46 protein-coding genes and 1 pseudogene are annotated in these 53,509 nt (G+C 59.3%); 34 read left to right on the top strand and 13 right to left on the bottom strand.

The features are described from left to right. Nucleotides 1–67 precede the first annotated feature (67 nt). Nucleotides 68–883 carry a pyruvate, water dikinase regulatory protein gene (locus ACESMW_RS07550; protein ID WP_372986434.1) on the bottom strand — a complete coding sequence of 272 codons (816 nt, stop codon included), beginning with the start codon at nt 881–883 and terminating at the stop codon, nt 68–70. A 207-nt stretch (nt 884–1,090) separates the two neighbouring features. On the opposite strand from ACESMW_RS07550, the gene ppsA reads away from it, so the two are divergent. Together ppsA and rraA are read left to right on the top strand one after the other, a co-directional pair. Beyond that, complete coding sequence (ppsA, locus tag ACESMW_RS07545; RefSeq protein ID WP_372986438.1) at nt 1,091–3,427, top strand: phosphoenolpyruvate synthase; 2,337 nt, start codon at nt 1,091–1,093, stop codon at nt 3,425–3,427. A gap of 30 nt (nt 3,428–3,457) precedes the next feature. Further along, nucleotides 3,458–3,937: a ribonuclease E activity regulator RraA gene (gene rraA / locus ACESMW_RS07540; protein ID WP_372986433.1), complete on the top strand. Its 480-nt coding sequence runs from the start codon at nt 3,458–3,460 to the stop codon at nt 3,935–3,937. A gap of 80 nt (nt 3,938–4,017) precedes the next feature. Here rraA and ACESMW_RS07535 read toward each other — a convergent pair whose 3' ends face one another. Continuing rightward, nucleotides 4,018–4,686, bottom strand: a complete 669-nt coding sequence (locus tag ACESMW_RS07535; RefSeq protein WP_372986432.1) for a TIGR04211 family SH3 domain-containing protein — start codon at nt 4,684–4,686, stop codon at nt 4,018–4,020. Nucleotides 4,687–4,807: 121 nt separating this feature from the next. Continuing rightward, complete coding sequence (locus ACESMW_RS07530; RefSeq protein ID WP_372986431.1) at nt 4,808–5,107, bottom strand: YciI family protein; 300 nt, start codon at nt 5,105–5,107, stop codon at nt 4,808–4,810. Between the two features lie 30 nt (nt 5,108–5,137). Here ACESMW_RS07530 and ACESMW_RS07525 point away from each other — a divergent pair, with 30 nt between their 5' ends. Further along, the gene (locus ACESMW_RS07525) at nt 5,138–6,016 is read left to right on the top strand and encodes a PHP domain-containing protein (protein ID WP_372986430.1); all 879 of its coding nucleotides are present in this window, start codon (nt 5,138–5,140) and stop codon (nt 6,014–6,016) included. Here ACESMW_RS07525 and ACESMW_RS07520 read toward each other — a convergent pair. Both ACESMW_RS07520 and rne read right to left on the bottom strand, forming a co-directional pair. Then, nucleotides 6,013–6,555, bottom strand: a complete 543-nt coding sequence (locus ACESMW_RS07520) for a YecA family protein (RefSeq protein ID WP_372986429.1) — start codon at nt 6,553–6,555, stop codon at nt 6,013–6,015. The genes ACESMW_RS07525 and ACESMW_RS07520 overlap by 4 nt on opposite strands. Nucleotides 6,556–6,558: 3 nt before the next feature. Next, nucleotides 6,559–9,723, bottom strand: a complete 3,165-nt coding sequence (gene rne, locus ACESMW_RS07515) for a ribonuclease E (RefSeq protein ID WP_372986428.1) — start codon at nt 9,721–9,723, stop codon at nt 6,559–6,561. Between the two features lie 597 nt (nt 9,724–10,320). Here rne and rluC point away from each other — a divergent pair. The 3 genes from rluC to ACESMW_RS07500 are packed head-to-tail and all read left to right on the top strand — an operon-like array spanning nt 10,321 to nt 13,118. After that, on the top strand, nt 10,321–11,394 hold the full coding sequence (gene rluC / locus ACESMW_RS07510) for a 23S rRNA pseudouridine(955/2504/2580) synthase RluC (RefSeq protein WP_372986427.1): 1,074 nt from the start codon (nt 10,321–10,323) through the stop codon (nt 11,392–11,394). After that, complete coding sequence (locus ACESMW_RS07505) at nt 11,391–12,038, top strand: HAD family hydrolase (RefSeq protein ID WP_372986426.1); 648 nt, start codon at nt 11,391–11,393, stop codon at nt 12,036–12,038. The genes rluC and ACESMW_RS07505 overlap by 4 nt, the downstream gene beginning before the upstream one ends. Nucleotides 12,039–12,077: 39 nt before the next feature. Further along, complete coding sequence (locus ACESMW_RS07500) at nt 12,078–13,118, top strand: S49 family peptidase (RefSeq protein WP_372986425.1); 1,041 nt, start codon at nt 12,078–12,080, stop codon at nt 13,116–13,118. Nucleotides 13,119–13,125: 7 nt separating this feature from the next. Here the strand turns inward: ACESMW_RS07500 and ACESMW_RS07495 are convergent, their stop codons facing one another. After that, nucleotides 13,126–13,719 carry a Maf family protein gene (locus ACESMW_RS07495; protein ID WP_372986424.1) on the bottom strand — a complete coding sequence of 198 codons (594 nt, stop codon included), beginning with the start codon at nt 13,717–13,719 and terminating at the stop codon, nt 13,126–13,128. A gap of 108 nt (nt 13,720–13,827) precedes the next feature. On the opposite strand from ACESMW_RS07495, the gene ACESMW_RS07490 reads away from it, so the two are divergent. The 16 genes from ACESMW_RS07490 (at nt 13,828) to ACESMW_RS07415 (ending at nt 31,782) form a co-directional block, all read left to right on the top strand. Next, the gene (locus ACESMW_RS07490) at nt 13,828–14,382 is read left to right on the top strand and encodes a YceD family protein (protein WP_372986423.1); all 555 of its coding nucleotides are present in this window, start codon (nt 13,828–13,830) and stop codon (nt 14,380–14,382) included. Nucleotides 14,383–14,463: 81 nt separating this feature from the next. Continuing rightward, complete coding sequence (gene rpmF / locus ACESMW_RS07485; protein ID WP_372986422.1) at nt 14,464–14,643, top strand: 50S ribosomal protein L32; 180 nt, start codon at nt 14,464–14,466, stop codon at nt 14,641–14,643. Nucleotides 14,644–14,687: 44 nt separating this feature from the next. Further along, nucleotides 14,688–15,689, top strand: a complete 1,002-nt coding sequence (plsX, locus tag ACESMW_RS07480; RefSeq protein WP_372986421.1) for a phosphate acyltransferase PlsX — start codon at nt 14,688–14,690, stop codon at nt 15,687–15,689. Nucleotides 15,690–15,799: 110 nt separating this feature from the next. Continuing rightward, the gene (fabD, locus tag ACESMW_RS07475) at nt 15,800–16,738 is read left to right on the top strand and encodes an ACP S-malonyltransferase (protein WP_092000154.1); all 939 of its coding nucleotides are present in this window, start codon (nt 15,800–15,802) and stop codon (nt 16,736–16,738) included. 15 nt (nt 16,739–16,753) lie between these two features. Continuing rightward, nucleotides 16,754–17,497: a 3-oxoacyl-ACP reductase FabG gene (gene fabG, locus ACESMW_RS07470; protein ID WP_092000151.1), complete on the top strand. Its 744-nt coding sequence runs from the start codon at nt 16,754–16,756 to the stop codon at nt 17,495–17,497. A gap of 135 nt (nt 17,498–17,632) precedes the next feature. Further along, the gene (acpP, locus tag ACESMW_RS07465; RefSeq protein WP_008938713.1) at nt 17,633–17,866 is read left to right on the top strand and encodes an acyl carrier protein; all 234 of its coding nucleotides are present in this window, start codon (nt 17,633–17,635) and stop codon (nt 17,864–17,866) included. Between the two features lie 131 nt (nt 17,867–17,997). After that, nucleotides 17,998–19,245 carry a beta-ketoacyl-ACP synthase II gene (gene fabF, locus ACESMW_RS07460; protein WP_372986420.1) on the top strand — a complete coding sequence of 416 codons (1,248 nt, stop codon included), beginning with the start codon at nt 17,998–18,000 and terminating at the stop codon, nt 19,243–19,245. A gap of 6 nt (nt 19,246–19,251) precedes the next feature. Beyond that, nucleotides 19,252–20,070 (top strand): aminotransferase class IV, encoded by an 819-nt coding sequence (locus ACESMW_RS07455; protein WP_372986419.1) that lies wholly within the window; start codon nt 19,252–19,254, stop codon nt 20,068–20,070. Between the two features lie 5 nt (nt 20,071–20,075). Continuing rightward, nucleotides 20,076–21,146 carry an endolytic transglycosylase MltG gene (gene mltG, locus ACESMW_RS07450; RefSeq protein ID WP_372986418.1) on the top strand — a complete coding sequence of 357 codons (1,071 nt, stop codon included), beginning with the start codon at nt 20,076–20,078 and terminating at the stop codon, nt 21,144–21,146. Further along, nucleotides 21,143–21,775, top strand: coding sequence for a dTMP kinase (gene tmk / locus ACESMW_RS07445; protein WP_372986417.1), 633 nt, complete (start codon nt 21,143–21,145; stop codon nt 21,773–21,775). The genes mltG and tmk overlap by 4 nt, the downstream gene beginning before the upstream one ends. Nucleotides 21,776–21,876: 101 nt before the next feature. Further along, complete coding sequence (locus ACESMW_RS07440) at nt 21,877–22,656, top strand: AraC family transcriptional regulator (protein ID WP_372986416.1); 780 nt, start codon at nt 21,877–21,879, stop codon at nt 22,654–22,656. 183 nt (nt 22,657–22,839) lie between these two features. After that, on the top strand, nt 22,840–26,019 hold the full coding sequence (gene putA, locus ACESMW_RS07435) for a bifunctional proline dehydrogenase/L-glutamate gamma-semialdehyde dehydrogenase PutA (protein WP_372986415.1): 3,180 nt from the start codon (nt 22,840–22,842) through the stop codon (nt 26,017–26,019). Between the two features lie 161 nt (nt 26,020–26,180). After that, nucleotides 26,181–27,671, top strand: a complete 1,491-nt coding sequence (putP, locus tag ACESMW_RS07430; RefSeq protein ID WP_372986437.1) for a sodium/proline symporter PutP — start codon at nt 26,181–26,183, stop codon at nt 27,669–27,671. 187 nt (nt 27,672–27,858) lie between these two features. Then, the gene (locus ACESMW_RS07425) at nt 27,859–28,869 is read left to right on the top strand and encodes a TAXI family TRAP transporter solute-binding subunit (RefSeq protein WP_372986414.1); all 1,011 of its coding nucleotides are present in this window, start codon (nt 27,859–27,861) and stop codon (nt 28,867–28,869) included. 2 nt (nt 28,870–28,871) lie between these two features. Further along, nucleotides 28,872–31,022 (top strand): TRAP transporter permease, encoded by a 2,151-nt coding sequence (locus tag ACESMW_RS07420; protein ID WP_372986413.1) that lies wholly within the window; start codon nt 28,872–28,874, stop codon nt 31,020–31,022. Between the two features lie 13 nt (nt 31,023–31,035). After that, nucleotides 31,036–31,782: a sulfite exporter TauE/SafE family protein gene (locus tag ACESMW_RS07415; protein ID WP_372986412.1), complete on the top strand. Its 747-nt coding sequence runs from the start codon at nt 31,036–31,038 to the stop codon at nt 31,780–31,782. A gap of 79 nt (nt 31,783–31,861) precedes the next feature. Here the strand turns inward: ACESMW_RS07415 and acnB are convergent, their stop codons facing one another. Further along, nucleotides 31,862–34,456, bottom strand: a complete 2,595-nt coding sequence (gene acnB / locus ACESMW_RS07410) for a bifunctional aconitate hydratase 2/2-methylisocitrate dehydratase (protein WP_372986436.1) — start codon at nt 34,454–34,456, stop codon at nt 31,862–31,864. 255 nt (nt 34,457–34,711) lie between these two features. Here acnB and ACESMW_RS07405 point away from each other — a divergent pair, with 255 nt between their 5' ends. After that, nucleotides 34,712–35,317: a tRNA-(ms[2]io[6]A)-hydroxylase gene (locus ACESMW_RS07405; protein WP_372986435.1), complete on the top strand. Its 606-nt coding sequence runs from the start codon at nt 34,712–34,714 to the stop codon at nt 35,315–35,317. 196 nt (nt 35,318–35,513) lie between these two features. Here ACESMW_RS07405 and ACESMW_RS07400 read toward each other — a convergent pair whose 3' ends face one another. Continuing rightward, nucleotides 35,514–36,398 (bottom strand): LysR family transcriptional regulator, encoded by an 885-nt coding sequence (locus ACESMW_RS07400; protein WP_343810422.1) that lies wholly within the window; start codon nt 36,396–36,398, stop codon nt 35,514–35,516. A 142-nt stretch (nt 36,399–36,540) separates the two neighbouring features. Here ACESMW_RS07400 and ACESMW_RS07395 point away from each other — a divergent pair, with 142 nt between their 5' ends. Continuing rightward, nucleotides 36,541–37,311 (top strand): ferredoxin--NADP reductase, encoded by a 771-nt coding sequence (locus ACESMW_RS07395; RefSeq protein WP_372986411.1) that lies wholly within the window; start codon nt 36,541–36,543, stop codon nt 37,309–37,311. A 41-nt stretch (nt 37,312–37,352) separates the two neighbouring features. Here the strand turns inward: ACESMW_RS07395 and ACESMW_RS07390 are convergent, their stop codons facing one another. Continuing rightward, entirely contained in the window at nt 37,353–38,225 is an 873-nt protein-coding gene (locus tag ACESMW_RS07390; RefSeq protein WP_372986410.1) for an ion transporter, read from the bottom strand. Between the two features lie 100 nt (nt 38,226–38,325). On the opposite strand from ACESMW_RS07390, the gene ACESMW_RS07385 reads away from it, so the two are divergent. Continuing rightward, nucleotides 38,326–38,976 (top strand): OmpW/AlkL family protein, encoded by a 651-nt coding sequence (locus tag ACESMW_RS07385; protein ID WP_372986409.1) that lies wholly within the window; start codon nt 38,326–38,328, stop codon nt 38,974–38,976. Nucleotides 38,977–39,046: 70 nt separating this feature from the next. On the opposite strand, the gene ACESMW_RS07380 is transcribed toward ACESMW_RS07385, so the two are convergent. Beyond that, nucleotides 39,047–42,043 carry a hypothetical protein gene (locus tag ACESMW_RS07380; protein WP_372986408.1) on the bottom strand — a complete coding sequence of 999 codons (2,997 nt, stop codon included), beginning with the start codon at nt 42,041–42,043 and terminating at the stop codon, nt 39,047–39,049. A 197-nt stretch (nt 42,044–42,240) separates the two neighbouring features. Here ACESMW_RS07380 and ACESMW_RS07375 point away from each other — a divergent pair, with 197 nt between their 5' ends. The 4 genes from ACESMW_RS07375 to ACESMW_RS07360 are packed head-to-tail and all read left to right on the top strand — an operon-like array spanning nt 42,241 to nt 45,864. Continuing rightward, nucleotides 42,241–43,491, top strand: a complete 1,251-nt coding sequence (locus ACESMW_RS07375) for an efflux RND transporter periplasmic adaptor subunit (protein WP_372986407.1) — start codon at nt 42,241–42,243, stop codon at nt 43,489–43,491. Further along, entirely contained in the window at nt 43,488–44,234 is a 747-nt protein-coding gene (locus tag ACESMW_RS07370) for an ABC transporter ATP-binding protein (RefSeq protein ID WP_372986406.1), read from the top strand. Before ACESMW_RS07375 ends, ACESMW_RS07370 begins: the two co-directional genes overlap by 4 nt. Further along, entirely contained in the window at nt 44,231–45,439 is a 1,209-nt protein-coding gene (locus ACESMW_RS07365; RefSeq protein ID WP_372986405.1) for an ABC transporter permease, read from the top strand. Before ACESMW_RS07370 ends, ACESMW_RS07365 begins: the two co-directional genes overlap by 4 nt. A 32-nt stretch (nt 45,440–45,471) precedes the next feature. After that, the gene (locus ACESMW_RS07360; protein ID WP_372986404.1) at nt 45,472–45,864 is read left to right on the top strand and encodes an acyl-CoA thioesterase; all 393 of its coding nucleotides are present in this window, start codon (nt 45,472–45,474) and stop codon (nt 45,862–45,864) included. Nucleotides 45,865–45,927: 63 nt separating this feature from the next. Here the strand turns inward: ACESMW_RS07360 and ACESMW_RS07355 are convergent, their stop codons facing one another. Then, nucleotides 45,928–46,506 carry an outer membrane beta-barrel protein gene (locus tag ACESMW_RS07355; protein WP_372986403.1) on the bottom strand — a complete coding sequence of 193 codons (579 nt, stop codon included), beginning with the start codon at nt 46,504–46,506 and terminating at the stop codon, nt 45,928–45,930. Between the two features lie 282 nt (nt 46,507–46,788). Here ACESMW_RS07355 and ACESMW_RS07350 point away from each other — a divergent pair, with 282 nt between their 5' ends. Both ACESMW_RS07350 and ACESMW_RS07345 read left to right on the top strand, forming a co-directional pair. Then, the gene (locus tag ACESMW_RS07350) at nt 46,789–47,340 is read left to right on the top strand and encodes a peroxiredoxin (protein WP_372986402.1); all 552 of its coding nucleotides are present in this window, start codon (nt 46,789–46,791) and stop codon (nt 47,338–47,340) included. After that, the gene (locus ACESMW_RS07345) at nt 47,316–48,212 is read left to right on the top strand and encodes a hypothetical protein (protein WP_372986401.1); all 897 of its coding nucleotides are present in this window, start codon (nt 47,316–47,318) and stop codon (nt 48,210–48,212) included. The genes ACESMW_RS07350 and ACESMW_RS07345 overlap by 25 nt, the downstream gene beginning before the upstream one ends. Here the strand turns inward: ACESMW_RS07345 and ACESMW_RS07340 are convergent. Both ACESMW_RS07340 and ACESMW_RS07335 read right to left on the bottom strand, forming a co-directional pair. After that, nucleotides 48,207–48,932: a UDP-2,3-diacylglucosamine diphosphatase gene (locus ACESMW_RS07340; protein WP_372986400.1), complete on the bottom strand. Its 726-nt coding sequence runs from the start codon at nt 48,930–48,932 to the stop codon at nt 48,207–48,209. The two genes, ACESMW_RS07345 and ACESMW_RS07340, sit on opposite strands and share 6 nt — an antisense overlap. Continuing rightward, nucleotides 48,929–49,429 carry a peptidylprolyl isomerase gene (locus ACESMW_RS07335; RefSeq protein ID WP_092000076.1) on the bottom strand — a complete coding sequence of 167 codons (501 nt, stop codon included), beginning with the start codon at nt 49,427–49,429 and terminating at the stop codon, nt 48,929–48,931. Before ACESMW_RS07335 ends, ACESMW_RS07340 begins: the two co-directional genes overlap by 4 nt. 136 nt (nt 49,430–49,565) lie before the next feature. On the opposite strand from ACESMW_RS07335, the gene ACESMW_RS07330 reads away from it, so the two are divergent. From ACESMW_RS07330 to ACESMW_RS07320, 3 genes and pseudogenes are all read left to right on the top strand, one after another. Next, complete coding sequence (locus ACESMW_RS07330) at nt 49,566–51,245, top strand: glutamine--tRNA ligase/YqeY domain fusion protein (protein ID WP_372986399.1); 1,680 nt, start codon at nt 49,566–49,568, stop codon at nt 51,243–51,245. Beyond that, nucleotides 51,242–52,630 carry a cysteine--tRNA ligase gene (gene cysS / locus ACESMW_RS07325; RefSeq protein WP_372986398.1) on the top strand — a complete coding sequence of 463 codons (1,389 nt, stop codon included), beginning with the start codon at nt 51,242–51,244 and terminating at the stop codon, nt 52,628–52,630. The genes ACESMW_RS07330 and cysS overlap by 4 nt, the downstream gene beginning before the upstream one ends. Before the next feature lie 64 nt (nt 52,631–52,694). Beyond that, nucleotides 52,695–53,509: pseudogene (locus ACESMW_RS07320) on the top strand (malate synthase G); the annotation flags it as partial.

Raw genomic sequence — 53,509 nt, 5'->3', positions numbered from 1 at the left:
GGTGAAGTGGGGGTCAGATGAAAGCCTTCATCTGACCCCACCTTTACCTCTAACCCCTGCTTCATCATCACCGGTGCCGCTTCAGTCCGGTGGTCACCATGATCCTTGTCGAAATCTCCTCCACCGAATACGCGGTGGTATTCAGGTAAGGAATCCGCTCCCGTCGGTACATCAGTTCAATCTCTTCGATTTCATGCATGCACTGCTGGATGGATGAGTAGCGCGAATTGGGCCGCCGTTCGTTGCGGATGGTGGCCAGGCGTTCCGGGTCGATGGTCAGGCCGAACAGTTTTTCCCGGTGGGGGCGCAGGGCCTTGGGCATGCGCTGGTCGGCCAGGTCTTCGTCGGTAATCGGGTAATTGGCGGCTTTTACGCCATACTGCAAGGCAAGGTAGAGGCAGGTGGGTGTCTTGCCACTGCGGGAGGCGCCGATGAGGATCAGGTCCGCTTCGTCGTAATGACGGGTGCGGGCGCCATCATCGTTATCCAGGGCGAAGTTGACGGCCTTGATCCGGCGTTCGTAACTGCCTTCGTTGTTGATCGAATGACTTTTGCCTACGGTGTAGGAAGAAGAGGCATTCAGTTCCTGTTCCAGGGGATTAAGGAAGGTACCGAAGATGTCGACCATAAAGCCGTCGGCGCGGGAGATGATGTCGCGAATATCACTGTCGACGATGGTGTCGAATACCAGCGGCCGCTCACCATCGGTCTCGGAGGCCTTGTTGATCCGGGTTACCATGGCCCGGGCTTTGTCCTCGTCATCGATGTAGGGAACGGTCACGCGCTCGAAGTCGATTTTCTCGAATTGGGCCAAAAGAGCGTGGCCGAGGGCTTCGGCGGTCAGGCCGGTGCCGTCGGAAATGAAGAAGGCAGTACGTTTCATGGTGTGGGTCCGGTTCCAAATCTGACAGTGAGTGCCCTAGGTAATTTCCGCAGGTTACAGTATCATACACGCCAAGTTCGAGACTCCGCAGTGGATATTGCCTGCATTTGCCGCTGAATATCGCTGGCCCGGTTTTGCTCTTTGCTTCACAGACTCTAAGGGAGACGCGCTTTGGAAGATTACATTATCTGGTTTGATCACCTGGGAATGTCTGATGTCGACCGGGTAGGCGGAAAGAACGCCTCCCTGGGCGAAATGATCAGTAATCTCGCCAACGCAGGTGTCACCGTTCCGGGCGGTTTTGCCACGACCGCGCACGCCTACCGTGAGTTCCTGGCGACCGACGGCCTCAAGGACAAGATCGATGATGCCCTCGATAAACTGGACGTTAACGACGTGAACGAACTGGCCCGCGTCGGTTCCCAGATTCGCCAGTGGGTCATCGAGACTGATTTGCCTGAAGTCCTGGAAAAGCCATTGGCAGAGGCCTATGCCAAGCTGCAGGACGGAAACGAGCACATGGCCGTTGCCGTTCGTTCCTCTGCCACCGCAGAGGACCTCCCGGACGCCTCGTTTGCGGGTCAGCAGGAAACCTTCCTGAACGTCGTAGGCCTCCAGCAGGTTCGCCGCGCGGTCAAGGAGGTCTTTGCCTCCCTGTTCAATGACCGGGCCATTTCCTACCGGGTACACCACGGCTTCGATCACAAGCTGGTAGCCCTGTCCGCTGGTATCCAGAAGATGGTGCGAAGTGAGACGGCGGCCAGTGGCGTCATGTTCACCCTGGATACCGAATCCGGCTTCCGGGATGTGGTCTTTATCACCTCCTCGTACGGCCTGGGTGAGACGGTGGTTCAGGGTGCCGTGAACCCGGACGAGTTCTATGTTCACAAGCCCACCCTCGCAGCCGGCCGCCCGGCGGTGCTGCGCCGTAACCTGGGCAGCAAGGCCATCAAGATGGTCTACCATACCAGCCCCGGCGAAGGCGAGTATGTCGAGACCGTCAAGGTGGACCAGGAAGACCGCAACCGCTTCTCCATCACCGACGCCGAAGTGGAAGAACTGGCCAGGCAGGCCATGATCATCGAGAAGCACTACGACCGTCCGATGGACATCGAGTGGGCGAAGGACGGTGACGATGGCAAGATCTACATCGTCCAGGCGCGCCCCGAGACTGTGAAGAGCCGGGTCGGTGCCAACGTGATGGAGCGGTATTTGTTGAAGGAAACCGGCAAGGTGCTGGTGGAAGGCCGGAGCATTGGCCACAAGATCGGCAGTGGTCCGGTGAAAATCATCACCAGCATCAACGAGATGGACCGCGTGCAGCCGGGCGACGTTCTGGTAACCGACATGACTGACCCGGACTGGGAGCCGGTCATGAAGCGCGCATCAGCGATCGTTACCGATCGTGGCGGCCGGACCTGTCACGCGGCCATTATTGCCCGGGAGCTGGGTATTCCGGCTGTTGTCGGTTGTGGCGATGCCACCGAAGTGCTCAAGGACGGACAGGACGTGACAGTCTCCTGCGCCGAGGGTGACACCGGCATGATCTACGAGGGCGCGCTGGATTTCGAGCTGCGCGAGAATACCGTCGATTCCATGCCGAATATTCCGTTCAAGATCATGATGAACGTCGGCAACCCGGACCGGGCCTTCGATTTCCAGTCATTGCCCAACGAGGGTGTTGGCCTCGCACGCCTGGAGTTCATCATCAACCGGATGATCGGTGTGCACCCGAAGGCGCTGTTGAACTTTGACGGACTGCCCCGGGATATCAAGCAGACTGTGGAGAAGCGCATTGCCGGCTATGACTCCCCGGTGGATTTCTACGTGGACAAGCTGGTGGAGGGTATCTCCACTCTGGCAGCTGCGTTTGCACCGAAGAAAGTGATTGTTCGGCTGTCTGACTTCAAATCCAACGAGTACGCCAACCTGATTGGTGGCACTCTGTACGAGCCGGATGAAGAGAACCCGATGCTGGGCTTCCGGGGTGCTTCTCGCTACATCTCCGATACCTTCCGGGACTGCTTCGAGCTCGAGTGCCGTGCCCTGAAGAAAGTACGCAACGAGATGGGCCTGACCAACGTGGAAGTGATGGTGCCGTTCGTACGGACCGTCGGTGAGGCGGAGCAGGTGGTTAACCTGCTGGCCGAGAATGGCCTGAAGCGTGGCGATAACGGGCTGCGGGTGATCATGATGTGCGAGTTGCCGGCGAACGCTTTGCTGGCGGACCAGTTCCTTGAGCACTTCGACGGTTTCTCCATCGGCTCCAACGACCTGACCCAGCTGACCCTGGGTCTGGACCGGGACTCGGGCATCATCGCCCACCTGTTCGATGAGCGGAATGACGCTGTCAAGATCCTGCTGTCCTACGCCATCCAGGCCTGCAGGAAGGCTGGCAAGTACATCGGTATCTGCGGCCAGGGCCCGTCGGACCATCCGGATCTGGCCAAGTGGCTGATGGACCAGGGTATTGATTCGGTATCCCTGAACCCGGATTCGGTTCTGGATACCTGGTTCTTCCTGGCCGACGAGAAGATCGACTGATTCCATTTCCGGACAAAGGAGAGTGACAACATGGCAGACATTATTACCCCGGATCTGTGTGACGAGTTTCCGGAAGTCCGGGTGGTCGAGCCCGGCTTCAATAACTACGGTGGCGTGAAAAACTTTGGCGGTGAGATTGTCACCGTCAAGTGCTTCGAGGATAACTCTGTGGTCAAGGAACAGGTGGGGCAGCCCGGACACGGCCGCGTCATGGTAGTTGATGGCGGTGCGTCAAAGCGCAATGCGCTGCTGGGCGATATGCTGGCGGAGAAGGCGGCCAGCAATGGCTGGGCCGGTCTGATCATCTACGGCTGTATCCGTGACGTGGACGAGATCGGGCAGACCAACCTGGGTGTGCAGGCGCTGGGTACTGTTCCCCGGAAAACCGAGAAGCGCGGTATTGGTGATCTGAACATCCCGGTTACCTTCCACGGCGTCACTTTCCATCCGGGGCATTACGTGTATGCCGACAACAACGGCATCATCGTCTCCGAGAAGCCGTTGGTCTGATTCAGCGGTCGGAAACGAAGAAGGGCGGCCCGTGGGCCGCCCTTCTTTTTTGTCCGGATGTACCGGCCTGAACTCTAAGCTCAGGCCCAGTTGTCGGTCTTACGGGTCGGTTTGAGCATCGGGACGATCAGTGCCAGCAGGACGCCGCCAAACACCAGGCCGGCTCCCAGCAGCATGAAGTCGGACTCCTTGCTCGCCTCAAGTCGCTCGTTTTCGGCGGTCAGCACTTCCAGGTCGTTGCGGAGTTTCTGGTTCTCCTCGTTCAACTCCCGGTTGCGGCGTTCCAGGTTGATGGAATCGGCGGCAATACTCTTGATCCGCTGCAACTCTTCCTGCAGTTCCTGGGAGCGACTGGACAGGTTGGACTCAGCATTTTCCAGGGCATTGCGCTCCTCCGTGACCTCGGACAGCTGTTCTTTTAGCTGGGCCAGTTCGGTCTTGGTCTGCTCAAGCTCCCGGTTGGCGGCCTGAAGGCGGTCGGCCGCAATGGGCGCGTTGCTCAGGTACTGACTCGCCACCCAACCTTCGGTACCCTTGGGTGTGCGGACCTTCGTGTAGCTCTCCCCGGTTTCGAGCACTTCCAGGGCTGTACCACTGGGTACGGCATTCTCGATAATCCGGTACTGGCTACCGGCGCCCGAGCGAACCGGAAGATAGAGCTTGTCATCAACCCACACGGTTCTGGCCTGGGCGGCTGCAATAGATGATACGATGAACAACAGACTGATGATCAGGCGAAAAGGCGTCACGGATTACATTCCCAGAATTGGATAGTGAAAAACACCAAATATTAAAGGCGCAATTTTGTCACAGATGACCCGCTGTTCAAGCCGGTCACCATTACAATAAACTCATGCGCAGCCCAGCGCTTCACGGAAGCACCGCCTTGAAGGGTTTGACCGTCACCTTCTGGTACACGCCGGCCTCGATGTAGGGATCGGCGTCGGCCCAGGCCTGGGCTGCTTCGAGCGAGTCGAATTCGGCAATCACGAGGCTGCCGGTAAATCCCGCTTCGCCGGGCTCGGGGGTGTCAATCGCCGGATGTGGCCCGGCAACGAGTAACCGGCCCTCCGCTTTCAGTGCCTGCAGGCGTTCCAGATGAGCCGGGCGTGCAGACTGGCGCAGGGCAAGGCTGTTCTCGATATCTTCACTGATAATGGCGTAATACATGAAGCTCTCTCAACCGGTTAAGGATTTTTTGTGACTATACCCCAACCCCCGAATTTGTGCATTGATCTGCACTGCCACAGCACGGCCTCGGACGGTGCCCTGGCACCAGTGGACCTTATTGCCCGTGCTGCTGAAAAGGGGGTGACGCACCTGGCCCTGACGGATCACGATACCCTGAACGGTCTTCCTGAAGCGGCAAGGGCCGCAAGCGAATCCGGAATCACGCTGGTGTCCGGAATCGAGTTGTCCTGCCTGTGGAAAGGCCGGACGATTCATGTTGTCGGCCTGGATTTTGATCGGGAGGACCCTGCATTCACTGCCCGGGTCGCGCAGCAGACGGACAACCGCCGGGCCAGGGCGGCCATGATAGCCGAGCGGCTCCAGCGCCTGAAGGTGCCGGACCTTTTGGAACGGGCGACCGCCAAGGCCGGTAGTGATGTGCCCGGGCGGCCCCATTTTGCCGAGGCGCTGATCGAGGCGGGTGTTGTCCGTAATGCCGCCCAGGCATTCAAGCGGTACCTGGGCGCCGGAAAGCCCGGCGATGTGCGTGCTTACTGGCCGGAATTGCCGGAGGTAGTCCAGTGGATCACTGACGCCGGCGGTATTGCGGTGCTGGCGCATCCACGCAAGTACAAGCTGACTGCCACCAAGCTCCGGGAGCTGACCTCGGAGTTCTGCCGGGCCGGAGGGCAGGGCATCGAGGTGTCCACCTCGGGTCAGTCCAGCGGGGATCTCGGCTTTCTGGCGGAACTATGCCGGCGCAACGGGATGTGGGCATCCCAGGGCAGTGATTTCCACTTTCCGGGAGCACCCTGGTGTGAACTGGGGAATATCATGAAAATGCCAGACGGGCTGGAGCCGGTCTGGCATCATTTTCACGAACCTGCGGGTGTTGCGGCTCCGGCTTAGTCCGGAGCGTGAAACAGCAGGTAGAGGTCGGTCAGTGAGTCCGGGATGGCATCGGCCATCTGGCGGGACAGCTTGTCGCTGTTGCGGACCTTCTGGAAGTCCTCGTCGTCGAACAGACCGGACAGGGTCAGCATGGGAACCATGAGATCTGCGGTTTCCTCCTCGCTGGCGGCGTCCAGCCACTCTTCCTCATGTTCCAGGAACGTTTCAACAAATCCTGCACACCAGTTTTCCAGGGCATTCATCGGATCGCCGTCCTCCGGCTCTGGCAGCTCCAGGGCCTGCCCCATATCCAGGGCGTGGGCCATGTCCTTTGCCAGCTGGGTGACGCTGCGGCGGAATACCTCGGGAATTTCTCCGCCAGGCACCTCCTCGGTGCCGGTGGCGAGGCGGAAGATATCTTCCGCGCTCAGCTCAGCCGGGCCGACGACGCTGGCGCAAACCACGCCGTGGAGCCCGAAAAAGTCCAGGGCGTCATCACCCCAGGGCTCCGCAAACAGGATGTCTTCCAGCGCTTCTATGTCGGAATTGGATAACATTTATCAGTTACTCCCGGCCTTTTGGGCTTCTTCCGCCGCTCGCTGACGGCGACGGACTTCACGTGGATCATTATAGGCCCGGCCCGGCGTAACCGGCAGGTCCAGTTCCGGCTTTCCGCTTTCACCCTGGAAAATCCGGGGTGCTTCGGGCGCCTTGGGTTCCGGAGCACGCTGTGCGGAAGCCTTTTCTTCCTTCGGTTTTTCGGCCTCGGGCTTGCTGGCGGACTTCGGCTCGGGCTCTTTGGCCTCTGCCTTCGCTTTCGGGGCCTGACCTTCGGGCTTCTCAGCTTTCTCAGCCTGCGGTGCCTCCTTCTTCGGAGCGGTTACTTGCTCTTCTGCTTTGGGGCTTACCGCCTCTGACTGTTTTTCCGCCTTCGGCTGCTCAGGCTTTGCCGATTCCGCCCTGGTTGCCTCAGCTTCGCCAGGCTCGGCTTTCGCAGGCTCCTTTTTGGCGCTCTGCGGCTTGGGCTCATCGGAGCGCACTGCCTCCGGTTTGCCGTCCTCGGCCTTGGCTTTATCAGCTTTGGCGGGCGCCTGTTTGGACTCTTCGGCTTTGGCAGCCTCCTGCCTGGGAGTTTCCGCTTCCGTCTTCGAAGGCTTGGCCGATTCCTTACCGGCTGGCTTGGCTTCGGGCTTTTCAGCTTTGTCCGCCGACTCGGTTTTTGCGGGCTGGTCTGCCTTTGCAGGCTGGTCCGCCTTGGCAGGCTTTTTACCCTGATCCGCCTTCTCGGCCTTGGCAGGCGCTTGTTTGGTTTCGGCTTCTTCAGCGGCTACGGCAGCCGTCGGACGAGGTTCCTGCTTAGACTCCGGAGCTTTCTCCGGTGCAGATGACCGTACTTCGGCCTTCTGCTCGGAACTCTTGTCCGCAGTGCCAGTCGCCTTTTCCGGCTCAGCCGCTTTCTCGGGCTGAGTGTCCTTCTGGTGCTTGTCGCTGCGAGAGGCCTTGCGGTCTGCCGGAGTGCTAACAGGAGCCTCGGCCGGGGAGCCATCACGGTTACGCTGGCGACGCGGCTTGCGGGGCTTGTCACCGCCGGAACCTTTCTGGGCAGTATCCTTCTGCTCTTTGGGAGGCTGTTGCTCCTTCTGGGGCTTGGCCTGCTGCTGGTCTTTCTGGCCGCGGCTATCCTTCTGCTCGCGGTTGTCCTTCTGGTCCCGCTGCGGACGGTTACGGCCCTGGCTGCGGCCCTTGTTGTCCTTGCGGCCTTCGGCAGCCTTGTCCTGGCTCTTGTCGCTACCCTGACGGCCCTGGCCGCCCCGGTTCTGGTCATCGCTGCGTCCGCGGCCGCGGTTACGGGTTTCATCACCGCGACCCTGCTGCTGAGTGCCCTGGCGGCGCTCACCGCTGCGGTTGCCACCGGAGCGCTGGTCATCCCGGGCTACCCGGGACTTGCGACGCTCCTGGGTTCTCCGGTCCTGGCGGGGCGGACGCTTGCTCTGTTCGCGCTCTTCGCCCTGCTGGCTTTCGCCGCCGAAGAAACAGGCGATCTTGCGACCGAGCCGACGGAACAGACCTTCTTCCTGGGCCGCTGCTTCTGCCACGGTGGGCGTCGGCGCTGGTGCGGAGGGTCTGATTGCCTTCACGGCGGCCTGTTCGCGTACCGGTTTTTCGGCACTCGGCGCTTCAAAGATTTCTTCTTCGCGCTCGCTGTATTCTTGGGCTACCTGGTGGCTGGAGATGTGCTCGGGTGTGGTTTCGTCCTGACGGAGGCGCAGAATCTCGAAGTGGGGAGTTTCCATGTGCGGCACCGGAACCACCACGACCTGGACGTTCTGGCGTGATTCGATGTCGGCCAGCTGCTTGCGCTTCTCGTTCAGGAGGAAGGTGGCAACGGATACCGGCACGACGGCGCGGACCTCGCCGGTCTTCTCCTTGGAAGACTCCTCGTAGATCAGGCGCATGATACTCAGGGCCAGTGATTCGATGCCACGAATGGTGCCCTGGCCTTCACAGCGCGGGCAGACCTCGCTGCGGGTCTCACCCAGGGACGGGCGCAGACGCTGGCGGGACATTTCCAGCAGGCCGAAGCGGGAGATCTTGCCGACCTGGACCCGTGCCCGGTCGATCTCCAGCGCTTCACGCATTTTCTGTTCCACTTCGCGCTGGTGCTTGGCCGGGGTCATGTCGATGAAATCGATCACGATCAGGCCGCCCATATCGCGCAGGCGCAGCTGGCGGGCAATTTCTTCTGCCGCTTCGAGGTTAGTCTGCAGGGCGGTTTCTTCGATGTCCTGGCCCTTGGTGGCGCGGGAGGAGTTGATATCGATGGAAACCAGGGCCTCGGTGGGGTCGATCACAATCGAGCCGCCGGAGGGCAGCTTCACTTCGCGCTGGAAGGCGGTTTCGATCTGTCCTTCGATCTGGTAACGGCTGAACAGCGGAATCTCGTCCTTGTACAGCTTGATCTTGTTCTCGAAAGTCGGCATTACGGCGCGCACGAAGTTGAGTACGTCCTCGTAGACGTTTCCAGCATCGATCAGTACTTCGCCGATGTCCTGGCGAAGGTAATCCCGCACCGCGCGGATGATGACGTTACTTTCCTGGTGAATCAGGAAGGGTGCCTTGCGCTCGCCGGCGGCCTGGGTGATTGCTTCCCAGAACTGCACCAGGTAGTCGAGGTCCCACTGGAGCTCTTCGGTGGTACGGCCGATCCCGGCGGTACGAACGATAATGCCCATGGCCTTGGGAACCTGGACATCATTCATGGCTTCCTTGAGCTGTGCCCGTTCGTCGCCCTCGATGCGGCGTGAAATGCCACCGGCTCGGGGGTTGTTGGGCATCAGGACCAGGTAACGGCCGGCCAGGGAGATGAACGTGGTCAGGGCTGCGCCCTTGTTGCCGCGTTCTTCCTTGTCGACCTGGACAATGACTTCCTGGCCTTCGGAAACGACGTCCTTGATGTTGATCTTGCCTTCGATCTGGCCCGGGGACTTCTTGAAGTATTCCTTGGAGATTTCCTTCAGGGGCAAGAAGCCATGGCGCTCGGCACCAAAGTCTACGAAAGCAGCTTCCAGGCTGGGCTCTACACGGGTAATCCGACCCTTGTAGATATTCGCTTTCTTCTGCTCGCGGGAGCTGGATTCGATATCAAGGTCAAACAGACGCTGGCCATCGACCAGGGCTACGCGCAACTCTTCAGGATGAGTTGCATTTATGAGCATTCTTTTCATGGAAAGAAAGGGTTCCTGTCGTTTGGTTTTGACAGAAAACCGGGGGGATTCGCATCAGCGAAGCGAAACGTGCGTGCCGCGGGCCTGTTACAACTCAGGCAGCCGGCGGCCCAGACCGAATCAGACCCTTATGGAGTGTGATTCCGTTGGTTCAGTACCACCGCCGACGGTCTTTCTGCCTGTTGGCAGGGAGAGGTCGTATAGGGTGAATGTCTGTTGACGCATGTTATCCATTTTCAGGTTCACACAGGTGCCTGGGTCTCACGTCGTATTGGTAAGCTGGACGGCCCGGCCTTGCGTGGCAATGATTCTTCGCGATGTCGCCCGTCGGTTTTCCGCACGGTTCTTGTTCTTCCGGAGGTTCCTGCCAGCCTTTCATCGGTCTGCGGAAGCGTATTCCGGAAGCATTTCCTGCGCCGTTCCCGCTATCTGTTCGGGCGCCGGCGTTCAAACTCTCTGATAGTGTCGGTATACTTCTGCCGCTCCGGCTTCTGGCTTGAGTAGGCCAGGCCGTAGACAAACGGCAGAGCACGCCGGAATATAACAGTATTACAGCGGCTGTTCAATCCTCAAAACGCGTCGTCCGCAAGGAATTCCATGTCACGCAAGCCTGTTGCGAAAAAACACCCCAGATCCCGTCAGCGACCACCGGGGCCAACCGCCAGGAATAATAAAGATGGTGCTGCCACCCAGTCTTCCGGGGCGGGCCAGGAAGTGCGTCAGGGGGTTCAGTGGGTTACGGTCGATGAGGATAATGACGACCAGCGGGTGGATAATTTTTTGATGTCCCGGTTGCGGGGCGTACCCAGGAGCATCATTTACCGGATTGTTCGCAAGGGTGAAGTCCGGGTAAACAAGGGTAGGGTCAAGCCGGATACCCGGCTGAAGGCAGGCGATTCCGTCCGTATCCCGCCGATTGTGCGCAAGGAAAAGCCGGAGCAGGTGAAGCCCGGGAGCCGGGTGCAGGGCGTGATGGAAGCTGCGGTCATTTTCGAGAACGAGCAGATGCTCGTGGTGAACAAGCCCTCCGGTATTGCGGTCCATGGCGGTAGCGGGCTGAGCTTCGGTCTTATCGAGGTGCTCCGGTCGGCGCGGCCCGACAGTCGTTTTCTTGAGCTGGTGCACCGGCTGGATCGCGATACCTCCGGTCTGGTGATGATTGCCAAGAAACGCTCGGCCCTGCGTTATCTGCAGGATGAATTGCGTCAGAAGCGGGTGCGCAAGTTCTACCACGCCCTGGTCGCCGGAAGCTGGCCGGAAGGTGTGGTTCGGGTGGATGAGCCCCTGCTGCGATACGAAATGCCCAATGGGGAGCGTCGGGTTCGGGTCGACACGGCGGGCAAGGAGTCGCTGACCACTTTCCGGTGCCTGGAGCGGTTCCAGGGTTATACCCTGGTTGAGGCCTCACCGGTGACCGGCCGGACTCACCAGATCCGGGTGCACAGTGCCTGGGCGGGTCATCCGATCGCGGGCGATGACAAGTATATGGATGAAGTGAGTATGAAAGCCTTCCGTTCCATTGGTGGGCAGCGACTCATGCTTCATGCCAGGGCCCTTGAGTTCCGCCTGCCGGGCAGTGACGAGCCGATGCGGCTTGAGGCGCCCTACGACGAAGCTTTTGAACGCGTGCTCCGAACCCTCGGGGCGCGCAAGACAGGATCAGAGCAATGAAAGTAAAAGTAGTGATATTTGATTGGGATGGCACCCTGGTGGATTCGGTCGACCACATTGCCGACAGCCTGCACCAGGCGGCCACCGAGCTGGGTTACCCCGAGCTGGAGCGTGAGGCCTACCGGGACATCATTGGTCTGGGCATGGTTGAGGCGCTGGAAAAGCTGTACCCGGGCATCTCCCGGGACGAGATGAACACCATTCGGGAGGGTTACGCCCGCTACTTCTTCAGTAAGGTGACCACGCCCCAGAATGTATTCGAAGGCATGGCCGAGCTGGTTGCCGACCTGCGGGAATTCGGGCGTAGTTGTTCGGTTGCGACCGGCAAGAGCCGTCGGGGGCTTGAGAGCGCGCTGGTCACCAGCGGCCTGGGTGAGCACTTCGAAATCACCCGGTGCGCCGATGAGACCCGGTCCAAGCCGGACCCGGCCATGTTGAAGGAAATCCTGGAATTTTACCGGATTGAGCCGTCCGAGGCGGTGATGATCGGCGATACCCGCTATGATCTTGAGATGGCTCGCCGTATCGGTATGCCCTCTATCGGTGTCGAGTGGGGGGTGCACAAGCGGGACGTGCTGGGGGGGTACGACCCCCATGCCATCGTTGAATCGGTGCCGGATCTTCGTCGCATACTGGGACTCTGAGCCCGGTGGTGCCAATGCAGTTGCTGACAGGATGTATGCATGAGTGAGTGGGATTCTGACAAGTCGCCGGAATGGGGTGATGAGCCGGCCAGGAAGTCTTCTGGCCGTTCGTGGCTGGGCAGGAAAGGGCCCGAGATGCCGCCGGAGAGTAATCGCGACTGGAAGCTGATCGAAAAGCTGGTCATGTCGCTCCAGGCAGAGCAGCGTCGCAGTCGCCGTTGGGGGATCTTCTTCAAGTTCCTGACGTTCGGCTATCTGTTTGCGTTGCTGTTCCTGATCCGCTTTCCGTTCGGGGAAAGTCTCGATGCCGGAACCGGTGCCCATACCGCGGTGATCGAGATCAACGGCACCATCGCCGCGGACGAGCTGGCCAGCGCTGATAATATTGTCGGTTCGCTGCGTTCGGCCTTCGAGGCCGGATCGTCAAAGGCCGTGGTGTTGCGAATCAACAGTGGCGGCGGAAGTCCGGTCCAGTCCGGCTACGTTTACGATGAAATCAAGCGGCTTCGGGAAGAATATCCCGACAAGAAAGTCTACGCGGTCATTTCCGACATTGGCGCGTCGGGGGCTTACTACATTGCAGCGGCCGCGGATGAAATCTACGCCAACCGGGCCAGCCTGGTGGGCTCTATCGGTGTGATCGCTGGCGGCTTCGGGTTTACGGAAGTCATGGACAAGGTGGGGGTTGAGCGCCGCCTTTATACTGCGGGTGAGAACAAGGCCTTCCTGGATCCCTTCTCACCGGAGGATGAGGGTGAAGTCCAGTTCTGGAGCTCGGTGCTGGAGAATACCCATCGCCAGTTTATTGAGGCGGTAAAGCGAGGCCGGGGTGATCGCCTCGCCGACGATGAACGGCTGTTCAGTGGTCTGGTCTGGAGCGGTGAGCAGGCAATGGAGTTGGGGCTGATTGACGGCCTGGGCAGCACTTCCTCTGTCGCCCGGGAAGTGGTTGGTGCGGAGAAGCTGGTGGATTACAGCCACCGGAAATCCCCGCTCCAGGGTTTTGTGGATCAACTGGGTGTTGCCTTTGGCGAGGGCTTTGCCGGCCAGTTGCTCGAATCCCGACTGGAGTTGCGCTGAGGTCCGGTCAGCCCTCAAGCAGCGGGTTGCACCCCCAGTCCCGCAGCATCCCGTTGAGGGCGATCAGGGGTAGACCGACGAGGCTGTTGGGGTCGCGCCCCTCCAGCCGGTCGAACAGGGTGATGCCCAGGCCTTCCATCTTGAAGCTCCCGGCACAGTCATAGGGTTGTTCCCGTTCGAGGTAGCTCTCGATCTCCTCGTTGGACAGGGTCCGGAAGTGGGCCGTGAAGGGTTCGCAGATGAGCTGGCATTCGCCGCTATCCGCATCCAGCAGGCACAGGCTGGTCAGGAATACCACTCTGTGTCCGCTGCTCTGGCGTAACTGTTGCACGGCCTGGGCGTGGTTGCCGGGTTTGTGCAGCAGGGTGCCGTCCGGTAGGCAGGCGACCTGGTCGGAGCCGATGATCCAGTGGCCGGGATGTCTTGCTGTCAGGGCCCGGGCCTTCCTTTCGGCAAGTCGCAGGGCAAGATCGTCCGCGGGCTCACCGGGTCGTGGTGTTTCGTCAATATCCGGGCTGGCGGTGGTGAAGGGCAGGGCCAGGCGCTCCAGCAGGGCCTTGCGGTAGGGAGAGGATGAGGCCAGTAGCAGGGGTTTGGTCATTGCCGAGGTCCTTTTGTCGTTAAATACCCGTATCCCCATGGTAACCCGTGGCGAAATGGCAACGAAGTCTTTGACACCGGCGGGTCTCGCCCCTAAAATTGCGCGCCTATGTCAAAAGCGTCAAACGCCGAGTTGCCAAAATCCGTTGACCCCTATCGGTTGGCGGAGCAGAACACCGTGCTGGAGGGAGTGATTCCTCTCAGTGCCTTGGCTCGTTTCAGAGAAGCGGTTCTGGGGTTTGACGAGGGTGCTGCGTGCCGCGTCAGGCTGTCATTTTCCATGGACAGCGAGCGCCGCCGCATCGTCTCGGGTGAACTGGAAGCACCGGTGGATCTGGAGTGTCAGCGGTGTATGGGGCCAATGGCCACTACGCTGAATTCCCGGTTTGTGCTGGGGCTGGTAACGAGTGACGAGCAGGCGCAACAGCTGCCAAGAGAGCTCGAGCCGTTCCTGACCGATGGATTCAGTGCGGATCTCTGGGCCATGGCAGAGGATGAGCTGTTGCTGGTGCTGCCGCCGTTCCCGCTTCACGATCGGAATGAATGTCCGGCCCGGGAAGATCTGGAAGCCCTCGAGCCCGACGGTACTCCGGCCGGGCCGGCAGAGTCGGGAAAAGAGAATCCGTTCAGTGTGCTGGCGGATCTCAAGAAGACGAAGCATTAACCGGGCGCAGCCTCCGATCGGGAGTCGGCGCGTTACAATGAACACACGTTATTTTTACGTTAACAGGTCAGGAGCATAATCATGGCTGTACAGCAAAACCGTAAGACCCGTTCCAAGCGTGGCATGCGCCGTTCTCACGACGCTCTGAGCACTACTGCTCTGTCCACCGATGCAACCACTGGTGAAGTTCATCGTCGTCACCACGTATCTCCGGACGGATTTTACCGTGGTAAGCAGGTAATCGAAGCGCGCGACGAGTAATCTCGTTGCGACCAGTCACCGCCCATGTGTCGGATGGAAATACCGTGACCCCGGTTACCATCGCAATAGACGCTATGAGCGGTGACCGCGGGCCCGAAGTGGTGGTGTCCGCGGCACTGTTGGCAGTGCGTGAAAACGAAGCCTTGAGCATCATTCTGGTGGGTATCCGGAGTGAGCTTGAGGCTTTGTTGCGTGAGGGGCATGCCCGGATCCGGGTGGTCGAAGCGGCCGATGTGGTCCGGATGAACGAGCGCCCGTCCCATGCCCTGCGCCATAAGAAGAATTCCTCCATGGCTGTTGCCCTTGGTCTGGTCCGCGATGATGAGGCCCAGGGTTGTGTCAGTGCCGGCAATACCGGTGCCCTGATGGCCTTCGGCCGTTCGATCATCCGGATGTACCCGGGTATTGAGCGCCCGGCCATTGCCAAACTGATTCCCTCCCTTCGCGGCAAGTGCCATGTTCTGGATCTTGGTGCCAATGTCGACTCCACCGCTGAGAATCTGTATCAGTATGCGCTGATGGGATCGCTGATGGCCTCGGCCATCTGCAGTCAGACCGAGCCCCGGGTGGCCCTGCTCAATGTCGGGGAGGAAGAGATCAAGGGTAACGAGCAAGTGCGTCTTGCCTCCCACATGCTGGCCCAGTGCGAAACCATCAATTACATCGGCTACGTGGAAGGCAGTGACCTGTTCCGGGATGTGGCCGATGTGGTGGTGTGCGATGGTTTTGTCGGCAACATTGCCCTGAAAACCGGTGAGGGTGTGGCCGGACTGCTGATTGAACTGATGGAGCAGGCCTTTACCCGTTCGCTTTACGGGCGTTTTGTGGGCATGCTGGCGAAGCCGATCATTGGCCGGCTCCTGCAGCTGATGGATCCGTCCCGGCACAATGGGGCCAGCCTGCTCGGGCTTCAGGGTGTGGTCATCAAGAGTCATGGTAACGCCAATGAGCGGGCCATGCTGGCCGCCATCCGCCAGGCCGTCCGGGAGGTGCAGCTGGAAGTTCCCCGTCGCATCAATGAAAGGCTGGATGATCTCATGCTCTGAGCCTGAGACTAAAGTCTGTCCCTGATCTGCCGTGCATTCGCGGATAATTGGCCTAACTTGTACTATTGGCTAATCTCCCGAAACCCTTCAATGACGATAAGATTCGCCCTATGAAATCAGCCTTTATTTTTCCCGGACAAGGGTCCCAGTCTGTCGGCATGCTCAGTGACGCTGCCGAGGCCTGGCCTATCATCAACAAGACATTCGCTGAAGCCTCCAACGTGCTTGGTTACGATCTCTGGCATCTTTGCCAGAAAGGACCGGCCGAGGAGCTTAACCAGACCATGGTTACCCAGCCTGCGCTGCTGACAGCCAGTGTTGCCCTGTGGCGACAGTGGTTTGTCGCCGGCGGTCGTGCACCGAGCTTTGTCGCCGGCCACAGCCTGGGCGAGTATAGCGCTCTGGTAGCCGCCGAGAGCCTGGATTTTGTCGAGGCCGTCAAGCTGGTCCGCCTTCGGGGCGAGCTCATGCAACAGGCGGTTCCGGCCGGCGAAGGCAAAATGGCCGCGATTCTCGGCCTCGATGATGCCGACGTGGTCGCCGCCTGCGAAAGTGCGGCCCAGGGTGACGTGGTCTCTGCCGTCAACTTCAACGCGCCGGGCCAGGTGGTTATTGCCGGTTCGGCTGCAGCCGTCGACCGTGCCATTGAGGTCTGTAAGGAGCAGGGCGCCCGCAAGGCCATGCCGTTGCCGGTCAGTGTGCCCTCTCACTGCGCCCTGATGAAAGGCGCCGCCGAGGAGCTTGCCGAAGCGCTTAACGATGTACGCTTTAACGATGCTGTCATTCCGGTGGTCCAGAATGTCCACGCATCGGCTGAAACCGATGCTGACAAGCTCAAGGCCAACCTCCTCAAGCAGCTCTATTCACCGGTGCTGTGGACGGACTCCGTGCGCAAGCTGGTGTCCGAAGGCGTCGAGATGGCGGTTGAGTGCGGCACCGGTAAGGTACTGGCAGGGCTGATCAAGCGAATTGACCGTAGCCTCCCGGTTTACGGAATCGAGGATCCGGATTCACTGGCGAAGGCTCTGGAAGCCTTCGGCCAATCCTGACGAAAGGAGTCTTTCATGTCTTTGGAAGGTAAAGTTGCACTGGTTACCGGTGCAACCCGTGGCATTGGCAAGGCCATTGCCCAGGCGCTCGCGCAGCAGGGCGCCGAGGTTGTAGGTACCGCCACCAGTGAAGCGGGCGCCGAGTCGATTTCGAAGGCGTTTGCGGATGCGGGCCTGAAAGGTTACGGCATCGTCATGGATGTATCGGACCCGGAAAGTATAGAGTCTGGCCTCAAGGCGTTGACGGAAAAATCCGGTGCGCCCCAGATTCTGGTGAATAATGCCGGCATTACCCGGGACAATCTGCTGATGCGTCTGAAAGAGGACGACTGGACATCGGTCCTGGAGACCAATCTGTCCAGTGTGTATCGCACCAGTAAGGCAGTCCTGCGGGGTATGGCCAAGGCCAAGTGGGGACGTATCATCAACATCAGTTCCGTGGTTGCCGGTATGGGCAACCCGGGGCAGGGCAACTACTGCGCCGCCAAGGCCGGTGTTGAAGGCTTTACCCGCAGTCTGGCCAAGGAAATGTCGAACCGGGGCATCACCGCCAACTGTGTGGCGCCTGGCTTTATCGACACGGATATGACCAAAAAACTGGACGACAAGCAGCGCGAGGCTATGCTGGAAATCATACCCGCCGGTCGTCTGGGTGAGCCGGAGGAAGTGGCCGCTGTGGTGGCTTTCCTGGCGTCGGATGCAGCCGCTTACGTGACGGGCGAGACCATTCACGTAAACGGTGGAATGTACATGGGATAAGCCCCGTATCAGGGGCTTCTGCGCAACTCCTTGTCGCGCAACATGTTTGACTGAGTCCCTGCTTGTTTGCAGGTAGGGTTTAATCTAAACTGGCAGCACTTGAGTTGCTTGGTTGACACACAAAGTGAGGACATTATGAGTACAGTTGAAGAGCGCGTGAAGAAGATCGTTTGTGAACAGTTGGGCGTTAAAGAGTCCGAAGTTCAGAACACATCTTCTTTTGTAGAGGATCTTGGCGCTGACTCACTGGACACTGTTGAGCTGGTTATGGCCCTGGAAGAGGAATTCGAAACCGAGATTCCTGACGAAGAGGCCGAAAAGCTGGGCACTGTTCAGGACGCGATCGACTACATCGTCGCGCACACCTGATACTCTGCGATTAAGTAAGCCAGGCAAAAAGCCGTCCTTGTGAAACATCGGGGGACGGCTTTTTTATTGGCTGAAATTCAGGTTCAATCGGCGTTCTGTTTTTCCACGGACAAGATCAGGTGCAAGGGGATATGAGTAAACGACGGGTTGTCATTACGGGTATGGGCATGCTTTCACCGGTCGGTAATGATGTGCAGAGCTCCTGGGATGCCATCAAGGCCGGACGCAGCGGGATCGGCATGATCGACCGTTTTGATGCCTCCGGGTACAACACCCGGATCGGCGGGGCGGTAAAGGATCTGGATATCAGCCAGTACCTGTCCACCAAGGATGCCCGGAAACTCGACGCTTTTATCCATTACGGACTGATTGCCGCCCAGCAGGCAGTTGATGACAGCGGGTTAGAGCAATTCGACGCGCTCGACCGGGAGCGGGTGGGTGTTGCCATCGGCTCCGGTATCGGGGGCCTGGAATTCATTGAAAAAAGCGTCATCCAGATGGAGAAGTCCGGGCCCCGGAAAGTCTCGCCGTTCTTTGTACCTGCGTCCGTCATCAACATGGTGTCGGGTAATACCGCCATCCGCTTCGGTTACCGGGGTCCCAACATCTCCATTGTGACCGCCTGTACCACCGGTACCCACAATATCGGCTACGCCGCCCGGACCATTGCCTACGGGGATGCCGACGTCATGCTGGCCGGCGGATCGGAGATGGCGACCACCCGCACCGGTGTTGCCGCGTTTTCTGCAGCCCGGGCTCTTTCGACCCGCAATGACGAGCCGGCAAAAGCCAGTCGCCCCTGGGATCGGGATCGGGACGGTTTTGTCCTGAGTGACGGTTCCGGCGTGCTGGTGCTTGAGGACCTGGACCATGCCCGGAATCGGGGCGCGACCATTTATGGCGAAGTCATCGGCTTTGGCATGAGTGACGACGCCTTCCACATCACCGCGCCGCCAGAGTCTGGCGAGGGGGCTGCCCGGTCCATGCAGAATGCCATCCGCGATGCCGGCCTTGATCCGGAGGCGGTGGATTACATCAATGCCCATGGCACATCCACGCAGGTGGGTGATGTGGCCGAGGTCAAAGCCGTCAGAAGTGTTTTCGGCACCCACGCCGAAAAGCTGGCTATGAGCAGCACCAAGTCCATGACCGGTCACCTGCTGGGCGCAGCGGGTGCGGTCGAGGCCATCTTCTCGGTCCTGGCCTTGCGGGAGGGCGTTCTGCCGCCGACCATCAACCTGGACAATCCCGATGAGGGCTGCGATCTGGACCTGGTGCCCAATGAGTGCCGCAAGGCGGATCTGCAGGTGGCCTTGTCGAACTCTTTCGGCTTCGGTGGCACCAACGGAACACTGATCTTCCGTCGTTACGAGGGCTGATCGGCCGTGCTTGGGGTGTTCTGGGCGGAGGACGGCGGCCTGCCTGCGAACGACCGCGGCCTGGCCTACGGCGACGGCCTCTTTGAAACCATTCTCATGGTCGGTACCCGGGGTACCCTGGTGGGCTACCACCTGGATCGCCTGGTCCGGGATGCCGGAAGATTGGGTATTCCGGTGACCAGGGCAGAGGCGCAGGATGTCTTTGCCCGTGCCACCAGCCATTATGGTCACTCCCGCGCCGATACCCGCTGGGTACTCAAACTGATCCTGACCCGTGGTGCCGGAGGGCGCGGTTACCGTCCCGATCCGGATATGACACCAAATCTGCTGGTTTCCGCCAGTGCTGCACCGCCCGGTGTTCCCTCCGAAGGTGTTGCGGTCACTTATTCCCGCATTCCCCTGACCGTCAACCCATTGTTCGCGGGCATCAAGTCCCTGAACCGTCTGGAGCAGGTGATGGCGGCCCGCGAACTGAGCGGGGACGTCTTTGAAGTCCTGCAGTCCAACGGGGACGGCGAGCTGGTGGAAGGAACCCGGACCAACCTGTTGCTGCACACCACAGAAGGCTGGATTACTCCGCCCCGGGATTCGTTGGCAGTTGCCGGCGTCATGCGCGACTGGGTGCTGGAACGTCTTGAGGCCAGGGGCGAAGTGGTGAGTGAGCGCCCGTTGCTGTCGGAACATATCACGGGGCCGGCGTGTCGGGCCTTCTATCTTCTGAACAGCGTCCTGGGCGTGGTTGCGGTTCGCAATCTTGCCGGTCAGGATTTGCCTGTCGATAGCGGACTTGCGACAATCTGCGATCCGCTCGAAACACTGGAATAAGTCCTTTGCTCAAGAAGTTACTGATTGTTTGCGTATCTCTTACCGTGCTGGCGGCCGCCGGCACCGGACTGTGGGTCTGGCAGGGGCTGGAAACCCTTGAGAAGCCGGTAAATATTGAGGAACCGGTGCTGTTCAATGTGCCGGCGGGAACCGCCTTTAGCCGGGTTGCCCAGCAACTGGAAACCGAGGGCCTCGTTGAAAAAAGTCTTTGGCTCAGGCTTCATGGCCGACTGAATCCGGAACAGGTCCGTATCAAGGCCGGTGAGTATGAATTTACCGATGGCATGTCGGCACGGGACATGGTCGAAGCCATGGTGGCCGGTGACGTAAAACACTGGAGTATCCAGTTCATCGAGGGTTGGACCTTCAAGGACATGAGGGCCGCGCTGGCCAGTGCCGAAAGACTCCGCCAGGAAACTGCCGACTGGAGTGACGAGGAAGTCATGGCGGCGATGGGCGCGGAGGGTGAGCACCCGGAGGGTCGTTTCTTTCCGGATACCTACCTGTTCGCCAGCAGTGATTCCGACCTGGATCTCCTGAAACGATCCTTCAACCGCATGGAAACCGTCCTGGCGGAAGAATGGAAAAACCGCGAGGAGGGCCTGCCCTACGACAGCCCCTACGAGGCGTTGATCATGGCCTCGATAGTCGAGCGGGAGACCGGTGTCCCCCACGAACGGGACGAAGTAGCCGGGGTTTTTGTGCGGCGTCTGGAGAAGGGCATGCGACTGCAAACGGATCCGACCGTGATCTACGGAATGGGTGATAACTACCAGGGCCGGATCGGCAGCAAGGATCTGCGCACCTACACTCCCTACAACACCTACCGGATTGATGGTCTGCCGCCGACTCCCATTGCTCTTCCGGGTCAGGAGGCAATTCACGCGGCCTTGCACCCAAAAGACGGGGATTCCCTCTACTTTGTTGCCCGGGGTGATGGCACCCACAAGTTTTCACGCACCCTCGCGGAGCATCAGAAAGCGGTCCGGGAATTCCAGCTCAACCGCCGTGACGACTACCGGTCGTCTCCGTCTCCCGGGAATGGCGAGAGCGCCAGCCAGGAGCAGAGCCAGTGAGGCGGGGTCAGTTCATCACCTTTGAGGGTACCGAGGGCGTCGGCAAGTCCACCCAGCTGACCAATGCTGCCGAGGTGCTGCGTTCCGAAGGCATTGATGTGGTTGTCACCCGGGAGCCGGGTGGGACACCCATGGCTGAATCGATTCGTGAGTTGCTGCTCGCGCCCCGGGATGAGCCAGTGCACGAGCTGACGGAGCTTCTGCTGATGTTTGCGGCCCGCGCCCAGCATCTGCATACCCGGATTCTCCCGGCACTGGAAGCTGGTCAATGGGTGCTTTGCGACCGCTTTACCGACGCGACCTTCGCCTATCAGGGCGGTGGGCGTGGAGTGTCCAGGGAGCGTATTGCCCTGCTGGAAAACCTGGTTCAGGGCGATATCCGGCCGGACCATATCATTCTCCTGGATGCGCCGGTAGAAACTGGTATGGCGAGGGCCCGTCACCGGGGTGACCTGGATCGCTTCGAACAGGAGGCCGTGTCCTTTTTCCAGCGCATTCGCGACACCTACCTTGAGCGTGCCGGCAAAGCCCCGGACCGTTATCACCGTGTTGATGCCGCGGCCCCGTTGGCGGAAGTCAGCGAGCAGGTTGCCTGCCTTGTCCGTTCCCTGGTTACCGCCTCCCGCTGACCCGGACGGAGTAAGAATGACCAGAAACGGCCCGTTTGGTGCACTTTCTGTCCGGATCTGATTTAATTGAGTGACATTCTCAGTTGAAGCCGGTTGTCATAATGCTGGACGCTCGCCTGTTAAAGCTGCCTATTGCATCGCACCAACACCGTCACGAGCACCATCAGGTGGTCGTTGGTGTCCGGGGCGAGGCTGATCTGAGCGTTGACGGCACCGGTTCCCACCTGGACACCTGGAAAGCCTGCCTGGTGCCCACGGAAGCAAGACACGACTACTGCGGAGACAACCAGAACCACGTCCTGGTAATCAATCTGGATCCCTACATGCCGACGCTCAATACGCCGGCCCACAGGGATTACGAGCGGATGGCACCGCTGTTCGAACGGCCGCGGACGCTGGAGATGGATAACCGGCTTCAGGGCCTTGTCCAGTTTGCTGCCGGGGAGTTCGACCGTGCTCCGGACAATGACGGCATGAAGCGTCACCTGGCTGCAAGTATTCTCCACTGCATGGCCGAAAGACTGAACGACACCCGTGAGGTAATCACCAACCGGAATACCATCAGTCCCGAGGTGATCCGCCGTTACATCATGGAAAATTTGCATCGAAAGATCCGGGTGGAAGATCTGGCCGGCGTGGCGTGTCTCAGCGTCAGCCGGTTCCACGAGATGTTCCGCGAAGTCACCGGCATCACTCCCCATCAGTTCCTGTTGCAGACCCGCATTGATCAGGCTGTGCAGCTTCTGGTTTCCACATCATTGTCGGTGTCGGAAGTCAGTTACCGCACAGGCTTCTCTTCCCAGAGCGCCCTCACCAACACGCTACGGAAACACAAGGGAACGACTCCCTCGAAACTGCGATTTGGCGAAAAAGTCGCCTGAATATCTAAAAAACTGCCTGTTCCGGACGTTTTTGCAAAAGAATCGTAGGATTCTGTAAGCCGTGGATCCGTAGTAATACTAACTTATACCCTCAATGAACTGCCGTCAGGACGTAGCGGCTTCTCTATAACAAGGATAAATGGTCGACCGGTACGCATACCGGTTTCTTTCAGGGGCGCTTAGATGTTTCAAGCGAGCAGGGTATTAGAACCGGTTTATCAGGAGCAGCCGAGATCGTTTTTCTGGCACGCTCTGACCGCCAACTATGCCGTTGATGAGTCCGCCTACCTGAATGAGCTGATTCCCCTTGCCCAGAGCGATACCGCCGAACACCGGGCAGTGACCGCCACCGCAACCGATCTGATCCGGAAAGTCCGGGAGCAGGATGACGCGGTCCACATGGTCGATGCACTGCTCCAGCAATACAGCCTCGACACCGAAGAGGGCATTCTGCTGATGTGCCTGGCCGAGGCGCTGATGCGCATCCCCGACAAGCATACGGCCGATGCGCTTATTGAAGACAAGATGTCCGTTGCGGACTGGAACCGGTATGTGGGCCGCAGTGAATCCACGCTGGTAAACGCTTCCACCTGGGGGCTGTTGTTGACCGGCCGCGTGGTCAGAATGGACAAGCGCCTGGACGGCTTGCCCTCCAATATCTGGAAGCGACTGGTCAAGCGCAGTGGCGAACCGGTCATCCGTAGTGCCATGTACAAGGCCATGGCGATCATGGGTAAGCAGTTCGTGCTTGGCCGTGATATCGATGAGGCATTGAAGAACGCCCGTGAATACCGGCAGCTGGGATACACCTACTCCTTTGACATGCTCGGTGAAGCAGCGCTGACCGAAGAAGATGCCGGGCGCTACCTGAAGGACTATCTCGGCGCGATTGAAGCCGTCGGTAACGACAGCTATCCCGGCAACGGAGCCCCGCGCCCGTCCATCTCGATCAAGCTCTCCGCCCTGCATCCCCGCTACGAAGTGGCGCAGGAACACCGGGTGATGGAGGAGCTTTACGAGACAGTCTGTGACCTGATCGCGGTCGCCCGTCGGAACAACGTGGCCATTACCATCGATGCCGAGGAAATGGACCGGCTGGAGTTGTCCCTGAAGCTTTTCGAGAAGGTCTACAGCTCGGAAACCGTCAAGGGCTGGAGCGGCTTCGGTATGGTGATCCAGGCCTATTCCAAGCGTGCCTTGCCGGCGCTGTGCTGGCTGACGAAGCTGGCCAGGGAGCAGGGCGACGAAATTCCCATTCGCCTCGTCAAGGGGGCGTACTGGGATACCGAGATCAAGATCTGCCAGCAGTTGGGGCTGGAAGGTTACCCGGTCTTTACCCGGAAAGAAGCGACGGATACCTCCTACCTGGCCTGTCTGCGTTACCTGCTCAGTGACTACACCCGTGGGGCACTGTACCCACAATTGGCGAGCCACAATGCCCATACCGTGGCCTCGGCCCTGGCCATGGCCCGCAACAAGGGCCGGGAGTTCGAGTTTCAGCGCCTGCACGGCATGGGTGATGCCCTGTATAACAGTATCCTGCGGGAACACGACATTCCGGTCCGGATCTATGCCCCGGTCGGTGCCCACAAGGACCTGTTGCCCTACCTGGTGCGACGGCTTCTCGAGAATGGCGCCAACTCGTCTTTCGTCCACCGGTTGGTGGATGCCGAGACGCCGGTGGAAGACCTGGTCCTGAATCCGGTCCGGGAGCTGCAGAAATACCGGGCACTGGCCAATGACCGGATTTCGCTACCCGAACGCATCTATGGCGGCGAGCGGACCAATTCCCGTGGCCCGAATACCCATGTGGAGGCGCATCTGGAGCCGCTGCTCAGTCGCCTGGGACAGTGGGCCAGTACCAGTTGGCATGCCGGCCCGGTAATCCGGGGCACCCGGGTGCTTGAAGGGCAGCGCAAAGAAGTGTGCTCCCCCTACGATGTATCAAAAAGCCCGGGAACCGTGGTATGGGCAGGCAGGGATCAGGCCGAAGAGGCATTGGCCTCGGCTGATGCGGGTTTCCGGGCGTGGAACGAGCGGCCGGTGGCCGAGCGCGCCCGGTATCTGGAACGGTATGCGGATCTGCTCGAGCAGAACATGGAAGAACTGATGGCGATCTGCTGTCGCGAGGCGGGCAAGACCATCCAGGACGGTATCGACGAGGTCCGCGAGGCGGTGGATTTCTGCCGCTACTACGCGATTCAGGGTCGTGCCCGTTTTGGCAGCCCGATTGCTCTGCCGGGCCCAACCGGTGAGAGCAATGAACTGTATATGGAAGGCCGCGGCGTCTTCCTGTGCATCAGCCCATGGAATTTTCCGCTGGCCATCTTCACCGGCCAGATCATGGCGGCCCTGGTGGCCGGCAATACCGTGATTGCCAAGCCGGCGGAGCAGGCCAGCCTCGTTGCCTACCGGGCAATAGAGCTGATGCTTGAGGCGGGGTTCCCGCCGGATGTGATTCAACTGTTACCCGGTGATGGCGAAGAACTTGGCGGCATACTGACCCCGGACCCCAGGATTGCCGGCATCGCCTTCACCGGATCTACACAGGTTGCCCATCTGCTGAACCGGACGCTGGCCGGTCGGGATGGGGCAATCGTGCCCCTGATTGCCGAGACCGGGGGGCAGAACGCCATGATCGTGGACAGCAGCGCGCTTCCCGAGCAGGTGGTACGGGATGTGTTGCAGTCTGCTTTTGCCAGTGCCGGGCAGCGCTGCTCGGCACTGCGGGTGCTGTATCTCCAGAACGATGTGGCGGATCGTATGGAGACGATGCTCGCCGGTGCCATGCAGCAGTTATCCGTTGGTAATCCGGAGCTGCACCGCACCGATGTTGGCCCTGTAATTGATGCGGCAGCGAAGGAGGCGCTCCAGGCACATCTTGAAGAACTGGACCGGAACGCACGGCTGATTGCCAGGACGCCGATGCCGTTGACCTGTGAGTCGGGCCACTTCGTTGCCCCGTCCGCCTATGGGATCGAAAGCATAAAAGATCTGAAAGATGAGCACTTTGGGCCAATTCTTCATGTAGTTCGTTACGATGCCGAGCGGCTGGATGAGGTCATCGACGAAATCAACGGTAGCGGGTACGGACTGACGCTGGGCATTCACAGCCGGAGCGAGTCCACCGCGTCGTATATCGAACAGCGGGTGAAAGTGGGCAATACCTACGTCAACCGCAATCAGATCGGAGCAGTGGTGGGGGTTCAGCCCTTCGGCGGCCGGGGCCTTTCGGGTACCGGGCCCAAGGCGGGGGGGCCCCATTACCTGCAGCGCTTTTCAACAGAGCGCACAAGGACGGTCAATACCACGGCAGTCGGGGGCAATGCCTCGTTGCTGTCGCTGGGTATTGAAAAGGTTTAAGGATCAAAAAGAACAGAAGACATGGAAGTCTCACTGAATTCGGGCGGTGACGTGCCCGGATCAGGGTTGTCCCTCTCATCCTGGGCTCAGGGTGCAGAAGGAGAGCCGTTGCAAGTCAACAACAAGCAACCCAAAAAGCGCACGGGGAGAAAACCGAAATGATAGGAAACAACGTAGGGGTCACGATAACCTTTATCGCCTACATCCTACTGATGCTGGGCATCGGTTATGTGGCCTGGAAACGTACTTCCAACCTCTCTGATTACATTCTCGGCGGCCGTTCCCTCGGTCCGCTGCCTTCTGCACTGAGTGCTGGCGCCTCCGATATGAGTGGCTGGTTGCTGCTGGGTCTTCCCGGTTATGCCTATGCCGCCGGTTTCGAGGCCATCTGGATTGCCGTCGGCCTGCTGGTCGGTACCTGGCTGAACTGGCTGTTCGTTGCCAGCCGCCTGCGCACCTACTCACTCTCTGCCGGTGACTCGCTCACGCTGCCGTCATTCTTCGAGAACCGGTTTAACGATACCACCCGGATCCTCCGGGTGGTCTGTGCCTTCTTCATCCTGCTGTTCTTCCTGTTCTACACCAGCTCCGGTCTGGTTGCAGGCGGCAAGTTGTTTGAAACCGTGTTCGGCCTGGATTACACCGTCGCCGTAGTGGTCGGTACCATCGCGGTGGTTTCCTACACCTTCTTCGGTGGTTTCCTGGCGGTTTCCTGGACTGACGTGGTGCAAGGCCTGCTGATGTTTGCGGCTCTGCTGCTGGTACCCATCATGGCCATGAACCTGGCCGGTGGCTGGGGTGAAACCATGAGTGCCATGGAAGCCAAGAACCCGGAACTGATGAATGCCTTTACCGGCACGGACGGTGAATCCCTGGGTATCCTGGCGATCCTGTCCCTGCTGGGCTGGGGTCTGGGTTACTTTGGTCAGCCGCACATTCTGGCCCGTTTCAAGGCCATCCGTAGCGAAGACGACGTTCCGACTGCCCGCCGCATTGCCGTGATCTGGAGTGGTCTGGGTCTGCTGGGTGCGCTGCTGGTCGGTTTTGCCGCCATCGGCTATTTCGACACCCCGCTGGAAGACGGTGAGCGCGCCTTCATGCTGCTGGTTGACGCCCTGTTCCATCCGGTAATTGCCGGTATCCTGTTGGCTGCCATCCTGGCCGCCATCATGAGTACCGCGGATTCCCAGTTGCTGGTGTCTTCCTCTGCACTGGCCGAGGACTTCTACAAGGCACTTTTCCGGAAGGACGCTTCCCAGGCCGAGCTGGTGTGGGTTGGCCGCTTTGCCGTTGTTGGCATCGCGATCATCGCCTGTATCCTGGGGCTGAACCCGGACAGCAAGGTTCTGGAACTGGTGTCCTACGCCTGGGCAGGCTTCGGTGCCGCCTTTGGTCCGGCTCTGATCCTGTCTCTGTTCTGGCGTGAAATGACCAGGGCAGGCGCCATTGCCGGTATCATCGTCGGTGGTGTGACCGTTGTAATCTGGGGCAACATGTCCGGTGGTATCCTTGATCTGTACGAGATCATTCCGGGCTTCATCTTCGCCACCATCGCCATCGTCGTCGTATCCAAGGTCGGCGATAAGCCGCATGCCGATATCCTGGCCGGCTTCGACAAGGCCATCAAGGCGCGGTACCACAACCTGCCGTAAGGCAGTAACTGTGGCCGGGAGATGATCCCGGATAAGAAAAGCCCCCGGCACTTGTGTCGGGGGCTTTTTTGTTCCGTAACAGAAAGTTATGTTTACCTTCCGGGTGGAAACGGGCGGATCCAGCGACTATGTTGAGAAGGTTAAAGTCCACCAAACCAGTAAAAATAAAGAAAAGGGGCAGCGGGTTATGAACAAGCGAACTTTCCTGAAATCCGCCATGGGGCTGGCCGCTGCCGCGGCGGTTTCCCTGTCTCCGCTCACGGCACAGGCGGAAGGAAACTATGTCATGGGAACGGCCACGACCGGGGGTACCTATTACCCGGTGGGTGTCGCCATTTCCACGCTGATCAAGGTCAAGCTTGAGCCGACAACCGGTATTTCAGTCTCTGCCATCAGCTCCGCGGGGTCCGGTGAGAACCTGAAGCTGATGGATGAAGACCAGATCCAGTTCGGTATTCTCCAGGGTCTTTACGGAGCCTATGCCTGGAACGGTACCGGCCCGGTACCCAAGGCCTACAAGAACCTGCGTTCGGTTTCCATGCTGTGGCAGAACGTGGAGCACTTTGTCATCAGCAAGGAGCTGGCCGAGACCGGCACCATCGAGGACATGACCAACCTGTATGGCGAGACCTTCTCTATCGGCGCCCGCAACTCCGGCACCGAAGGTTCGGGGCGTTTCATCCTTGGCAATCTCGGAATCGACCTTGAGCAGATGGACATGGCCTATCTGGGCTATGGCCCGAGTGCCGATGCCCTGCAGAACGGCAACATCGACGGTATGAATATCCCTGCCGGCGTGCCGGCTTCGGCGGTCACCCGTGCCTATGCCAACATGGGTGAGGACATCACCACCCTGCATTTCACCGAAGAGCAGCTGGCCGAAGTGAACAGCGACTTTGAGCTGTGGACACCCTATAACATCCCGGCCGGGACCTATCCGAATCAGGAAGAGGACATCAACACCATTGCCCAGCCGAACATTCTGGCCGTGAGGGCCGATGTGTCGGAGGAAGATGTGTACGAGATCACCAAGACCATCTATGCCAACCTGCCGTTCCTGAACAACATCCATCCGGCAACCAAGGCCATGGCCCTGGAAAAGGCGATTGCCGGCTTGCCGATGCCGCTGCATCCGGGCGCGGCCCGTTTCTACCAGGAGCAGGGGCTGACCATTCCTGACCGGCTGATCGCGAAATAACGGTGGCGGAAACGGAAAAGGACGGATCCCCCGAAGGGATCCGGGATGAGAGTGTCAGTGGGGCCAGCGAACGCCTCGATCACCGGCTCCTGGGGCCGGTGATCTTCGGTCTCGCCATACTGACCTCACTGACACACCTGTACTTCAACACCATCTCCACATTGTCCGAGCTGTGGACCTCGGCTCTGCACTTCGGGTTGTTCGGGCTGATCTGTACCCTGACCACGCCGATGTTCAGGGCCCGGACCACCGCCGGGCAAAAATTTGTGCTGGGGATGGATGTCGTCCTGGGCCTGCTGGCGCTGGCCTGTGCGTTTTACCTGATCGTTTTCGAGACCGCGCTCTACCAGCGGGGTGTCAATTTCAATACCACGGATTGGCTGGTGTCGATTACGGCCGTGATCCTGGTACTGGAATTTGCCCGGCGGACTGTCGGTTGGTTCATTCCCGTACTCTGCATGGTCGCGCTGACCTACGTGGCCTGGTGGGGCCAGTACGTTGACGGCATCTTCAATTTCCCGGGCCTGAGCTGGGAGACGGTGCTGTTCCGCTCCTACATCGGGGGCCAGGGTATGCTGGGCTCCATCGCACGCATCTCCTGGACCTACGTGTTCATGTTCATCCTGTTCGGGGCGTTCCTGGTGAAGTCCGGGGCAGGGGATTTCATCATCGAACTGGCCCGCTGTGCCGCCGGGCGCTTTGTTGGCGGGCCGGGGTTTGTGGCGGTGTTCTCTTCCGGTCTGATGGGTTCGGTTTCCGGTTCCAGTGTGGCCAATACCGTTTCCACCGGGGTTATCACGATTCCCTTGATGCGCAAAGCCGGCTTTCCGGCCCGGTTCGCGGCGGGGGTCGAGGCTGCTGCATCCACCGGGGGGCAACTCATGCCGCCGGTCATGGGGGCCGGTGCCTTTATCATGGCGTCGTACACCCAGGTGTCCTACCTGACGATTATCGGCGTGGCGGCATTGCCGGCACTGCTGTATTTCCTGTCTGTCGCGATGTTTGTACGCATCGAGGCCAAGCGCAGCCATGCCGTCAAGCTGGAGGATGATCAGGCGCCCCGGCTGGCCGAGGTGCTCAAGGACGGCTGGCACTTCCTGTTGCCGCTGGTGGTTCTGGTGGCAGCACTGATTTATGGCTTCACCCCGACCTATGCGGCGGGTATCGCCATTCTTTCGGTGATTGTGGCCTCGTGGTTATCGAAACACCCCATGGGCTTCCGGGATATTCTTGATGCCCTGGCCATGGGAACGCGCAATATCATGACCACGGCGATCCTGCTGATTACCGTTGGTCTGATCGTGATGGTGGTCTCCACCACTGGCATCGGCAATACCTTCTCGCTGATGATTACCGACTGGGCCGGTGGCAGCCTGCTGGTGACCATTATTCTGGTCGCTCTGGCCTCGCTGATTCTGGGTACGGGGTTACCGGTCACCGCCGCCTATATCGTACTGGCGACGTTGTCGGCCCCGGCCATCTACCAACTGATTGCCCAGAGCCAGTTGCTCGAGATGATTATGGCTGGCAACCTGCCCGAGCAGGCGAAGGCGGTTTTCATGCTGGCGGCGCCGGACAAGATGGATCTGCTCAATGCGCCGATGGATCGGGCAATCGCCATGGAACTGCTGGCAGTGGTTCCGGATACCTTCAGCAGCCAGTTGCTGGACCAGGCGCTGTCACCGGCAACCCTGTCCATGGCGCTGGTGGCGGCCCATATGATCATTTTCTGGCTGTCCCAGGATTCCAACGTAACCCCGCCGGTCTGCCTGACCGCCTTTGCCGCCGCGGCTATCGCCGGCACGCCCCAGATGCGTACGGGATTCACCGCCTGGAAGCTGGCAAAGGGCCTGTATATCGTACCTTTGTTGTTTGCCTACTCGCCGCTGATCACCGGGGACATCACCGAGATGCTCCGGGTGTTCTGCTTCGCGTTGTTCGGTGTCTACGCCATCATCGCCGGGTTGGAAGGCTATCTGGAGCATCCATTGCATCCGGTTGTCCGGCTGGTGATGTTCCCGATTGGCGCGCTGATGCTCTGGCCCCACGGTCAGGTGATGCTGGATGCCGCCGGGCTGGTCATTTTCGTACTGGTCTTTATCCGGAGCAGCCGCCACGGCCGGGGAATCGTGACAGCCCCGGCGAAAGCATGATGGAGCTGCGCCCATGACCATTGTGGAAGTGCTGGCTCTGCTGTGCATCGGTGGTGTCGCGGGCTTTATCAATGTGCTGTCCGCCGGCGGTTCTATGCTGACCCTGCCTTTGATGATGTTTCTGGGGCTGCCGCCCCAGGTCGCCAATGGCACCAACCGGGTGGCAATTACCCTGCAGAGTGTCACCGCCGTCAGCGGCTTTCGCCGTATGGGGCATGGCAACCTGAAGGTCAGCCTTTACCTGGCAGTGCCGGCGGTCATCGGTTCGCTGCTGGGGGCCTGGATGGCGACCCGGGTATCGGATGCCATCTTCGAGCTGGTGCTGGTGCTGGCCATGATCGGCGTATCGGTGTTCATGCTGTTGCCACAACCCAGGCTGGATACCCGCCCGCTGACCACGGACCGCCTCGGACCAGTCATTTTCTTTGCCATGTTCCTGATCGGCATGTACGGCGGCTTTATCCAGGTCGGGGTCGGGGCGCTGTTCCTGGTGGTGCTGTACCGGATTCTGAAAATCGACCTGCCCCAGGTGAATGTGTTCAAGGTGTCGATCATCCTGCTCTATACCGTTCCGGCTTTGCTGATCTTTGCGTTCAACGATCAGGTGCGGTGGGGGATGGGGCTGACCCTGGCGCTGGGTAATATCGTTGGTGCCTTCCTCGCGGTTAAGGTCAACGTGAGCAGCCAGGGGGCCCGATGGGTGAAATGGCTGACGCTGGTCATGGTGGCCGCGATCCTGATCCGGCTGATCTTCTACTGACCGGGCCGGCTGAAAGGGGAGCATAAAAAAACGCCAGCCCGGAGGCTGGCGTTTTTCTGGAGGTTACTCTAAAAACGACTTAGGCAACGTTGGCCTCGGACGCTTTCTTGGTGTACTCCTCCATCTGGTCGAAGTTGAGATAACGGTAGATCTCTTTCGACATGCTGTTCAGGTCCTTGGCGTACTCCATGTACTCCTGCGGAGTCGGGAGTTTGCCCAGTACCGCGCCCACAGCTGCCAGTTCCGCAGAGGTCAGGTACACGTTGGCACCATCACCCAGACGGTTCGGGAAGTTACGGGTGGAGGTGGACAGAACAGTCGACTTCGGAGCCACACGTGCCTGGTTACCCATGCACAGGGAGCAGCCCGGCATCTCGGTGCGAACACCGGCGGTGCCGTAGGTGTTGAAGTAGCCTTCTTCCATCAGCTGCTGCTGGTCCATCTTGGTCGGCGGAGACATCCACAGGCGGGTGCTCAGGGCGCCCTTGTGTTGCTCCAGCAGCTTACCAGCGGCACGGAAGTGACCGATGTTGGTCATGCAGGAACCGATGAACACTTCGTCCACCTTGTCGCCAGCAACTTCGGACAGGAACTTGGCGTCGTCCGGGTCGTTCGGGCAGCAAACGATCGGCTCCTTGATGTCGGCCAGATCGATCTCGATCACGTGAGAGTATTCTGCGTCCTTGTCGGCACGCATCAGCTTCGGATCCTTCAGCCACTCCTCCATCTGCTGGGCGCGACGCTCCAGGGTGCGCGGATCGCCGTAACCTTCGGCAATCATCCAGCGCAGCATGGTGATGTTGGAACGCAGGTACTCGGCCACGGACTCTTCGGACAGGTTGATGGTACAACCGGCAGCGGAACGCTCGGCGGAGGCGTCTGACAGTTCGAACGCCTGCTCGACGGTCAGGTGCTCCAGACCTTCGATTTCCAGGATGCGACCGGAGAATTCGTTGATCTTGCCCTTCTTCTCAACGGTCAGCATGCCCTGCTTGATGCCGTACAGCGGGATGGCGTGTACCAGGTCACGCAGGGTGATGCCCGGCTGCATTTCGCCCTTGAAGCGAACCAGAACAGACTCTGGCATATCCAGCGGCATTACGCCGGTAGCGGCAGCAAACGCAACCAGACCGGAGCCGGCCGGGAAGGAGATGCCCATCGGGAAACGGGTGTGGGAGTCACCACCGGTACCGACGGTGTCCGGCAGCAGCATGCGGTTCAGCCAGGAGTGGATGATACCGTCGCCCGGACGCAGGGACACACCGCCACGGGTGCGGATGAAGTCCGGCATGGTGTGCTGCATCTCAACGTCAACCGGCTTCGGATACGCAGCAGTGTGACAGAAGGACTGCATGACCAGATCGGCCTGGAAGCCCAGACAGGCCAGGTCTTTCAGCTCGTCACGGGTCATCGGGCCAGTGGTGTCCTGGGAGCCGACGGTGGTCATGTGCGGCTCGCAGTAGGTGTTCGGACGAACGCCTTTGCCTTCTTCGAGGCCACAGGCCTTGCCGACCATCTTCTGGGCCAGGGTGAAGCCTTTGGTGCCGGCTTCCGGATCCTTCGGCAGACGGAAGATGTCAGTAGCACCCATGCCCAGGGCCTGGCGAGCCTTGTTGGTCAGGCCACGACCGATGATCAGCGGGATACGACCGCCGGCCTGTACTTCGTCCAGGATTACGTCAGACTTGAACTTGAACTCGGAGATGGTCTCGCCGGCTTCGTTCAGGATCTTGCCTTCGTAAGGGCGAATTTCGATCACGTCGCCCATGTTCATGTCGTCGACCGGGGCTTCGAAGACCAGAGCACCGGCATCTTCCATGGTGTTGAAGAAGATCGGGGCGACCTTGCTGCCGATACAGACACCGCCGGCACGCTTGTTCGGCACGCCCGGGATGTCCTCACCGAAGAACCACAGAACAGAGTTGGTGGCAGACTTACGGGAAGAACCGGTACCGACCACGTCACCTACGAAGGCAACCGGCAGGCCCTTGGATTTGATTTCGTCGATCTGGCTCATCGGGCCGGTAACGCCGGGCTCTTCCGGCTTCAGGCCGTCACGTTCCATCTTGTAGGCAGCGCGGGCGTGCAGCGGGATGTCCGGGCGGGACCAGGCATCCGGAGCCGGGGACAGGTCATCGGTGTTGGTTTCGCCGGTTACCTTGAACACAACCATCTTGGTGCTCTCGGGAACCTTCTTCTTGTTGGTGAACCACTCGGCATTGGCCCAGGATTCAACAACAGCCTTGGCGACGGCGTTGCCGGCGTCCATCTTTTCCTTCACGTCGTTGAAGGCGTCGAACATCAGCAAGGTTTTCTTCAGCTGCTCACCAGCCAGTTCGGCCAGTTCGCCGTCGTCCAGCAGCTCAACCAGAGTCTCGATGTTGTAGCCACCCTGCATCATGCCCAGCAGCTTTACAGCGTATTCCTTGCTGATCAGCGGGGAAGTGGCTTCACCCTTGGCGATGGCAGACAGGAAGGCGGCTTTCACGTAAGCGGCTTCGTCCACACCCGGCGGAATGCGGTTTTCCAGGAGGTATACCAGGGTTTCCTCTTCACCCGCCGGCGGGTTCTTCAGCAGCTCAACCAGGGCTGCGGTCTGCTCGGCGTTCAGGGGCTTGGGCGGGATACCCAGGGCTTCACGTTCGGCAACGTGTTCACGATAGGCTTCTAACACGATATGGACCCTCATCAGTTGGAATGTCCCGCGGCTGGCATCATGCCTGGCGGGAGTTTTATGGCGAAAAGGCCACGGGAGCCTCTGAATAACACCTCAAATCACCGATGGGGTTTCAGGATTTATTCAGAGACTCCCTGAACTGGCGCTGCATTCTATAGGAAACCCCTTATAAAGTTAAGTTGGACAGAGGTCGGAGGAATCTGCTAAGTGCGCTATACTCCCGCCTCCCGAATTTTCAGCCTGAAATCCGATATGACCGACGCCCTGCAAGAGATTCACGATTTCCTCCCGTGCCGTACCCCGCAGAAGTGGATCGACAACGCTCTGGAAAACCAGGACCTGTTGCTGATCGACCATGCCCATTGCGAGAAGAAAGCGGCATCCACGGCGCTCAGCCTTATGTACCGCTACGTGGACAACAGCGACCTGCTGAACAAGATGTCCCGGCTGGCCAGGGAAGAGTTGCGCCATTTCGAGCAGGTGCTGGCGATCATGAACAGGCGCGGTGTGGACTATGGCCACCTGACACCGGCCCGTTATGCCGCCGGGTTGCGGCAGGCGGTGCGCACCGAGGATCCCGGTCGGCTGGTGGATGTGCTGATTGTCGGCGCGATCATCGAAGCCCGCTCCTGCGAGCGTTTTGCCGCCCTGGCGCCGTTCCTGGATGACAAGCTGGCGGACTTCTACAACGGTTTGCTGAAATCCGAGGCGCGGCATTACCAGGATTACCTGAAGCTGGCGGTGCAGGCCAATGGCGGACCCGTGGATGAGCGGGTGGGGGAGTTTCTGGCGATCGAGAAGGAGCTGATCGAGGCGCCGGATAGTGAGTTTCGCTTCCACAGTGGGCCGGTGGGCTAGCACGGGCCCGCTAATAAGTTGGGGTCAGATGAAAGCCTTCATCTGACCCCGTCTTAGATCTGCTTCGAGGGTTGCCTCAAGCTCAGAGCATCGGTCCAGGATGGGGTGAGAAGAAGGCTTTCTTCAGACCCCTGGTTCAGCGCTTCGGCCCAAAATGGGGTCTGATGAACGCTTTCATCTGACCCCGTCTTCATCGTTACTCCAACTCGCGGCAAAGCTGCATCCACGCATCAATCCCTGCACTCCGGTACTTCTGCTTGTGCAAAATAAAGTAGAACTGCCGGTCAAAGCGCCGGTGCTCAGGCACTTCCAGTGGCACCAGGCTCCCGCGGCGGAAGGCATCGACCAGGACCACCTGTGACAGGCAGCCGATGCCCAGGTCCGCTTCCACCGCCCGCTTGATTGCCTCGGTATGCTCCAGTTCCAGCAACACATTCAGATCCGGCAGCAGGCCGTGCATGCCGCGTTCGAAGCTCTGGCGGGTACCGGAGCCCTGTTCACGCATGATCCAGGTGGCTTCCCGCAGGTCGTCGTCGGTCAGTTTTCCCTTGCTGGCGAGGGGATGGGTCGGGGAGCAGAACACCACCAGTTCGTCCTCCCGCCAGGGAATCATCTCCAGCTCGGACGACTGCAGCTCCCCCTCGATCAGACCGATGTCCAGCTCAAAGTCCTTCACCCGCCGGGCAATGGTGCTGGTGTTGGCAACCTCCAGGGAGACCCGGGGCCGGGTAGGGGTATTCATGTATTGGGCCATGACGCCGACAGCCAGATAGTTACCGATAGTCAATGTGGCGCCGACCTTGAGGGCGCCTACTTCCGAGTGTTTGCTGAAGGCCTGCTCCAGTTCCCCGGCCTGGGCCAGTACCGATTCCACCTTGGGCCGGTAAAGGCGCCCGAGTTCGTTGAGCTGAAGGCGTTTGCCGACCCGGTCGAACAGCTGGATATCGAACTGGCTTTCCAGCTCCTTGAGCGCGCTGCTGGCTGCGGACTGGGACATGGCCAGGGAATCAGCGGCCCGGGTGATGTTCTGGAAGTGGGCGGCGGCGAGGAACACCTCAAGCTGACGGAAACTGAATTTCATAAGGAAGCGCCATAAATCGATTTTGTCGAATAAGGTTATGGGTATATCCCATTTCATCGATAGGTTAAACGTGGGTTACACTTCAGGCAATTGATATTCAGACGATTCACGCTTTTTGCTTGAGCGCAGGTACGAGGTTTACATGAGCAACCTGATGAAAGAAACAGTCACCAGCGTCCATCACTGGAACGACACCCTGTTCAGCTTCAAGACCAGCCGCGATCCGGGGTTCCGGTTCAAGAACGGTCATTTTGTGATGATCGGTCTCGAGACCGATGGCAAGCCGTTGATGCGCGCCTACAGCATCGCCAGCGCCAATTACGAGGAAGAGCTGGAATTCTTCTCCATCAAGGTACCGGATGGCCCCCTGACCTCGCGCCTGCAGCAGATCAAGCCGGGCGACGAAATCCTGCTCAGCAAGAAACCCACCGGTACCCTGGTACTGGATAACCTGTTGCCCGGCAAGAACCTCTGGCTGATCAGCACCGGCACCGGTCTGGCGCCGTTCATGAGCATCATCAAGGATCCGGAAGTCTACGAGGCGTTCGACAAGGTCATCCTCACCCACGGTGTGCGCTACATCTCCGAACTGGCCTATCAGAAGGAGATCGAGGAGCTGCCGGAGAATGAATTCTTTGGCGAGATGGTCAAGGGCAATTTGTTGTACTACCCGACGGTCACCCGCGAGCCGTTCCGCAACGAGGGCCGACTGACCGACGCCATGGAATCGGGCAAGATCACCCGGGATCTGGGGCTTCCGGATTTCAATCCGGACACCGACCGTTTCATGATCTGCGGCAGCCCGAGCATGCTCAAGGACACCTGCGCGATCCTGGACAAGATGGGATTCCGCGAGGCCCGGGGCGGGGATTTGGGTCATTACGTGATCGAACGGGCGTTTGTTGAGCAGTAAGCTCTCAGTCCGGCGAACCCGCACATGAAAGCCCCGGGGCCTCAGGCCTCGGGGCTTTTTGCTTTCTTGCGGGGGTCGATCGTGTCTTCGTCAAGCCAGGTCCCGCAGAATTTGCAGTAGCGAGCATCCCGTTCGTGGTGATCCCTGCCGCAGCCGGGGCAGGCCTCATGGGAATAGCGTTCTTCACGCAGCGCACGGATCACCTCCGCCGAGAAGATGCCCACGGGCAGAGCAATGATCGAGTAACCGATGAGCATGATGGCCACCGATATGAACTGCCCAAGAGGGGTGACGGGTGTGATATCGCCGTAGCCGACGGTTGTCAGGGTGACAATACCCCAGTAGATCGCCGTCGGAATACTGGTGAACCCCGCTTCGGAGGGTTCAATCAGGTAAAGGATTGAAGAAAAGATCGTTATCAGCATCAGGACGGTGAACAGGAACAGCAGAATCTGATGTTTGCTTCGGATCATGGCATCCAGCAGGAGCCTCTTTTCTCCCTCCAGTATCATCATGTCCATCACCCGGAACAGTCGCAAAGCCCTGAGCAGCCGGACCACAATCAGAGTGTGGGTGCCGGGCACGATCAGTGTCAGCCACGTTGGCAGGATGGCAAGCAGATCGATGATGCCATAAAAGCTTTTGAGGTAGAGCGAGGGCTTCTGTAAGGAATATATGCGCAGGGCCAGTTCAATGGTGAAGAGCACGGTAATGCACCATTCGGCGTAGAAAAACAGATCTCCGTAACGCTGGTGATAGCCTTCGATGCTGTCCAGCATGACAATGCCGACACTCAGGAAAATCAGTATGACCAGGGCGATATCAAAAGCCTTGGCCGCGCGGGTGTCTGACTCGAACAGTAATTTGAAAATCCGGGTACGTAGGCCAAGCTTCGCAGGCTCAAGGTTTGGCATGCCTTGCAAACTCCATTTCATGGTCGGGGAGCTGATTTTGTCTAAACTCTAGATAGCGGTATCTCATCCCGTCAACAAACTTTCCTGGGAGGGAAACATCATGAAGGGATTTTCTGCAGCGAATCTGGCCAGTGCTGCTGTTGTTTCATTGCTGGGAGTCGCCGGCCCGGTTCACGCCGGAGCCGGTGATTTTTATGTCAGGGCCGGCGTCAGTGCCATGGACCCGGATACCGGCAGTGAGAGCTTTTCAGCCATATCCCGAAGCGGTGTGCAGTTGGACAGCGACGTCACCCTCGGCGGTACCCTGGGGTGGTTTGTCACGGACTCTGTGGCCCTGGAAATCAGTTCCTCGTTGCCGTACTCGCCGGACCTCGAAGGCAACCAACGGTTGAAGGATCTGGGCATTGGCAACATCGGGGACGTCAAATATGTGCCGACCTACCTCACCATGAACTTCTTCTTCCAGAATACCTCGGCGGTTACGCCGTACCTTGGCGGAGGGGTTGCCTTCAACAAGTTCTACGATGAGAACGCCAGGCTGTCCGGGCTTGATGTCAATCTGGACAGCACCTTCGATCCCACGGTGCTGGCGGGGGTTGAGCTGGATTTCGGTGTGCCGGTGTTGGTCAATTTCGACGTTCGCTACACCCTGCTGGACACAGATGCCAAGTTCTCCGGGGCGATTGACGAAACGGTTGAGATGGAGATCGATCCGGTGGTATTCACATTGGGCGTGGGCTACCGGTTCTGAGCCCGATTTAGAGCAGCGGAAACGAAGAAGGCCGGGAATTCCCGGCCTTCTTCGTTATGGTGTTGATGATTTATTGACGGAAGATCACCAGCCCACCGCCGCCATCGGCCACGTAGACCCGTCCATTCGCGATCGCGGTTCCAGTGGCTTCGCCCACGGTCTGCTGGTGTTCCATCAGCACCGGATTGGCCGGATCGCTCCAGTCGAGCTTGGCAACACCGGCTTCGCCATAGGCCACGTAGAACAGCAGTTTTGACTCGTCCAGGGTGTACCAGTGGCCATCACCATCAATCAGCAGGGTATCAGCCGGAAAGTACTGCGGTGTCATGTACAGGGCTTCGGGATCGGAATCTTCCAGTCCCGGTTCGGCCTGGAGCCGATACTGGGCGACCGCCTCGGGACGGTAGTCGTACCCGCCGCTTCCCATGGTCCAGATCTTGTTCGGCTCGACACCCTCCGGCAACGGCGCCAACAGGTCTTCAATGTTGTAGGCCAGCAGGCCAAAACCGCCGTAGCTGAAGTAGGCGTGATCTCCCACCACATCGACATCCACGCTACGACTATCCGCCTTGCCGATATGCACGGTTCCATCCAGCTCTTCCTCGATCTTGATCGGCTGGAAGATCTTGACCAGTTCCATGCCCGGGGTTACTCCGTCCACCAGAAGACCGGTCATGTCCACCACCGCGATGCCGGAATGGCCGGACGCGACGAAGGCATAGATCTTGCCGTCTTCAGGATTGGTCCAGAGTTCCACGCCGGAGGCGCGACCCAATAGAGGATTGCCAGTCGCTGAGCCCAGATTGGCAACCACGTGATTGCCTGTGCCGTCAGCCGGGTTCATGGTCATGTCGTACACGGTCAGACCGTTGCTGCCGTCGGCTACCACGGCGTAATTGTCATGGAAATCCACGTCGTAGGCATGGTCCTGCCGGCTGATATCGCCGTAGGAGCCTGTTGCCAGGTTGTGCTCGTAGAAGTCCGAGGGTTGCGGGGTCAGTAACAGCGGCGCGCCCGGGACACCCTGGCCAGCCTCTGCACCACTGACATCGACACGGCGCAGGCCCAGGCTCTGGGACATGACGTGGGCCAGGCTGCCTTCGCCGCCCAGGATCACGTTGTAGGCATGGGGTGTGGGATAAACGGTGGATCCATCGGGATTGTCCACCTCGTATTCATCGACCACGGTGTTGGCAACCACGTGCGGTTCGTCCAGGGCGTTACCATCGGCGTCCGCAATCTGCCATACGCTCATGCCATGGGGGCCGTCGGCCATGTAGAGATACTGCTGCGTGGCCGCCACGCCTTGAGTATGACCAACTGCCAGGGGCGAGGTTGGTGTGCCATCGGCATCGGCATAGGTTTCATTGGTACTGGCGAAATAGGCGGGGACCGTGAACTTGGTGCTCATGTCAGTCGCATCGGTGGTCAGATCGCCAAGGTCCATGAAGTTCAGGCCGCCGGCACCGGTGGCCTGAACCACATCCACAGCGCCGGTTGTGTCGCTGAGTGTGGGCATCAGAAACAGTGCGTTGCCATGGCCGCTGACTTCGCCGGTGACCAGAAGGCTCGGAGCTTCATACATCCAGATCGGCAGGGACTCATTATCGTCCGGGTCCCAGGCGCCCATGTCGTAGGAGGTGACGAACTCGTAGTCGGGCCAGTGCAACCGGTCCGGAAAAAGGTCGTTGTCATAGGGAGCCCCTGCCTGTTGCCAGTTTCCTGCCGGCGCATCAGCGTTCTCGAGGGCGACCAATCCAGCGAAGTGATCAGCATAGAAAACCCGGTTATTGGCTGTGTCCACCTCGACATCAATAACGCCAGCTTCCTTGAGCATGCCCACACCGAAGTAGGGGAACAGGCTTTGTGATTGCTCGCCGGTCGGCTCATCCGGGCCATGGGCAGGGACGGCCGGGGCATACCCTTGATAAGTAATACTGGCGAGATCAGTGGCATCTACCGCTACCAGGCCGGCCAGGCCATAGGCGAGGTAGACAATGGTCTGGCCGCCATCCCCGTATGTTTCGACATCGAGCTTGTTGGCCTTGTAGTAGTACTTGCCATAGCGGTCGAAATCCGCCCAGGGTGTCGCTGCGTCAACATCACCATGCCACACCTCCTGGATCTCGAACGATGCCTGGTTATGGTTGGGCATGCCGGTATCGGAGTCGAGGTACCCCAATCCATCAGCAGTTGTGCCGGTCTGGACCTCTGTTGTTACGTCCATATTGAGGAACCAGTCTTCGGAGACGCTGGTATCCGTATACAGGTTGTAGTAACCGATGCGGTCCAGGGTGGCCGGATCATAGACGCCAAGACCCAGGAAACCGATGGCGGCATACAGGTTGCCGTCAGCATGTAACTGCAAATCGGCGGGGGCACCCCATGGGTGTTCCCCTGAATACTGGAGGGTGTAGACCTCATCGTCGATAAGGAGCGTGCCATCATCCTCCAGCATCGGTGTCGCACTGATAACATTGGCGAGTGCTGTCCTGTGAATTCCGTAACTCTCGTCCGCAATCCAAAGATTGGTGTCATCGGCTTCCAGCGATTTGATAAAGCCATGACCCTCAATCACTACGTCCGTTACCAGATCACCTCCGCCTTCGGCGAAAACAATGCCGTCCTGGTAATAATTCACCGGCGTGGTATGCAACACCTGCATCGCCGCCGGATCGGTAATATCCACCACCGCAATGCCGGACTCACGCACTGCCGCCAATGCATAGGTGCGGCCCTCGTAGGGCACCACAAGAATATCCTGAATAAAGCTTTCCAGCTCGATTTCATGCACCGCTCCGGCGGTGGTCTGAATCGGAGTGATCGCCAGCCGGTTGGCCATGTTGTACACCGCCCAGTCGGTCCCATTGATGTCAGCACGTGCTGTCGCGGTGGTGGCACCACCGATCTGGACGACTTTTTCGGTGAGGAATGCCTCAACAATGGACTCGCCCTGGGGAGTACCCAGTGAGGCGTCATTATCGCTGCCACTACAGCCGGCCAGTGTTGTTACCAGACCCGCAGCCAGTATGCCTGGCACGACGGATCCCAGAATTTTACTACCCATAATTCAAATCTCCCTGGCTTTTTGTTGGCCATGCGGCCGAGCCTTGATACATATTGTGGGCAGAAACGTTGATGGCGCTGATGAGTTGGCCAAAAAATGCACGTCCTGTGATGGCAATATAGAAGCTACCCGGCAGATTGCATATTGACGTGTCTCAAGTCCGTGGCATATGTAATCCGATCTGGAAGGAGAAGTTGATGCAACAGGGAGACGAGGCGTCCCGGCAGGAAATGGCGGAGGAGGTCAATCGGGTTATACGTTCGGAGCGCAAGCGGGGCAGGGCCGGGCGGCTGATATGGCTGTTGGTGCTGGCAGCGCTGGCGGCAATTGCCGGTTGGTGGCTGTGGCCCGATGACGGCGAAGTGCAGTGGCGGACCCACAACCTGGACCGCGGCGATATGGTGTTGACAGCCACTGCCACCGGAAGCCTGGAACCCAAGAGTGAGGTTTCCGTGGGTGCTGAGATATCGGGGCTGATCACGCAGGTCCTGGTGGACGAGAACGACCAGGTGACCGAAGGCCAGGTTCTGGCTCTGTTCGACACCGATGAGCTGGAAGTGGCATTGGAACAGGCCGAAGCCCAGCTTGCCCTGTCACGGGCCTCAGTGGCAGAGGCTGAGGCTACCCTGCAGGAAGCGCAGGTGGATGAACGAAGAATCAGCGCATTGCGTGAGCGAGGTACTACTGCCCAGGCGGAGCTGGATGCCGCCGTAGCTGTTCGCAAGCGGGCAGAAGCGAAGCTGGCCTATGCCCTGGCCTCGGTGAGACAGGCCGAGGCTGCTGTGCTTCAGGCCCGCACCCGGCTCGAAAAAACGGTGATTACCTCTCCCATCAACGGCGTGGTTTTGCAGCGCAGTATCGAACCTGGTAATACCGTGGCGGCCAGTTTTCAGACACCGGTGCTGTTCCTGTTGGCCGAGGATCTGAAAGCCATGGAGCTTCACGTGTCCATGGACGAGGCCGATGTCGGGATGGTGGAAGCCGGTCAGATGGCAACTTTTACCGTGGATGCCTGGTCGGGTCGGGAGTTTTCTGCCGAAGTGCTCAAGGTTCACCTGTACCCGGCCGTCGAGAACAACGTGGTCACCTACACCACTGTGCTTTCCGTGGATAACAGCGAAGGGTTGCTCAAGCCGGGCATGACGGCCACCGCTACCATCGAAACCGGCCGTCGGGAGGATGTCCTGAGGGTGCCGAACATGGCATTCCGTTTTACCCCGCCGGCGACCGATGCCAGAGGTGGCGGCCTGTTCAGCCACCCCGGCGCCCGGGCCGGATCAAACCGATCCGGTCCCTCAAACACGGTTTGGGTGCTGCGCGACGGTGAGCCATCCCGGATGGTGGTAGAAACGGGGGCCTCCGATGGCCGCTACACGGAACTGCCCGGTGACGAGCTGGCGGAAGGTGACGAAGTGATTACCGGCATGCAGGCGGCGGTAACTCCATGATTGAACCAGGTAACGTTGGTGGGTCGGCCGTGCCGCAATCCGCGCCATCCGTGGTGGAGATGCGCGATATCTATAAGATCTACGGCAGCGCTGCAACCGAGGTTCGCGCCCTGGATGGTGTCAGCCTGAGCATCCGGGCCGGGGAGTTCGTTGCCATCATGGGGCCGTCGGGCTCGGGCAAGTCCACCTGCATGAACATTCTCGGTTGCCTGGATGTGCCCACCTCCGGGGAATACTGGTTCAGGGGGGTTGAGGTCGGTGGCCTCGACCGCGATGAGCTCGCCCTTTTGCGCCGCAACTTCATGGGCTTCGTGTTCCAGAGCTTCAACCTGCTGCCCCGCACCAGTGCCCTGAGTAACGTTGAACTGCCGCTGATTTATGAGGGAGTTCGGCCAGCGCGGCGTCATGAGTTGGCGATGAAGGCGCTCACCACCGTCGGACTCGTTGATCGGGCGCACGCAACGTCCGCCCAGCTTTCCGGTGGCCAGCAGCAACGGGTGGCGATAGCCCGGGCCCTGGTAACGGAGCCTCCGGTTTTGCTGGCGGATGAACCCACCGGCAATCTGGATACCGTCATGGCCGGGGAGATTATGAAGGAGCTCGTGTCCATCCGTGAACAGAAGGGAATCACGATCCTGATGGTAACCCATGAGCCGGATATCGCCCGCTATGCGGACCGGGTACTATTTTTCACCGATGGCAAGCTGATCCGGGACGGTGCGCCTGCGGAGGTGATTCCGTGAGAGCATTGGATACCCTGGGCATGTCGGTGCAGGCCATTGCCCGTAACAAACTGCGTTCGTTTCTTACAACCCTGGGCATCATCATTGGCGTGGCGAGTGTGGTGGCCATGGTGCACCTCGGGCAGTCCGCGACCCGCAGCGTGACTGAGCAGATTGCCAGCATCGGTTCCAACCTGTTGTTTGTCATGCCCGGGACTGCCCAGCGGGGACCCGGCGGACTTCGGACCAGTGCGGAGAATTTCGAACTGGCGGATGCAGAGGCTATCCGCAACGAGGTGGATGGCATCCTGGTGGCTCCGGCACTCACCACCAGTGCCACCGTGGTAATCGGTAATGCCAACGACACCATTCCGGTGATCGGAACCACCAACGAATATTTTGCTGTGCGCAACCACTACCTGGAGTATGGCCGCGAGTTCGAGGAGGGCGAGCTGTCTTCCGGTGCCGCGGTGTGCATCATCGGCAAGACCCTGATCGAGGAAATGTTCCTGGGGCAGGAACCGCTGGGATCAAACATCCGGGTAGGGCGTACCGCCTGCCGGGTCATCGGTGTGCTGGAAGAGAAGGGCGAGTCCATGGGCCAGGACCGGGACAAGACCATCCTGATGCCGGTCAAGGCAGTCCAGCGCCGGCTGGTGGGTGAGCTGGACGTCAGCGCAATCTACGTGTCCGCGCTGGTGGATGGCTCCACGGGGCTGGTGCAGGACCAGATAGAATCCCTGTTGCGCCAGCGCCGCAATCCGGTCAACGGCGGTGCTGACGATTTCTATGTCCGGGATACCCAGGACATTGCCCAGACCCTGGAGAGTACCACTAACACCCTGACAATCCTGCTGGGCGCTATCGCGGCCGTCAGTCTTTTGGTGGGGGGCATCGGCATCATGAATATCATGCTGGTGTCGGTCACCGAGCGCACCCGGGAAATCGGAATCAGGCTGGCAATCGGGGCCCGGGCCCGGGATGTGCTCACGCAGTTCCTCGTTGAATCCATCGCCCTGTCCACACTCGGCGGCCTCATCGGTCTCGTTATCGGCGTAAGTGGCACCTGGTTGGTCACCTGGCAGCTGAACATGCCTTTCGTGATTTCGCCGACCGTGATGGCCGTGGGTTTTTCCTTTTCCGTGGCGATCGGCGTCATCTTCGGGTATTTTCCTGCGCGTAAAGCCGCCATGCTCAACCCCATCGATGCGCTGCGGCACGAATAACCCGCACAGAGACATAGAGACAGGAAACGAGGATGTTCACACTCGAGATTGAACCCAGGTTCAGCGACACAGACGCCCTGGGCCATATCAGCAACACGTCATTGCCGGTCTGGTTCGAACAGGGCCGGACGCCCATCTTCCGTATTTTTCACCCGACACTGGAAGTGAAAACCTGGCCCCTGATCCTGGCCCGCCTGGAAATCGATCTGCTGGCCCAAAGCTACTGGCACATGCCGGTGGAAATCCGCACCGGAATCGGCGAGATCGGAAACAGTTCGTTCCGCGTGATCCAGGAAGCCTGGCAGGACGGCAAGAAGATTGCCCGTGGTGTGTCGGTGCTGATCCACTTCGACTACGAGCACGAGAAATCGGTTCCGATTCCCGAAGAAATCAAGGCGAAACTGGCCGAGCATGTCATGGAGTGATGGGGTATTGCAGGGCCCTGTCCGAAACAGGGCCCGACGGTTCTGGATAGATATCGAGAGATATCAGAACCGGTAGGTGGCACCGATGCTCAGGACATCGATGTCGTAGGTGTCGAAGCGGCCTACGATAGCCAGGTTGTTTTGCAGGTTGTAGCGGGCGCCAATGCCCACGCCGAGTTCGATGCTGGAATCGCTGCCAGAGCCGAATTCAGTGTCAACTTCAGCGTCCACGTAAACCAGGCCGGCCCTGCCCAGCAGTTCCAGTCCCTTGACCTGCTCATCCAGGTTCAGGGTGTAGGTGGCGTAGCCGCCGAGGCCGAAGTAGCTTGCTTCGAACTTGTAATTGTTGCCAAAGCCATCGGAGTAACTCTGCTCCGCATCCGCAGCAGTCAGTGTCAGCTCAGCTTCTGCACCCAGGCCCGGCAGAACCTGGTCCAGAGCCGTACCAAAGGTGCCGGCAATAACAATGGCATCATCGCTCAGACCCATATCGGCGAAGCCCAGGCGTGCTTCCGCATAACCGTTTGCGACCAGATCGTTGGTGGTCAGGCCGTTGGAACCGGAGGTGCCGTGGTTATCCGCGTGGGCAACGCCGGAAGCCAGGGCAGCGCACAGAGCCGAGCAAATCAATGCGTTCTTCATACTACATCCTTTTTTGATTTTTGACGTCCGGACCGGGCGGGGCCGGTGCCGGAGCGCAGACTCTATATAAGCAAACGGCATAAATCGGTAATAAATTCGTAACATTTTGAAATGCTTCACAGAAATAATGGTGGCTAACTGAACCGGAAACTCCTGGAATCTGAAGGAATGTTAAGCGGGGGGTCATTACTCCGGACAGCCGGGTGCTTCATAATGGCGTTTGCTGAACCAAACGCCGGTCACCGTGGTATAACCGGGTTCATGCCACAGGAGACAACAACCATGACAAGCATCCCCGAGAATACCCCGGCGCCAGTGGACGACGGTGCCTGTGATCACCTGAAAGGACAGGCCCTGCCGAATGTCACGCTGACCAGCTCTGAGGCGCGCCCGGTAAATGTGGGCAGTCTGGCGGGCACCGTGGTGCTTTACTTCTATCCCCGCACCGGGCGCCCGGACCGGCCATCCCCGGATGGGTGGGCACAAATTCCGGGAGCCTTGGGCTGCACACCGCAGGCCTGCGCATTCCGGGATCATCATCAGGAGCTGGCTGAGCTGGGTGCACAGGTTTTTGGAGTGAGTACCCAGGATATGGCATACCAGCAGGAGGCCATCGATCGACTGGGGATCTCGTTTGAACTGCTGAGTGATGAGAACCTGGCGCTGGCACAGGCACTGGAGCTTCCGCTGTTTACCGTTGAAGGCGTGACCCTGAACAAGCGGGTGACGCTCATTGCCAAAGATGGCGAAATCCAGAAAGTGTTCTATCCGGTGTTTCCGCCGGATGATCATGTCTATGAGGTGATTGATTGGTTAAAGCATTCTTCCCGCTGATTCTGCTGCTCTCTTCCTTCATCCTGGCCGGTTGTGATTCCGGCCCGGAAAACGAGGAGACCGCTGAATCCAGTCAGCCAGCAGAGGAAACCGAAACTGCCGCGCCTGCAACGGGCGCGGATATTTCCCTGGCTCTCAAGCCTGCCCAGATGGACTGGGTCGGTCAGAAGATTTTCCAGAACGAGTGTGCCGGCAAGTTGAAGTGCCTGGTGCACTGGAACGAGGGGGAGGCTTTCCCGTCATTGGGTATAGGGCACTTCATCTGGTATCCGGAAGGGGTGGATGGACGTTTTGTCGAGAGTTTTCCCAAGCTGATCCAGTATATGACCCAGCGCCAGGCGGCGGTGCCGGACTGGCTGATGAATCTTGAGCCATTTGATGCGCCCTGGCCGGATCGGGAGACCTTTCTGGAGGTAGAAGATTCCACCCGAGTGGCGGAGTTAAGGGAGTTCCTGGCGGGTACCCAGGGTCTTCAGGCCGAATTCATCTTCCGCAGGGCCAGGGAGTCCCTGGACAAGGTGGTTGAAGCAGCGTCTGAGCAACATCGGGAGCGGATTACAGAGCATCTGGCGCAGCTGAGTGCAACGCCTGGTGGCGTCTACGCGGTCATGGATTACGTCAATTTCAAGGGCGAGGGGCTTGCCGTATCCGAGCGCTATAACGGCGAAGGCTGGGGCTTGCTGCAGGTTCTGCTTGAGATGAGTCCTGAGCAGGAGCAGGCCGCGCTGGACGCCTTCCGGTCAGCGGCCGGGGAAGTGCTCACCCGCCGTGCCGAAAATGCGGAGAATCCGATCGAGCGTGAGCGCTGGCTGCCAGGCTGGCTAAGACGGCTCGAGACCTATCGCGAGCCGTCCGAAGCCCCGTCGTCATAACGGGGCTTTGTTCAGCTCCGGCTCCTTGCCCGACTCCACTTCCAGCCACCAGACGTACTGGTGCCAGTCACCAAGGACGATGCGGCGTGCATCCTCCCCATTGGCTTGCAGTTCGTGGATGGCGGGCCGGTGGGTGTGGCCGTGGATCAGGCGCTGGACGCCATGGGCCTCCATCTCCTTCACAACTTCTTCGGGTGTGACATCCATGATCGTTTCGGCCTTGCCCTGATTCTTGGCCATGGAGATTTCCCTCAACTGGCGGGCCATCTGCTGGCGGTCCTCCAGGGGGCGGGCGAGGATCATCTGCTGCCACTGAGGGTTGCGCATGTTGGCGCGGAACTTCTGGTATTCCACATCTGCGGTGCACAGGCTGTCGCCGTGCATCAGCAGGGTGGGGGTGCCGTAAAGATCCACCACAGTAGGATCATCCAGCAGGGTGGCGCCAGCACGGTTGCAGAAATCCTCACCGATCAGGAAGTCCCGGTTGCCGTGCATCAGGAAGATCTCGGTACCGCTCTCGTTCACTTCCTTCAGGGCGGCGGCGACGGTTTCCTGCAGGGGAGTGCGCTCGTCGTCACCGATCCAGGCCTCAAAGAAATCCCCAAGGATATACAAACGCTCCACACCCATGGCCTTATCCTTCAGGAAGGCCAGAAACGCGTCCGTGATGTCCGGACGCGACTCTTCCAGATGCAGATCGGAGATAAACAGCGTGGTCACGCGTCCTCCAGAACCTCGGCTTTCTCGATGATCACGTCCTCGGCGGGAACGTCCTGGTGGCCGGCGCGCATGGTGGTGCGCACGGCACGGATTTTGTTGACGGTATCCATACCATCAACCACCTTGCCGAATACGCAGTAGCCCCAGCCCTCGGCATTCTTGGCGGTGTGATCCAGGAAGCCGTTGTTCTCCACGTTGATGAAAAACTGGGCGGTGGCGGAATGCGGATCCATGGTCCGCGCCATGGCAATGGTGCCAACCATGTTGCTGAGGCCGTTGTCCGCTTCGTTCTGGATCGGCTCCCGGGTCTTGCGCGGGGTCATGCCCGGCTCGAAGCCGCCACCCTGAATCATGAAGTTGCTGATTACCCGGTGAAAGATCAGTCCGTCGTAGAAACCGTCACGAACATACTGTTCAAAGTTTTTGGCGGTTTCCGGGGCCTTGTCGTAGTCCAGTTCGAGCTTGATATCACCGAAATTGGTTTGCAGCAGAATCATCAGGGTTTCCTGTACAGGTTTATAGAGGTTTCAGGGCGCTATTGTACTCAAGAGTTTTGCGCTATGCATGAGTCCGGAAAGGATTTGTGAGTATAATACGCGGTTCAAGATTCAACCCCTGTCCAACAGAGATTGTATGAGCGCCGAGTCGAAGAAAGCCCACAATTTTATCCAGAGCCTGATCGAAGATGCCATTGCCAAAGGTGAGCACACCGGCAAAGTCGTCACCCGTTTCCCGCCGGAGCCGAACGGCTACCTGCACATTGGTCATGCCAAGTCCATCTGCCTGAATTTTGGCATTGCCGAGACCTTCGGCGGCGAGTGCAACCTGCGGTTTGACGACACCAATCCGGAAAAGGAAAACCAGGAGTACATCGACGCCATCAAGGCGGATGTGCACTGGCTTGGTTACGAATGGGCCGGTGAGGTCCGGTATGCCTCTGACTACTTTGATGCCCTCTACGAATTTGCCGAGGAGCTGATCCGCAACGGCAAGGCCTATGTCTGTGCGCTGTCCGCCGACGAGATGGCCGAATACCGGGGCACCCTGAAGGAGCCCGGCCGGAACAGCCCGTACCGGGACCGTCCGGTGGACGAGAACCTGCAGCTGTTCCGGGATATGCGGGATGGCAAGTACCAGAACGGTGAACTGGTGCTGCGGGCGAAGATCGACATGGCGTCTCCGAACATCAACCTGCGGGACCCGATCCTGTACCGGATCCGTTACGCCGATCATCACCAGACCGGCGACAAGTGGTGCATCTATCCGATGTACGACTACACCCATCCGATCTCCGATGCCATGGAGGGAATTACCCACTCCCTGTGCACCCTGGAATTCGAGGACCACCGGCCGCTGTACGACTGGGTGCTGGACAATATTTCCGTTCCCTGCCATCCGCGTCAGATCGAGTTTGCCCGACTGAACCTGAACTACACCATCACCTCCAAGCGCAAGCTCAAGCGCCTGGTGGACGAGGACTACGTGGATGGCTGGAATGACCCGCGCATGCCCACCATCTCAGGCATGCGGCGCCGTGGTTACACCCCGGAATCCATCCGCACCTTCTGCGACATGATCGGCGTGAACAAGGCTGGCGGCACCGTGGATGTGGGCATGCTCGAGCATGCCATTCGGGAGGATCTGAACACCCGTGCCCCGCGTGCCATGTGTGTGATGCGTCCGCTCAAGGTGACCCTGACCAACTATCCGGCAGACAAGACCGAAACCCTGACCCTGCCGGTTCACCCGCAGAACCCGGATATGGGCGAGCGGGAGGTTACCTGGAGCCAGGTGCTGTATATCGATCGGGAAGACTTCGCCGAGGAGCCGCCACGCAAGTGGAAGCGGCTGGCACCGGACCAGGCGGTGCGTCTGCGTGGCGGTTATGTCATGACCTGCCGGGAAATCATCCGCGACGACAGTGGTGAGATCGTTGAACTGAAGTGCGAGTATGATCCGAATACGCTCGGCGTGAACCCCGAAGGGTACAAACCCAATGGTGTGGTTCACTGGGTCTCCGCATCAGACAGTGTCGAAGCGGACATCAATGTCTACGACCGCCTGTTCAACCATGAATCCCCGGACAGCGACAAGGATGGTGATTTCATTGACCACCTGAATCCGGAATCCCTGGTGGTTCTGAAAGGCGCCCGGGTCGAGAAGGGGCTGGCGGACCCGCGCACGGACCTGCCGTACCAGTTCGAGCGTGAGGGCTACTTCTTCTGTGATCAGGAACAGACTTCAGCCGCCGGCCGCCCGGTATTCAACCGTACCGTCACCCTGCGGGATTCCTGGGGTAAGGGGGGCAAGTGATCCGAATCTACAACACGCTCACCCAGCAAAAAGAAGAGTTCCGGCCCATCGAGCCTGGCAAGGTGCGCATGTATGTCTGCGGCATGACCGTGTACGACTACTGTCACCTGGGCCACGCACGGGTACTGGTGGCTTTCGATGTGATTACCCGCTACCTGCGCCACCGGGGCTATGACGTCCACTACGTCCGGAACATCACGGATATTGACGACAAGATTCTGCGCCGGGCCGATGAGAATGGCGAGGTCTATTCGGACCTGACCGGGCGCATGATCCGTGCCATGCACGAGGACGAGGCCAAACTCGGCGTACTGTCTCCGGACGAGGAGCCCCGGGCCACTGCCTATATTGACGAGATCATTGCCATGATTCACAAGCTGGTCTCCAGTGGCCACGCTTACGCGGCAGAGAATGGCGACGTCTACTTTGCGGTGGAGTCCTTCCCGGACTACGGCAAGCTGAGCAAGAAAAAACTGGAAGACCTGGTGGCTGGCGCCCGGGTCGATGTCCAGGAGGCCAAACGGAGCCCGGCCGACTTTGCGCTCTGGAAAGCTGCCAAGGCGGGCGAGGTCAGCTGGCCTTCACCCTGGGGCGATGGCCGTCCTGGCTGGCACATTGAGTGCTCCGCCATGTCGACTCAGTGTCTGGGTGACACCTTTGACATTCATGGTGGCGGGCCGGACCTGCTGTTTCCGCATCATGAAAACGAAATCGCCCAGTCGGAGTGCGCTACCGGGCACAAGTTCGTTCATACTTGGATGCACGCTGGCGCCATTCGCGTGAACAAGGAGAAGATGTCCAAATCCCTGGGGAACTTCTTCACAATCCGCGAGATTCTGGACAAATATCCGGCCGAAGTCGTGCGTTACTTCCTGGTATCAAGCCATTACCGCAGTCAGGTGGACTACTCGGAAGATAACCTGGCCGAGGCAGGGCGAACGCTGACCAAGCTGTACCACGCTTTGCGAGGCATTGTTCCGGCCAAAGAGGCGGATGTGCCCGAAACCGAGCATGACCGCCGGTTCGCGGAAGTCATGGATGATGACTTCAACACTGCCGGGGCGATCGCCGTTTTGCACGGTGTGGCCAATGAGATCAATCAGCACCGTCGTGACGGTAACGAGGATGAGGCGAAGAACAGCGCCGCTGTGCTTGTTCGCCTTGGTGCTGTCCTCGGTCTGCTGCAGCAGGATCCGGAAGCCTTTTTCCAGGCTGATACCGGAGGCGAGCTGAGCGCTGAGGAAATCGAGGGGCTGATTCAGGCCAGGGCCGACGCCCGCAAGGCGAAAAACTTTGCCGAGGCCGACCGGATTCGCGACGAGCTCGCGGAGATGGGCATTATTCTGGATGATTCCAGGGAAGGCACGACCTGGCGCCGGGGGTAAACAGGGATCCAGGCTCCGACTATAAATGTGAGTCGGGAAATCAAACGCATTGAGGCAGACAACGATGACAGAACGCGTACAAATTGGCGGCATTCAGGTCGCGAAGAATCTGTATGATTTCGTAAACAACGAAGCGATTCCGGGTACCGGTGTCGATCCTGACAAATTCTGGGCAGAGTTCGACAAGATTGTGAACGAACTGGCCCCGCGCAACCGCGAACTGCTGGCAAAGCGTGACGCTATCCAGGAGAAAATGGACAGCTGGAACCGTGACCACAAGGGTCAGAAGCTGGACATGGCCGAATACAAGGCTTTCCTGAAAGACATCGGCTACCTCGTGGAAGAGCCGGCTGACTTCAAAATCTCCACTTCCAATGTCGACCCGGAAGTGGCCACCATGGCGGGCCCGCAGCTGGTGGTTCCGATCATGAACGCCCGTTTCGCCCTGAACGCGGCGAATGCCCGCTGGGGCAGCCTTTACGATGCCCTGTACGGCACCGATGCCATCTCAGAAGAAGGCGGCGCTGACAAGGGCCCGGGCTACAACCCGGTTCGTGGTGCCAAGGTGATCGAGTGGGCCCGTAACCTGCTGGACAGTTCTGCACCGCTGGCTTCCGGCAGCCACAAGGATGCAGCAAAATATTCCGTTGACGGCGGCAAGCTGGTCGTCAAGCTGCAAAACGGTGAGACCACCGGCCTGAAAGACGAGTCCGGTTTTGCAGGCTACACCGGCGCTGCCGACGCACCGACCGGCGTGCTGCTGGTCAAGAACGGCATGCACTTCGAGATCCAGATCGATGCCAGCCATCCGATCGGCAAGGACGACGGCGCGAACGTGAAGGATGTCCTGATGGAGTCCGCGCTGACCACCATCATGGA

Source organism: Marinobacter sp., assembly GCF_041690455.1.
In the GTDB taxonomy this organism is placed as follows: Bacteria; Pseudomonadota; Gammaproteobacteria; order Pseudomonadales; family Oleiphilaceae; genus Marinobacter.
This window is presented reverse-complemented; position numbering and strand designations above follow the sequence as displayed.

Excerpts from the sequence above, each read along its gene's own strand:
- fabG (WP_092000151.1), top strand. The coding sequence starts at position 16,754 with ATGTCTTTGGAAGGTAAAGTTGCACTGGTTACCGGTGCAACCCGTGGC.
- ppsA (WP_372986438.1), top strand. The coding sequence starts at position 1,091 with ATGTCTGATGTCGACCGGGTAGGCGGAAAGAACGCCTCCCTGGGCGAA.
- ACESMW_RS07330 (WP_372986399.1), top strand. The coding sequence starts at position 49,566 with ATGAGCGCCGAGTCGAAGAAAGCCCACAATTTTATCCAGAGCCTGATC.
- ACESMW_RS07440 (WP_372986416.1), top strand. The coding sequence starts at position 21,877 with ATGCTGGACGCTCGCCTGTTAAAGCTGCCTATTGCATCGCACCAACAC.
- ACESMW_RS07415 (WP_372986412.1), top strand. The coding sequence starts at position 31,036 with ATGACCATTGTGGAAGTGCTGGCTCTGCTGTGCATCGGTGGTGTCGCG.
- fabD (WP_092000154.1), top strand. The coding sequence starts at position 15,800 with ATGAAATCAGCCTTTATTTTTCCCGGACAAGGGTCCCAGTCTGTCGGC.
- ACESMW_RS07425 (WP_372986414.1), top strand. The coding sequence starts at position 27,859 with ATGAACAAGCGAACTTTCCTGAAATCCGCCATGGGGCTGGCCGCTGCC.
- ACESMW_RS07405 (WP_372986435.1), top strand. The coding sequence starts at position 34,712 with ATGACCGACGCCCTGCAAGAGATTCACGATTTCCTCCCGTGCCGTACC.
- ACESMW_RS07505 (WP_372986426.1), top strand. The coding sequence starts at position 11,391 with ATGAAAGTAAAAGTAGTGATATTTGATTGGGATGGCACCCTGGTGGAT.
- ACESMW_RS07550 (WP_372986434.1), bottom strand. The coding sequence starts at position 883 with ATGAAACGTACTGCCTTCTTCATTTCCGACGGCACCGGCCTGACCGCC.
- ACESMW_RS07395 (WP_372986411.1), top strand. The coding sequence starts at position 36,541 with ATGAGCAACCTGATGAAAGAAACAGTCACCAGCGTCCATCACTGGAAC.
- rne (WP_372986428.1), bottom strand. The coding sequence starts at position 9,723 with ATGAAAAGAATGCTCATAAATGCAACTCATCCTGAAGAGTTGCGCGTA.
- ACESMW_RS07350 (WP_372986402.1), top strand. The coding sequence starts at position 46,789 with ATGACAAGCATCCCCGAGAATACCCCGGCGCCAGTGGACGACGGTGCC.
- ACESMW_RS07400 (WP_343810422.1), bottom strand. The coding sequence starts at position 36,398 with ATGAAATTCAGTTTCCGTCAGCTTGAGGTGTTCCTCGCCGCCGCCCAC.
- ACESMW_RS07385 (WP_372986409.1), top strand. The coding sequence starts at position 38,326 with ATGAAGGGATTTTCTGCAGCGAATCTGGCCAGTGCTGCTGTTGTTTCA.
- ACESMW_RS07355 (WP_372986403.1), bottom strand. The coding sequence starts at position 46,506 with ATGAAGAACGCATTGATTTGCTCGGCTCTGTGCGCTGCCCTGGCTTCC.
- rraA (WP_372986433.1), top strand. The coding sequence starts at position 3,458 with ATGGCAGACATTATTACCCCGGATCTGTGTGACGAGTTTCCGGAAGTC.
- ACESMW_RS07530 (WP_372986431.1), bottom strand. The coding sequence starts at position 5,107 with ATGTATTACGCCATTATCAGTGAAGATATCGAGAACAGCCTTGCCCTG.
- fabF (WP_372986420.1), top strand. The coding sequence starts at position 17,998 with ATGAGTAAACGACGGGTTGTCATTACGGGTATGGGCATGCTTTCACCG.
- ACESMW_RS07490 (WP_372986423.1), top strand. The coding sequence starts at position 13,828 with ATGTCAAAAGCGTCAAACGCCGAGTTGCCAAAATCCGTTGACCCCTAT.
- ACESMW_RS07390 (WP_372986410.1), bottom strand. The coding sequence starts at position 38,225 with ATGCCAAACCTTGAGCCTGCGAAGCTTGGCCTACGTACCCGGATTTTC.
- ACESMW_RS07335 (WP_092000076.1), bottom strand. The coding sequence starts at position 49,429 with ATGATTCTGCTGCAAACCAATTTCGGTGATATCAAGCTCGAACTGGAC.
- ACESMW_RS07360 (WP_372986404.1), top strand. The coding sequence starts at position 45,472 with ATGTTCACACTCGAGATTGAACCCAGGTTCAGCGACACAGACGCCCTG.
- acpP (WP_008938713.1), top strand. The coding sequence starts at position 17,633 with ATGAGTACAGTTGAAGAGCGCGTGAAGAAGATCGTTTGTGAACAGTTG.
- rpmF (WP_372986422.1), top strand. The coding sequence starts at position 14,464 with ATGGCTGTACAGCAAAACCGTAAGACCCGTTCCAAGCGTGGCATGCGC.
- ACESMW_RS07495 (WP_372986424.1), bottom strand. The coding sequence starts at position 13,719 with ATGACCAAACCCCTGCTACTGGCCTCATCCTCTCCCTACCGCAAGGCC.
- ACESMW_RS07380 (WP_372986408.1), bottom strand. The coding sequence starts at position 42,043 with ATGGGTAGTAAAATTCTGGGATCCGTCGTGCCAGGCATACTGGCTGCG.
- ACESMW_RS07520 (WP_372986429.1), bottom strand. The coding sequence starts at position 6,555 with ATGTTATCCAATTCCGACATAGAAGCGCTGGAAGACATCCTGTTTGCG.
- ACESMW_RS07375 (WP_372986407.1), top strand. The coding sequence starts at position 42,241 with ATGCAACAGGGAGACGAGGCGTCCCGGCAGGAAATGGCGGAGGAGGTC.
- ACESMW_RS07370 (WP_372986406.1), top strand. The coding sequence starts at position 43,488 with ATGATTGAACCAGGTAACGTTGGTGGGTCGGCCGTGCCGCAATCCGCG.
- putA (WP_372986415.1), top strand. The coding sequence starts at position 22,840 with ATGTTTCAAGCGAGCAGGGTATTAGAACCGGTTTATCAGGAGCAGCCG.
- rluC (WP_372986427.1), top strand. The coding sequence starts at position 10,321 with ATGTCACGCAAGCCTGTTGCGAAAAAACACCCCAGATCCCGTCAGCGA.
- ACESMW_RS07500 (WP_372986425.1), top strand. The coding sequence starts at position 12,078 with ATGAGTGAGTGGGATTCTGACAAGTCGCCGGAATGGGGTGATGAGCCG.